Genomic DNA, 50,289 nt, shown 5'->3' with positions numbered 1-50,289 from the left:
GAGTCAATTCTGAGTCTGAATGGCAAGACTTGCACTTGCATCTGACCGAGAGTTCAGCCTTTTGAGGACAGTAATCTGCTGTCGGGCTGGATTAGTTATTTACGGACTGAGTACCGTGATTCACTAGTCAACGAATCGCACCAGCCATCTCTATCATTACCTTTTTAGGACTATTGTGAAATTTACAATAGACTTCTTGGCATTTGTCGGGGTAAAGGTGAAGGGGAAAAGGGTAAAGAAACTCAAAACCCTTCCCCTTTAACCTTTACCCTTTTCCCTGTCTTGGAAAAATATATTTTTGCAAGAGGTCTAATAAATCTACTCAGGGTGTTAGCGACGACCTTGCCACCGCTGAATTGGAATACAGTCAATATCTAGTTGATCTAAAGCACGGGCAACTACAAAATCAACTAAATCCTCGATGGTTTGGGGATTGTGATACCAGGCGGGAATAGCGGGGACAACTCTAACTCCAACTTCTGCTAAAGAAGTTAAGTTACGCAAGTGGATGAGGCTAAAAGGCGTTTCACGCGGGACAATAACTAGCTTTCGCCCTTCTTTGAGTTGGACATCTGCTGCCCGTTCTAGTAAATCGGAACTCAAGCCAACTGCTAGCTTTGCTACTGTACTCATACTGCATGGAATAATCATCATCCCCAGAGTGGCAAAGGAACCGCTAGCAATTCCGGCTCCGACATCGCTCCAAGGATGACACCGGAGTTTACCGGCAAGTGCAACACCAGCTTGCTCTCGCCAGAATTGTTCTTGCCCAGTTGGTTCTGGTGGCATCCGAATTTCCTGTTCTGACTGCCAAACCATGTAAGTTGATTTAGAGGCAACCAATTCAATGCTATACTCTGCTTCTAGCAAAAATTTGATCGCGCGAACAGCGTAAATCAGACCAGATGCGCCCGATACGCCTAAAATTAAAGGTTTGGTGTTATTTGACACGTAAGTTGTAGTGGATTTTACTCGTCCTCAGAGTAAGGATCTAGGTCATCAGGCTCCATATCATTTGGTAAGTAAAGGTCTGAAAGGTCGTCACGGGAATCATTGCCAGTTAAACCTTTGGCGACGCCATCGCTGCCGACTGTTACCAAATCAATTTGCTGACGGTAGTAATCGACACTCTTAACTTGGACGGCGACGCGATCGCCTAGTCGATAAGAAGCGCGATTTTTGCGCCCAAACAGTGCTTGTTGTCTGGCGCGATATTCATACCAATCATCTTTGAGAGAACTGACGTGTACCAATCCCTCTACCCGCAAAGGCACACCAGGATTACTGCTGGATTCCACCTCGGCGGCTGGGACTTCAATTTCCACAAAGAAACCGTAGGATTGAACCCCAGTAATCACGCCTTGAAATACCTGACCGATGCGTTGCTTCATTAGTTGGGCTTTTTGCAGTCCGGCTAAATCGGCTTCGGCTTCTTGGACTTCTTTTTCTCGGTCGTTGATTTGGACAATTACCCTAGTCAAATCGCTTTGCAGTTCTTGTTGCAATTCTGGGGGTAAAACGTTCCAGTTAATTTCCTCATGGCTGGAGGAGTGGCGCAAGTTAACGCGCTCTCTGACACGGGTATTGCGGCGATCGCGTCCGTTTTCCAGTAGCGTGTAATACACTCTTTGCATCAGCAAATCTGGGAACCGCCGCAAGGGAGCGCTAAAGTGGACATATTGCGGTAGTGCCAAACCAAAGTGAGATCCTTTGGTGGTACTGTATGCAGACGGCTTCAGTGTATCTTGTAATAAGTAAGTAAGAACTTGCTCGGAGGGAGATTCAGCAAAAGCTGTGGTCAAATGTTGGTAATCTAAAGGTTGGATATCGACTTCTGGATCTAATGTGAGGTCAACGCCTAAATTGACTGCCAATTTCAGCATTTCCTGGACATCTTCAACATCAGGTGTGCCTTGAACTCGCCAGATAGCCGGAACACCAAGGGCGTTTAAGTGAGTTGCAAACAGTTGATTAACTAATAACACCAACTCCGTGAGTAGCGATCGCACTGGCAAATCATTCACCACCACAGCACCGAGAATCCCCTCATCATAATAAGCGTTTTGGCTAGGCGGCAGATTCAACTGGAGGCTACCACGATTTAACCGTACCTGTTTCACGCCTGTTTGCAAGGCTTGGAGGTCTTGCAGGATTTGGGAAACCTGTGATGACTTATTTTCAGCTTCACCTGTGAGAATTGCTTGGGCCTGTTCTGTAGTCAGTGCAGTTTCGACATTGATGACACTGGGTTGAATTTCCCATTCCAGCACTTCTCCCGATTGAGGATCGATGGTAATTAAAAAAGAGATGGTTAAGCGATCGCTCCCAGGTACTAAAGAACAGCGTTCTGCTACAGCTGGGGGCAAGATTGGCAACACCAATTCTCCTAGATACACTGATTTGCCTCGTTTGAGTGCTTCTCTATCTAAGGCTTCGTCAGGTTGGACATAGTGAGAAACATCGGTGATATGAACGCCCAAAAGCCAATTTCCGGCTAAGTTTTTTTCTAAACTAAAAGCGTTTTCTATAACTTTGGTATCGCTATTTACTCCTTCAATCGTGAGAGTAAACAAATTACGTAAATCTAGCCGATTTTTCAGGTCTGCTTTCAGGAGCTTTTTGGGCAACCTCGCAGCTGCTTCTAAAACATTATCTGGAAAAGTCCGGGAAAGGTCGTGTTTGCACGTAACTAAATCTATATCAGCAGCAGCTTCGGCATCGCTACCGAGGATTTGCACCACTCGACCAAGGGGAGGATATTGTGCCAACGGGTAACGTAAAACTTCCACATGAACCAGATGATCGATCGCTTCTTCTAACTTTGCCCCGTTCGGTTGAATCTTGAGTTCAAACAGTAAGCGATCGTCTAAAGGCACAGCCCGAAAACCAGTTTCTACTTGCTTGATTCGTGCTAGTAAAGTGTGGTTAGAGCGTTCGAGAATCAGCTTCACCTCACCTTCGGGAGAGCGACGGCGACTGCCTTCTTTGAGAACTCTTACCAAAACGCGATCGCCATTCCAAGCATTACTCAGATGACTTTCGCGGATGTAAATATCCTCGGCTCCTTCCACATCTTGAATAGCAAAGCAAAAGCCTTTACTAGAACAACGGAGTTTTGCCTCGATTATTCCTTCTTCTGAAACACGGCGGTACTTGCCCCGTTCCTTCACTAAAATACCGATTTTTTCCAGAACATCTAAGGCAATGTGAAGTTTTTGTAAACTTTTTTCATCTTCACAGCCAAGTTTCTTTTCTAAAACCTTCCGAGCTACCAATTTATCATCGGTGAAATTGGCAAGGAGTGTAGCGATTGAAAATTCCATGCAGTGAACCGACCTTTGGTCAAAACATCATTTGTTGTTTAATCTGGTTCTTTTCTGTATACTCTCACGGCTTACAGAAACAAGCTGGAAACTAATTGCTCTGAAGCAAGCTTCCTAAGTTCTAAGGAAAGGAAGCCCGACCCAGTAAGAGCGGGAAACTACTCTCGCAGTTCCTTTGCAAAGAAGCCGACCCACGGACAACTCTGGGCGTTTACGAACTTCTCACTGCACGATGCTCTCAGAATTCGCCTGCGTTCAAGTCCCTTCACCTAACCAAACTTAAGATTGCACGCCTGATTAAAATTTAGCCCCGCTAGTTAATTACGCGACGGGTTTTTAAGAAGCTGGGTTTAGAGAATCCATACTGCCCAAAAGCGCTATGCAAGGGAGCCACTGCGGTGAGGTAGTCCCCGTCTTGGCTTCCCGTCGATAGCGCAGCGTTAGCGAGTTATCGAGCGTCTGGGGTCTCCCCAAGTAAAGGAGGCAGTGCGGTCTTGGGGTCTCCCCAAGTGGAGCAACTGCCGTCAAGTGGCATGGAAACTACAGGTGTTTGATTGTCTAGAGAGAAGGTAATTTTACGCCATTAGACTCTGATTTTTAACTAAAAGGAACTGCTGGTGAACCCAATTTTCCCACATGTAGAATCGGTAACAATTAGGTAAGCAGCTTAATAAGCAGCGAGGGCGAACCTTATCTCCATTATTGTAGATTTAGAGCGCACTTCCAGAAAATAGTTCTAGATATAGAGTTGGGTAATCAGTATAGCATTGCAAGCAAGACTACCCAGATAAGTTAGCACTGACCAAAAATTTCGTCAAAAAAGAGCTACTGCTACAATTAGGACACCAGGGAAAGCAAGAATATCACCTTGACGGCTGCTTAGAGGAGAGAATTATACCTACTCATCGCCTGCCAAGAAGCTAGATGATACATAGTAGGCAATTAAAAATGAATAAATGCAATATTGGCAGGCATCCTGAGTATCGAGTAGATGTAAATTAAAGTAAGGGCAGCCGATCTCGCTTGAATATACAGGCAGTATCAACCCCGTTATTAAAAATATTTAGATTGGTAGCAGTATTATGTTGGCTCAATTCCAGAGCTTGTATCCCAAGGGCAATTTGATTTCTGAATTAGTGCAAATTTTTCAAGGAAAATATATTGTTCGGGCAAGCGTGCAAATTGAAGGCGTAACCCGTGCTACGGGTATGGCAGCGGCAGAAACAATAGAAGCAGCAGAAGACCAAGCTAGAACCAGGGCGCTGATAGTTTTGGGTATTACAAACGCACCACCAGAATCAGTAGCGTTAACCTCAAATCCAGTTTCCCCAGCACAGCTAAATCCTGACTTAAATATTAATAAAGCTGGATTGAGTGAGCCTGCTGCTTATTCCTCTGCAAAAAATGAGGATTTTGTTAGTAGTCAGTGGCCAGCAGTCAGCGACAAAGAAATCTCTATACCGCCTTCCAAACAACGGAATATCAAACCAGAAGTAGTAACAAGCAGTAAGGAACAATACGAGTACAGCAATGCTGCGCCTCTAAACGATACCTATACCCAGAATTTAGGTCAAAACTTTCCTGTGACTGCCAACCAGGAGCTAGAATTCGATCCTCCAGTTAAGAACTTGGAAATAAATTTTGATAACCAGCCAGAAGATCAAACCTTTCCGGCAATTTCTGCCAACAATGTCACACCATTTACACCCCGGAGTTACAGCCCTCAAGAAAATGCCACTACCCCGTCAGTGACAGGAAAGAGAAAGAAAAAAGCTGAACCCGTAGATTTATCAGATGTAATTGCTAAAACAGATGTCGAACTTCAGCGCTTAGGCTGGACACCAGAACAGGGACGGGAGCATCTGATTGAAACCTACGGTAAGCGCGGGCGGACTTTGCTAACTGAAGAAGAATTACACGGATTCCTCAAGTACTTACAATCTCAGCCAGACCCAATAGCGGGATTTTGATTTGTCATTTGTCATTTGTCATTGGTCATTAGTCATTTGTAAGGGCTAATGACTAATAACATCGGCTCTTGAAACAGTAACGAAGCTATGGAATCTGTGAATTTTTCTGAAGTAATTGCTCAAACAAACGTTGAAATGCAGCGACTAGGCTGGACAATAGACCAAGGACGGGAACATCTGATAAAAAATTATGGGAAGCGAACGCGTACTTTACTGACACAATTAGAATTACTAGACTTCCTTCAATACCTTGAATCTCAACCATTAGATGAACTTGTGACCGCCAAAATTAATGTTGACATCGAACAGTTATGTTGGACACAACAGCAGGAGCAAATTAATTCTGAAATCGAACGGTTATGTTGGATGAAAGAAAAGGAACAGGAGTATGTCATAACAACTTCTAGCAAGCAAAGTAAGAATTCGCCTACTCAAGAAGAATTATTAGAATTACCCAAATATTTAGAATCTCAACCTACAGTAGAATACCCCAGCAATCTCGATCCAGAATATGAAGAGTTCCAAAATTTCTCTACATACTCAGAAGAATCAGACAATGTAATTACTAAAATATCTTCTGAGGATTTATCTCAGATATTGGCTAAGACCGATGTCCAAATGCAGCGTTTAGGCTGGACAACAGAACGGGGACGGGAGCATCTGATTAAAACTTATGGTAAGCGATCGCGTACTTTGCTGACAGAAGCAGAATTACTAGACTTCCGAAAATACCTTGCATCCCTTACATCTCAACCAACACCAGCAGATTTATCGGATGTAATTGCTCAAACAGATGTCGAACTCCAGCGCTTAGGTTGGACACCAGAACAGGGACGGGAGCATTTGATTAAAACCTACGGTAAACGGGGGCGTACTTTGCTAACTGAAGAAGAATTACACGAATTTCTCAAATACTTGCAATCTCAGCCTGACCCAAGAGCAGGATTTTGATTTGTAACTTCTAAATCAAGTTTTTAACTCAAATAACCCCTCTTCATCACTGAAGAAGGGTTATTTTTAGGGTTTAAAAAATTAAAAGTGGTAAATCACTATTTACCAATCGTGACTATTAATTAAGAACAGCAACTGCTGGGCGACTACCAGCGGAGTGACGGTCAATCACTTGGTCAATCAAACCGTAGTCTCTGGCTTCTTCTGGCGACATGAAAAAGTCACGTTCAGTATCTTCAGCAATCCGCTCAATTGGTTGACCTGTATGGTCGGCTAAATAGTCGTTTAGCCGCCGCTTATGGTAGAGAATTTCCCGCGCCTGAATTTCAATATCAGTCGCTTGTCCTTGAGCGCCGCCTAAAGGTTGATGAATCATAATCCGAGAATGAGGTAGACTCATCCGCTTACCCTTAGTACCCGCGCTCAGGAGAAAAGCGCCCATACTCGCCGCCAATCCGGTACAAATTGTACAGACATCAGGGCGAATATGTTTCATAGTGTCAAAAATGCCCATACCAGCCGTCACCGAACCACCGGGAGAATTGATGTACATATAAATGTCTTTCTCCGGGTCTTCAGCATCCAAATACAGCAGTTGGGCAACAATCAAGTTGGCAATATTGTTATCAACTTGTTGTCCCAAAAAGATGATGCGCTCACGTAACAGCCGTGAGTAGATGTCAAAGGCGCGTTCACCTCGACCCGATTGTTCAATAACGATAGGAATCATGGAAGCGTGTTTGTGGCTACTTTAAATACATTTTATCGATGACAGCACGAAACTGGGGCTGATCTCTACTATTCCCAGGTAGATATAAGTAAATCTTGGCTATTCTGTCTGATTCAACAAAGGAGCAAAATGTGCTTTTGCAATAGATTCAACCTCCAAGGGCACTTTTTAGCGACAAAAGCTGTCCAAGAAAATATCCCGGTTTCGGGAAGAATAAATCAAAAAACTTCAATTGTCGCCAATCTTATATCTCGGACTGTGCTGTACAACCTTGGCGATGTATCGACTAGACCAATAACCGAAATCCGATTTGCTTAGGGAATTATGTTAACGAGCAGTAACATTTTAAACATTTTTTTAGGATTTCCTTCGGCATTTATCAAGTTATTTTTGTTAGATTCAGTAAATCGTGAGTACGAGGTGTATTTAGAATAACCAGTCGCAGTTGAAATGCTATCCATTCACAAGAGACGTGCCATGCTGGAAAAACTTATACAAGCCGCCATCATCACCTTCTTGCTCCATCTGATAGCAGGACTTAGCCCAAATACTTTAATACAAACAAAGACAGCATCACCTGTGCGAGAAACGCCACCAAATATTGTTAGCTTGCTATTGCGATCTTTTCAATAAAAATGTTTCATAAGTTGCAATGGTGTAAGTAATAAGGCGTACATAAACCCAATTATTTGGGACTGACAAAAAATAAATTATCCTAAATTATTTGTAGATTTGTAGAGGCACAAGGCCTTGCGCCCCTACGTTCGCTGAAAGTCCCTTAGATAAAAATAATTAATTGCTTTGTAGTTAGCGCTGACTACAAAACTGCATTTTTTACACCAACTTACTTAGGCGAGATGAAACGCAAAGGGATAATTCCCTCGTTGAGTTTCTTACTTAATGTATATAGCTGTCTTAAGCTAACATTCTTGAGAACGGGGTAGACTGAGCAAAGAAGGCAACTACTGGCATTTGATCATGACTAATCGCCTTGCTGAAGCTAAGAGCCTCTATCTCCGCAAACACGCCGAAAACCCAATTGATTGGTGGCCTTGGTGTGATGAAGCACTTGCAACTGCAAGGGCGCAAAATAAACCGATTTTTCTTTCCATTGGCTATTCTAGTTGCCACTGGTGTACTGTCATGGAAGGCGAAGCTTTTTCTGATATTGCGATCGCTGACTACATGAATGCTAATTATCTTCCTATCAAAGTAGACAGGGAAGAAAGACCAGACCTCGATAGCATCTATATGCAAGCTTTGCAGATGATGAGCGGTCAAGGGGGTTGGCCTTTAAATATTTTTCTTTCCCCAGAAGATTTAGTACCGTTTTACGCTGGTACTTATTTCCCTGTAGACCCCCGCTATGGTCGTCCGGGATTTTTGCAAGTTTTGCAAGCGCTTCGCCGTTATTACGATACAGAAAAACAAGAATTACAACAACGCAAAGCCCTAATTATTGAGTCTCTGCTTACGTCTGCGGTGTTGCAAGACGGTACAACAGATGAGCTTGAAGACCATGAATTACTCCGCCAAGGTTGGGAAACCAGCACAGGTGTAATTACTCCTAATCAATCTGGCAACAGTTTTCCGATGATTCCCTATACAGAATTAGCACTGCGGGGAACTCGATTTAATTTTGAATCTCGCTATGATGGCAAGCAAGTTTGCACCCAAAGGGGACTAGACTTGGCGCTGGGGGGCATTTATGACCATGTAGGCGGTGGTTTTCATCGCTATACTGTTGACCCGACTTGGACAGTACCCCACTTTGAAAAGATGCTCTACGACAATGGACAAGTTGTGGAGTATCTGGCTTCTTTATGGAGTGCAGGAGTACAAGAGCCAGCCTTTGAGCGGGCGATCGCTGGGACTGTACAATGGCTGAAGCGGGAAATGACTGCGCCTGAAGGTTACTTCTATGCTGCTCAAGATGCCGATAGCTTCACTGAATATACGGCTGTAGAACCAGAAGAAGGAGCCTTTTATGTTTGGAGTTACAGCGAACTACAACAACTGTTAACGCCTGAAGAATTAACCCAATTACAACAGCAGTTTACGGTGACGCCTAACGGCAACTTTGAAGGACATAATGTTTTGCAAAGACGCGATTCAGGTCAACTGAGTGCAACGCTGGAAATGGCACTGAGCAAGCTGTTTACCGCTCGTTACGGCGTTAGTCCTGAGTCGTTGGAAACTTTTCCCCCTGCTCGCAACAACCAAGAAGCAAAAACCACTAACTGGCCAGGTCGCATTCCCTCGGTGACAGATACAAAGATGATTGTCGCCTGGAATAGCTTGATGATTTCTGGGCTAGCTAAGGCTGCTGGGGTTTTTCAAAAACCGTTATATCTGGAATTAGCAGCACGAGCGGCGAATTTTATCTTGGAAAATCAGTTTGTCGATGGGCGTTTCCAGAGACTCAACTATCAAGGAGAACCAACCGTTTTAGCGCAGTCTGAAGATTATGCTTTGTTTGTTAAAGCTCTCTTGGATTTACAAGCTTGCAACCCTGAGCATAAGCAATGGTTAGAAAATGCGATCGCTATCCAAGATGAATTTAACGAATTTCTCTGGAGTGTAGAAGTAGGTGGGTACTATAACACATCAAGCGATTCTAGTCAAGATTTGATTGTCAGAGAACGTAGTTATGCAGATAATGCCACACCATCAGCTAATGGAATTGCGATCGCTAACCTTGTGCGTCTGGCCCTACTCACCGATAATCTAGATTATTTGGATTTAGCAGAACTTGGTTTGAAAGCTTTTCGGAGTGTAATGCATCGCGCTCCCCAAGCTTGCCCCAGTTTGTTTACAGCTTTGGATTGGTATCGTAATTCTACCTTGATTCGTAGCACAACTGAGCAAATCAACGCTTTGATTCCCAAGTATTTACCTGCGGCTGTGTTTGCCATAACATCTGATTTACCAGAGGGAAGCGTTGGGTTAGTTTGCCAAGGTTTGAAGTGTCTTGCACCAGCAGAAAGTGTAGAGCATTTACTACAACAAGTGGAGAAAAGTCAGAATAGAGGATAATTTTGGCAACATCAGACGCATAACCATGAATAAACCGCCTGTACTTGGAAACGTCAGTCCTATTATTCCTGCTGGTGGCGATATGGAAAAAGCGATCGCTTTCTATGAACTACTTGGTTTTACAACAATCTATAAAGAAGGCGATCCGGTCACTATGGCAATTATCAAACGCGACTTTGCAGAAATTTTTCTGCAAAGAAATGACGATCAACACCTAGCGGAATGGACAACTTTTCGGATCAAAGTTGATGGTATTGAGCAACTTTATCAGGAATTTCAGGTACTAGGCGGACAAATTATTCATCCCAACGGTCAGCTGCAAACGAAACCTTGGGGAATGAAGGAGTTTGCGATTATTGATGTAGCTGGTGTGTGCATTACGTTTTTTGAGCCAGAAAACTAACATGACTACCCGCAGCAAATTAACCGCCATAGTTTTAGCTGGCGGTAAGAGTTCTCGGATGGGTCAGGATAAAGCTTTGATTCCCATTCAAGGAGTGCCGTTGTTGCAGCGAGTTTGTAGCATTGCCAAAGGCTGTGCTGATGTTGTTTATGTAGTAACTCCCTGGCCAGAACGCTATCAAGACTTGCTTTTGCTCGGTTGTCAGTTTATCCGAGAAGTTCCTTTGTCTGGAGAATCTTTAGCCCACGGGCCTTTAGTTGGATTTGCTCAAGGGCTAGCTGAAGTAGAGACAGAATGGGTGCTGTTGCTAGCTTGCGATTTGCCGAGGTTGCGGGTTGAGGTGTTGCAAGATTGGATAACTAGACTCGATCGCGTGGGGGATAATGCGATCGCAGCTTTAGCTTGTCATCGAAAAGGCTGGGAACCTCTGTGTGGTTTCTATCGCCTTCGCTGTTTGCCACAACTCCTAGAGTTTATCAACCAAGGGGGGCGATCGTTTCAGCAGTGGCTTCGGCAATATCCGGTAGAAGTTTTGCCCTTAGCAGAACCCGAAATGCTATTTAACTGTAATACACCAGAGGACTTGGCTTTAAATTGAGTTGGAGAGTGGGGACTTAATCGCGAACTGAACCTGCCGAAACTCTGGTAATAAAGTCTTTTTTCGGATGATTGAACACAATTCTTGCCTATTCAAAGTTTTAGCCCTAACGTGGAACTGCTAACTATATGTATTAATTAAGGATGCGAGGAGGAATCATGGGGCAGACACAGGAGCTAGGACAAATTATCATCCTGAATGGTGTCCCGCGATCAGGGAAGTCGAGCATTGTCGCAGTGATTCAGGAGACATTTGATGGTCTGTGGATGAATTTGGGTGTTGATAGATTTATGCAAATGACTCCCGCACGATACCTGCCTGGGATTGGTTTGCGGCCAGGGGGAGAACGCCAGGACATCGAACCCTTTGTTCCCATTCTGTACAGCGCCATGTATGAGTCTATCGCTGCCCACAGCCGCTTGGGTCTGAATGTCGTGGTTGATGTCGGACACCATGACGCCTACGCAATAAAGCGGGGTATTCTGGCTGATAGTGCCCGACGTTTGAAGGGATTGCCGGTTTTGTTTGTAGGCGTTCACTGCCCCATTGAGATCGTTATGGAACGACGACAAAACACGGGGTGGAATGTGGGAAGTACAGCTGACTCTCCAATACCACATCCGGTTCAGTTATGGCAACGTGAAGTCCACATCCCTGGCATCTATGACCTGGAAGTAGATACCTCTTTGTTAAGCCCAGGTGCATGTGCTGAGATGATACGCCAGTACCTCGCAGATAGTCCAGCACCGTCGGCATTCCAACGACTCGCTACACACTATATTTAACCAGTAGTTATAACTGTGTTAACTATATTTGGTATAAATTTGTAAAGTGTGTGATTCTATCAGTTAAAAGGGAAATTCAATCCCTTTTTACTAATTCTGCAAGAAGTCTACTTAACTCGACAGAATTTGCGATCGCTATCATTCTGAGGATATTGCCAAGAATAGGCAAAGTGGCTAACTCCCTTCAGTTGGGGGGCAAATTGGCGGAGTGCCTGCATTTGCACTTCTAGGGATGGACGATTACTAACAGATTTTCCCCATTGACCGGCTAAAGCTGGGATTATCTGCGTACCCGGTTTTGCCATACTCAAAACCCGTTGCACTTGCGACACGATACAACTGACATTACCGCAATTTCCATAAGCCATAGGATGCCACTCTAATGTATTGGGGAACCGATCCCAAGGTTGCAAACGAGAATCATACCCTTGTCCAACAGTTTGGTTGCCATCAGGAAAAAACACCACTCCTGTAGAAACACCTTGCTGCTTTGCTGGGTAACTAGCGATGGTGACAAAATCTAGAATTCCTTGCATAGCGTGGGCAACGGCAAGCTGCCACAAGTCCCATTGTAAAATTCTTTGTCTATCAGTTGCAGGCAGGATTGACTTTTGCGCTAGTGGGATGCGTCCTTGCCAAAGAGGTTCACCTTCTTGAGGATAAAGTTTATCAACTTCAGCTACATCTCCCCCAGTGACAAATCCTTTGCTTAAAAAGCGACGAATCAATTCCAGCGCTTTGTAATTCTGTGCCCGTTTAAATAAAGCTTCTTGGGTTGCGGGACTAAATAGCCATAAATCTGAAACTTTAGTGGCGATAGAATCACTTCCAGCTTGGCGAGGATAACGCACGTAATCCAATAGCAAGCCATCTGGACGACGGCGCAAAACTTGTTGTACTAATTGGTAGTAGTCGCGTTTTGCTTGCAGGTTGTAGGGGTCGATAAATAGTTGAGAGCCATTATCTACCACATATAAACTTGTTTGACCTTTGCCATTACGAGCGATCGCACCTTCTCTATCTGGGCGCTGGGCGTAAGTATAGCCGAAATTTGTGGTAAACATCCAAGCATATACCTTCAAACCACGTTGCCGACCTTTTTTTATTGCCGTGGCGAGTATATCAATGTTTTCTGCCCCTGGAGTGCGAATCACAGCAGGCCAAACTGTCGGGTTAGCTCTTGCTGGTAATAGTACCTGCCCATCGTAAAATACTTCTATATAAACTTGGTTATAGCCGCCATTAACAATCCGATCCATAACCCGATCGATTATTCCTGGCTGAATGTCACAAGGATACAAGCGTAACCAAATGGCTTGGGTTTGCGGCCAAGTTCGAGAGCGACATTGCTTTAATTTCTGCGCCTGTTCTTGTATTATGCTTTGGTAGCGCGTTTGAGCATCTTGTTTGCCTTTGAGCGCTGACAAACGTAAGTTTTCTTTTTGTTGCGCCGCAGCTGATGATAACTGACAATACTCATTTACTTGCGCCCTTGCGGGTTCGCTTCCCAAGTTGGGGAGCAAAAAACTACTAGTAAAAACAACAGCAAATAAGCGTCGCCAAAATAATATCGATATTGCAACCTTCAAGGGACAGTTAGACATACCTACCAGTAGATGAACAAATTCAAAAGAGTTTCAGACAGGGATTTAAATTCCGACTGTAACTTGTTTACCACAGGGTAACTGAGAAAAGACAGAGTGGCTCTCACTCTGAGCTACGTGTTGACGTTCGGTCTTAAAGCCTTTAATTTGCGATAATCATCGATCCCAACTCAAATAATTGTGGGCAACGTGTATCGAATTATATAGTTAAATACTAAGGGTTTTAAAACCTATTTTTTTAAGACTCTCAAAGGTCTATTTCTGTTGCCGTATTTTTGTATAGCGGTTTCCAGTGTATGAAGTAGATATTAAAACTTCACCCTCAATGCAAATGCATCGACTTGCATTGTTAATGCATTTATTCAAGTAAATGAGCTATAAAATGCAGAACTTACGCATCAGATAGAAAGAGTTTCTGCCTTCTGCCTTCTGCCTTCTGACTTGACAAACAAAATAGTCAGGAATCAAAAGTTTTGACACCTGACTATTGATGATGGAGTAAGCAATAGTTAATAACTAACCGCCACGTTTCAACGCCGCCTCTACCTGTTGCAACTCTTTTTCTAGACGAGTTTTGAGTTTTTCGGGTACGGGACGATTTGGGTAAGAACTGTAATGTCCAGCCAGAGAATTGAGGGCTGTTCGTATGGTTGTAAACGAGCCAAGACCGGAAACAGAGTTAACTCGCTGGTAGCGAGCCGAAAAGTCATTAATTTTTTGACGCGCTTCTGCTTGAATTGCTGCCTTGTCTGGTGAATCTTGTGAAAGATCCAGAGCTTGTCTCATAATATTGACCACAGCTAAGGTGTCTTGACGATAATCCCCAGTCAAACTATCTGGACTGCCAGAACAACCCATTAAGCCGATAGCTACAACTAAAACCAGCGCAAGCAAACGCGACCAATAGCGCTTCATATGCATTAAGTAAAACAATACGTAAATCAACGTCCATCCTATCTTGGATTGGTAACTTGGGGATCAATTGAGTGAAGAGTGTGGAGTGGAGGGGAGGCAGAGGGGCAGAGGGGCAGGGGAGGCAGGGGAGGCAGAGGGGCAGAGGGGCAGAGAGGCAGGGGGAGAATAAAATTTACCTCTTTCCCCTCTTCCCAATGCCCAATGCCCAATGCCCAATTCCCAATTCCCAATTCCTAACGACTAATAACTTTTTGATAAAGAGTATCTCGTTGTTGGTAAGGTCTTCCTAAAGAAGCGATCGCAGTTTGCAAGGTTTCCATTTCCATACACGTACCGCCTAAAGCACCTGCCATTGTGGTAATGTGTTCCTCCATCAATGTGCCGCCGATATCGTTGCAACCCCAAGCTAAGGCTTCTGTCGCGCCTTCAAGCCCTAGTTTTACCCAACTCTGTTGATGGTTAGAAATCCAATTACCTAAGTAAATTCGCGCTACAGCCCCTAATAGCAGAGCATCACTTAAAACTGGTTGATCGCGTCCGACACGGCGACGTAAGGATTTAGGCGCTTCTTGACCAACGAAGGGTAATAAAATAAACTCTGTAATCTTGGCTGGATATCCCCGATTGATGGCGGTTTTTTGGAGCGATCGCAATTTTTCTAAATGCCTGATTTGCTGTTCGTGGGTTTCAATATGCCCAGATAACATGGTGCTGGTGGTATGCAAGCCTAATTTGTGAGCGGTGCTGATAATTTCTAGCCAAGTGGCTGTGTCAATCTTCTCTGGACACAATATCCGCCTAACTTCATCATCTAATACTTCCGCTGCTGTTCCCGGCATTGAGCCAACACCAGCATCGCGCAAAGCAGTAATCACCTTAGCATATTCCAGTCCGTCAAGTCTGGCGATAAATTGCACTTCTTGAGGAGAGAAAGCATGGAGATGTATGTGGGGAAATTCCTGTTTAATGGTTTCTACGACTTTGAGATAATAGGGTAAAGATTTACCATTTATCAGTGCTTGTGGATTTAATCCCCCCTGCATACAGATTTCTGTCGCACCCCGTTTTACTGCATCTGTGGCTTTTTCCAAAATTTGCGCCGAATCTAACCAGTATGCATCGGCATCACCATCATCTCGACGGAATGCACAAAAACTACAGTGCTGCTCACAAATATTAGTAAAGTTAATATTACGGTTAATTATGTAGGTTACAGTATCGCCTGCTTGAGTGTGGCGAAGTGTATCGGATGTAGTACGTATTGCTGCGATCGCCTCTGGCTCTGTTTGTTGTAACAATACCACTCCCTCTTCGGGGGATAAGTCGTATCCCATCAAAGCACGTTCCAGAATTGTTTCAAACGCAATTTTTGTCAGCATTACTTTCTTAATTTCTCGGTAAATCTTAATTTTATGAGCTTGTAAATAATAAAATTCTACTTAATAAATATACTAATTTATTGAAAACCCCAAATTTGAATAGAAGTTTTACCTTGAAAGCTGTTAAAAGAGCTTATTTTATCCCGATAACACTACTTTTTATAGTTGATAAAACCCATTAATAAAAAAATAGTTGTGGTTGAACCACAACTATTTTAATAGATTAATCTACATCTTTGGATTAGCAGGAATCTTTAGTACAATTCTGATATTACTAATTTGTCCTTGCTTGTGGTTTTCGTCGATGTTGTATTAACAATCCAATCGCCATACCAATACCGACAAAGGCTGTAAAGTAGAATAAACCAATCAATCGGATGTAAATTGGTGGTGCGATCGCTTCAACTTCAACTTCCTGCGCTACCTTCACTGGTGTAAATTGACGGCTAGATCCTTGTAAAGGAGTTGCTTCCACCTCGATTTTGTGGGGTGAACCATCGAAAAATTGTTCAAGCCATGTTAACTTACCTTGTTCGTCGGGAATACCTTTGTAGTCAAAGACTGTTAAATTGTGTTCTGTGGCGATCGCTTTCACCTGCAAAGCTACATCTGTTATGGGTTGTCCGGTTGCGCTATCTTTCACCTGTAGCGCTAAATTCGCAAGTTTTCCGACAGTTGCGTTTTTATCTCCCTCTAGATTAATTTCTAATCCCTGAGATTTTTGAGATGATGGTGCAATAGCTTCGGTACTAGTTGAATGATGTCCGCTGCCATGAGCTTCCGCAACTTCTGCACTAATGTTGATAACTATTAGAGTTATTATAGCCACTACAGTTAATGCACTTAATAAAAGGCGGACTGACTGTGGTGCAATTTCTCCTTGTTGTAGTTCTTCTTGTCCGCCAATAATCCAACCACCCAATAATCCAAGTGATAGTAAAATAGCTGCAATTACAGCAAAATATTTATATTTGATGGGATTTTCGTGGACATTAATATTTAAACTTTGTTCATAAGCAGCAAAAGTGTTTGCTACTAAAGGTGACACTTTAACTAATAGCTGGTAATTACCACGGATCGGTAACATCTGCTGAATTTCTAGCTTACCATCAGGTGCATTGGCATTCATTTCCAACAATTTTGTCCCCTCAACAATGGGAAAATCTGTTGTTAACCAAGGATTACGCGGCGGTGTCAGAATTTGTAAATTAATTTTGGCATTTGTTAAAGATTTACCCGCAGCATCAACAGCTTGTAAAGTCAAAGTAACAGGAGATTGTGGTTTTTCTGCTTCTGCTTCAAAGGGGAGAATACGTTCTAAAGGTGGGTTGGTAGAAAGTAGGACTCTGGACGTAGGAACTTGGGAATTTCCCACAAAGGAATAAAGAACTGACAAAGCAATGCAAACAGCGCTGATAACTCCAAAAAGTCGATATTTTTTCATACAAACTTACGGTAAATGTGAAGCTTATGTAATTTCTGCAAGTTAAGCTTTCATAGCAGTGGATGAAAGTTACTCCAGATTATTACTAAGTAAAAAATCCCAGTCAAAGAATTAGTCAGAAATCAGACATCATCTTAAATCAAGTTAAGGTGATGTAGAGATGATAAACAAAGCATCTCTACAAAACCTAAAAGTTATTTCCCAGCAAAAAACTGGCGCGAAATTTGCACTATTTTAGCGTCATAACTTTGTTATGTGATGTAGCAAAGCTTCATGCACCTAAATAAAATCTTGTGATTATGATAATTTAGTGACATGCAACGCCTAATGTGTGGTGACGCGCTGAGTGTGCTGTGTTATGAACCGCAGGATAGGTAGAGAATAAAACAGTCCAGATAACTAAAGAAGATAGGAGCATATAAAGCGTTACCTGAACAGGTTTGGATAAAGTAATACCTGCGGTTTTCTGCAATAGTGAAATATGAGAAAAACTAGTCATTTTTGACCTCCTAATAATAAATTTGGGTAATTCATCAATCCAAGGGCATAACGCCACTTGATTGCAAAAAGATATACCATCAACTTTGTATTTGACAAGTGTGTATCAGATGTATTATGTAATTCGACTTTAGTGAATACTATACTATCCTTTGACATCGAGCGATCGCGATGCAGAAATCTACACATAAAGTCCATACAAATAACAAAAGAATGACACATGATTTTGAGTGACGGCATTTTCAGCGTTGCTAACACGAAGGTAACAGATAAAAATTAAAAATTCTCATATTACCAAGCATTCAAAATTTCTTGAATAAAGGTAACTTATGTTATCTCTAAATTAATTCAATACACTAGAGATTAGCAATAGTTTCTTGCTTGTGTCTATATTCAAGGTGCTATTATACTCATTGTTTATACTGGAAGTATTGCTGAAGCAATCAGCATATCAGGAATATGTATGAACCAGTTAGTTTTATCTAAATATTATTTATACATAACTAATCGTATAAATACAGTGAAAATCACGAAAATATTGCGAAATTTTTAGAGTTCATCTAGATTTAACAACTTAACTGGCAATTTAGAAAGACTTAAAATTTATTGACAATAATTATTAATTCCTCTAATATTTAAAAGCAATTGCAAAAGATTTGCAATTCTTTTTTGGTGCTAACTGTAACTAAATGTCATGCCCAACAACTTCGCTCTAAGTAACGGAAAACCTTGGAGTCGCCGTCAATTGTTGAAGCTGGGCCTAGCAGGTGCTGGAATAACTGGTGCAGCTGGACTTTGGCAGATGCTAAATCTACCAAGTAAGTCAATCGTTAAAGTGCCACCATTCGATAGGTCAGCACCAGACGATGTTACTAACCCAATGAAGATGTTGAGAGATTTTGATTATGGGACAGTGAAGCAAGAAAATGGGCGGACTATCCGGGAATTTCAGTTAACTGCTGGTTCTTCCATCATAAAACTCAATAGTGCTGTCTCTTACAACATCTGGGATTTAAACGGTCGCATACCAGGGCCAACGCTACGGGCAAAACAGGGCGATCGCATCCGGGTACTATTTCTCAACAACGCTGGACATTCTCACTCTTTACATTTTCATGGCGTTCATCCAGCAGAAATGGATGGTGTTCGCCCAATCAGCAATGGTAATGCCACAATCTACGAATTTGATGCTGAACCTTATGGCGTTCATTTATACCACTGCCATATTGAACCAGTCACCCGCCACATTGCCAAGGGGCTATACGGAATGTTTATCATTGATCCACCAACTCCCCGTCTCCCGGCTGATGAAATCGTACTAGTGATGGGTGGATATGACGTGAATGATGATAGCCATAACGATTATTACGCCTTCAACGGTCTGCCCCACTATTACATGCATAACCCCATTGGCATTTACAAAGATCAGTTGATTCGGCTGTATGTCCTCAACATCATTGAATACGATCCGGCAGTGACGTTTCATCTCCACGCCAACTTCTTTGATATCTATCGCTACGGTATGACTATGACTCCTAGCGAGAAAGCAGATGTGATTACGATGGGTATCGCAGAAAGGCACATTTTAGAATTTGCTTTTCGTTATCCAGGTAAGTATATGTTTCATCCCCATCAAGATGTGATCGCAGAAAACGGTTGCATGGGTCAATTTGAAGTACTTGCTGATAGTAACTCTCAAAATAATGTTAAACATTCTTGACAATATTCTTAGTAATTTGTAATTAATTTATTAAAATTTTAGCAAACTAGTTGATAAAAAATCTCATTATATGCAACAGTAAAATCTATGACAATCTGTCAAACAAACTATTTTCTAGTAATAGTTTGAGTAAGAGTTTGAAATGTTTCAATTAATACCTTTTAAGTTCTGTGAGGAGCAAAGATGATAAAACTTCGTTATATATGTCTAGCAGCAGCAACAGCGGTAATAGTTACCTTGAGTTCCTGTAGTAGTACGCCAACCGCAGAAAATCCATCAGCGCCAGTTGCTAGCACTCCCGCTACAGAGGCAGTAAGTAATAACAGTCATAGTGGTCACGGTAGCAAAGAAAAAATTAATATTAACAGCGCTATATTGTCAGAATTGGATAAGTTTGAAGCCAAACTAGGTATCCCGGCTTTATCAAACAAAATCCAGGCAGGTCGTCCTTATGGTCAACCAGAAGATTTAGTTACTAAAAAAATAATTACTCAAGAGCAGTTTGACCAAATTAAAGACCAAGTTGGCGTTCAAGAAGTGGTACTTACAGGTGAGGCAAAAGATGTTGACTATATGTCTAAATTAGGCTTAATGAAAGGGCATCTTTTGGTAGCCAAAGAACTGCTCGATCAGAATCAGCCGAAACAAGCAGAACCTCATATTGGGCATCCAGTAGAAGAGATTTACGTTGACGTGGAAGATCAACTTAATGAACGCAAAGTCAAAGAATTTAAGACAACTTTGGTGAGTTTGCAAGATTTAGTGAAATCTAGTCCGAAAGATAGCAAAGTTAAAACTAATTTTACTTCTTCAATGCAAGCAGTTGATGGAGCGATAGCAGCTTTGCCAGAAGCTCAACGCTCAAAACCAGGATTTACACTACAGGTAATTAACGAACTACTAGATTCAGCCAACTCCGAATATGGTGCGGCGATCGCAAATGGGAAAGTAACCGCGCCAATTGAGTATCAAGACTCCCGTGGTTTTGTCTTTTACGCCAATGAATTATACAAAGGGATTTCTAGTCAAGTAGCTCAAGCAGATCCCGAAGCACACAAAGCGATTGATGCTAGTTTTGCTGAACTAATAAAAGTTTGGCCCGCCGCCATCCCACCAGCAAAAGCAGTAAAAATTCCTAATGATGTTACCAAACTGGTGAAAACCATTGAGGAAAACTCTCAAAAAGTAGTTGATAAATCCAATACCCAAGCACAGCGATAACACTTTAATTTAATGGAAAGTATAGGTTAAGGAGTTTAAAATAGTTAGGAGTTAGGAGTTAAGAGTTATGAATTATGAATTATGAGTTATGAATCCCAAATTACTAACTCCTCACTTCTAACTCCTCACTTCTAACTCCTAACTAATTACACTCCCTTCGTTACTTTAACTAACAACTGATGCAAGAACTTGACCAGAAAAAGACTATTGACCTGCTGAACGCCATCATGGAATTTGAACTAGCAGGAGTAGTACGCTACACACATTATTCTTTGATGGTAACTGGCCCTAACCGGATTCCAATTGTAGCTTTTTTCAAGGCACAGGCAAGTGAATCTTTACTTCATGCCGAACAAGTGGGAGAAATTCTCACCGGTTTAGATGGGCATCCTTCGCTGAAAATTGCCCCAATGGAAGAAACCTACCAGCATAAAGTCAAGGATATCTTGGAAGAAAGTTTATCCCATGAAAAAAAGGCATTGGATCTGTATAAAAAATTGCTCGAAACTGTCACCAATGCCAGCATTTACCTTGAAGAATTCGCTCGCGGTATGATTGGACAAGAAGAGATGCATAATCTCGAACTGAAAAAGATGCTACGCGATTTTGGTTCATAGTCATTAGTCATTAGTCCTTAGTCATTAGTCATTGGTCATTAGTCAAAAAGAAATTCAAAGGACAAAGGATTAATGAAAAAGGACAAAGGACTGATGACAAAAGACAAAAGACAAAGGACAAAAGATGAATTTTAGTACTGCTCTACCTACTTTTGTAATAACACTTCGAGAAGGAGTGGAAGCTGCCCTTGTTGTTGGTATTGTGCTAGCTTTGCTAAAAAAAGCTAAACAATCTCGACTCAATTCATGGGTATATGCTGGTGTCGGCGTTGGCATTGTCGTCAGTGCCTTAATAGGTGTGCTATTCAGTTGGATAATTCAAGTACTGGGAGCCGCGAATCCTCAATACACCACCGTTGTTGAACCAGCGCTAGAAGGTGTGTTTAGTGTATTAGCGATCGCAATGCTCAGTTGGATGCTAATCTGGATGACTAAACAAGCCAGATTTATGAAAGCTACAGTTGAGGGAGCAGTAACAGAAGCGCTGACACAAAACTCAAATGCTGGCTGGGGTGTTTTTACTTTAATTTTAATTGCCGTTGTCCGCGAAGGCTTTGAAACTGTTCTCTTCATTGCAGCTAATTTTCAACAGGGATTAATGCCAGCCTTGGGCGCTATTGCTGGTTTGGTAGCCGCATCTGCCATTGGGGTGCTGCTATTTAAATGGGGTGTCAAAATTAACATCCGCCAGTTTTTCCAGGTAATGGGCATTTTATTAGTGTTAATTGTTGCTGGATTGGTAGTTTCAGCCTTGAAACATTTTGACGAAGCTGTGGCTAATCTTGCCCTTAGCAGTCGTGCCACAGAAAACCTTTGTTTCTATTACGAACGTTTTACAAAAGTCCACTCCTGTATTTTGGGGCCTATGGTTTCCAATACTTCCACAATCTTACCTGACGAACAGTTTCCTGGCATCATTCTCAAATCTTTATTTGGCTATAGAGACAATCTCTATCTTGTGCAAGCAGTGGGATACGTGGGATTTTTACTCACCATTGGAGGGCTGTATTTCCGCAGCCTTGGGGGTGCTTCTCCTGAAGGTAAAAAGAGTGTCCCTTTTGGTCAAAAACCAATTAGTTCTGCAAAAGATTAAAAGCACAGTTAGTTACCTCGTTCCCAGTTTCCCTTATTCCCAGTTTATGACTGGGAATTGCCTTTGGGATAGACTACGCTAATGTCGATTCAGAAATAGCTGCCTTAGTTAAAGCCACAGTTAAGAGGATGTCTAAAAACTTTTTGGTGTTGTATTCGAGACTTGTAAATCCCCCTAAATCCCCCGATAAATTGGGGGAATTTGATTCATTTCCCCCCTTTTAAGGGGGGCTAGGGGGGATCAGGCGAAATATTTAATACTTCTCAGACATCCTCTAAGATTTTTGCCATTGGAATTGAATACAAATGTTTTCAATTAATACCAATTTGAAAAAATAATCCAACAAATCAACCATTTGTAGAGACGCGATTCATCGCATCTTTAACCAAGAATGAAAAATAAAAACTTTAGATTTAGACATTCAACCAAGCAATGCTCTTATGGTGCAAACAATGCTTGCTTAAGCTGCTGACAAGCCTTTTCTATTGCATCTATACTACCTGGATTCACTAGACCAAAATAATCAAACACATAGACTCGGTTATTTTTAGTTGCTTGTAGTTGCTGCCAAAAGTTTTCCTTTTTCAAAGAATCTAAAAGCGTCGCTTCCGAATTTCCTTGTGGAGGATTAACTAAAATTATCACCTCTGGATTTGCTTCTAAAACTTTCTCAGCCGAAAGTGTCACATAGCCTCCAATTGGACTTTTACCTTGTAAATCTGCTGCTATATTTTTCGCCTGGAATTTTGCCAGCAAATCTCCTGCCCAACTGTTTTTATTCGGCGCTAAAATTGGTTGACGACTAACCAGCGCTAAAGTAGACGGACTCTGAGTTGGCTTATCTGGTAAGAAAGTTTTATAACGATTTAACAAAGGCTGAGGATCGGTATTAATTAACTCAGCGAGCTTTTTAGTAAGTTCTTCTAGAGATTCCCAGCTATTCACCTTAGTAAGCAAAGTTTGAATACCTAGCTGCTGAAGTTTTTGAATTGGAATGTTAGAAAAACCTTCAGCACCAATAACTAAATCTGGTTTGAGTGCTACTACTTTCTCTAAATTTGGCGGATTTTGCCCTTCACTAACACGGGGAACATCTTTAAATTTTGAGTCATTCTTAAATAGTTTACTCCCAGTAATTCCAACAACTTTTGTTTGATCGAGTCGGGAGAGAATGTCAGCAGAAAGTGAAGAAAGAGCAACAACTCTTTTTGCTGAACCTTTTAGTAATTGCTGAGAGTTTGTATTAGTCGCCTCAGTGGTATTTTCCACTTTGGTTTCTGATTGCTGAGTAGTTACAGTGGTGCAAGCAACTAAAACTATACTTAACAAAATTGCAAAAGCAGATAAGAGCCAACGACGATGCATATTAAAATTCTTTATAAGGTAAGAATGGTATAACATTGATATCCAGTCAGGCTGTAATATACTGCTAACACAGATATACGCCTATCCCAATGTAATTTCTCCAATCCCCAGTTGAACTTACTTCGTCTCCATCCAATTTTCACCAACACGCGCCTCCACAAGCAAAGGAACACTCAACTGCACTGCATTTTCCATCACTGATTTAATTTGTAGTTGTAATTCTTCCCACTCATTAGGGGGAATTTCAAAGACTAATTCATCGTGAACTTGCAACAACAAACGCGCCTGATAGTTCTTCAAAACCTCATGCAATCTCACCATTGCAATTTTGATGATATCAGCGTTAGAACCTTGAATTGGTGCATTAGCCGCGGAGCGTAATAAACCTGCATCAAAAGCACCCAAATTCTTCAATTTACTCAGATCGATATCTTCTGGGTTGCTGCCTTTTAATTTGCGTAAACTGTTATTAGTAAAGTCAAAATAGCGACGACGACCGAAAATAGTTTCTACATAACCAAGAGCGATCGCTTCTTTTTTCACTCGCTCCAAATATGCAAAAATTTTGGGATATCGTTCATTAAACCGCTTAATGAACTCGTTGGCAACGGTCTTATCTATTCCAGTTGAGCGCGAAAACCTGAGAGAACCCATTCCATAAATCACGCCAAAATTTATAGTTTTTGCCATCCCCCGTTCTTCTGAGGTTATATTTTCTTTTTCAAACACTAACCGCGCCGTCACAGTGTGAACATCTTCATTTTGCTGATATGCTTGCACTAATATTGGCTCTTGACTTAAATGAGCCAATATCCGCAATTCAATTTGTGAGTAATCAGCAGCCACCATTAACCAGCCAGATTCAGGCAAAAATGCCTTCCGAATTTGGCGACTAAAAGCTGTACGAATGGGGATATTTTGTAAATTCGGATTAGAAGAAGATAATCTACCAGTTGATGTTGCTGCTTGATTAAAATCAGTATGTACTCGTTGGGTATCTGGACGCACTAATGCAGGTAATGCATCAACATAAGTAGACTTTAATTTAGATAGAGTGCGATACTCAACGATCGCTTTAACAAATCCAGTGTTATCATCTTCTTGAAGTCTTTCTAGTGTTGCTGCATCTGTAGAGTAGCCCGTTTGAATTTTACGAGAATGTCTGGTGCTTAACCCCAATTTTTCAAATATAATTTGGCTCAATTGCTTAGGAGAACCCAAGTTAAAATTTTCTCCAGCTATTTCAGTTGCTTCCTCTTTTAATCTGGCTAACTCAGTTTCTAAATGCTGCGAAAGTTCTTGTAAATAAGCTGAATTAATCCGAACGCCTGTATATTCCATTTCGGCTAAAACAGCTTCTAGCGGTTGTTCAACTTCCACTAATAGCTTAGATAAAGCTGGAGTTTTATCCAGATCCTCACGCAGTTTCGACACTAAACCAAAGGTAGAATAAGCATCCATCCCACAGTAATCTGCGACGGCGGGAATATCTATATCAGCGATGGTTTTGCCTTTGGGAACTAAATCTAAGTAACTTTTAGCCATCAATCCCAAATATCGCTGCGCTAAATCCATCAAATTATGGCTAGAATCTGGATTTAGAATATAACTCGCTAGCATGGGATCAAACACTACTCCCGCCAAATTAATTCCTTGAGTTCTAAGAACTAAGCGGTCAAATTTAGCATTTTGTAAAGCTTTGGGATAATCGGCACTTTCGAGAATTGGGCGTAGTGTTTCTAACACCAAATCTTTATTTAAATTTTCCCCAGTTTTGTGCCCTAAAGGAATATAGGCTACTTCATCTGGTTGCGTTCCCCAACAGCAACCAATTCCTACTAATGCAGCATCTCTTGGTTCTAAATCGGTAGTTTCAGTATCCCAAGCAACGGGTGTTTCTGGATTAGTGAATTTTTGCAAAATTTTCACTAACTCAGTTAATTTGGCTTTGGTGTTAATGATGCGTGGTGTAATTGGGGAAGTAGATTGTTGGGGAAATGCGGCTGTATCACTAGCACTGAAAAACCACAAATCATTATCTTCATCAGCGCTTAATTCTGAGTTAGTAAAATTGGAATTAATTGCCTCTGTTTTGATTTCTTGCTTTTCTTCAACTTGTCCACCAAAACGTTGCTGAAGGTCGTTGATTTTGCCTAAAAAAGACTTAAACTCTAGCTTTTCTAAAATTGGTGATAAAACGCTTGTATCAAAGCCTTTTAATTTGCAATCTTCTAAATCAAATTCTATAGGAACATCTAAAACTATAGTTGCCAAATAGCGGGACTTTTCGGCATCTTTTTTCCCCTCTGCCAGTTTTTTCTGAGTTGCGCCTTTAATTTCATCTAACGCAGCATAAACATTCTCAAGTGAACCATAGGTATTCAGCAGCTGCACTGCTGTTTTTTCGCCAATTCCCTTGACACCAGGAATATTATCTGATTTATCACCACAAAGAGCTTTAAAATCAACAATTTGTGAAGGTAAAACGCCCATCTTCTCTTTGACTTGCTCTGCTTTAAATTCCGTGATGCTGTTTGTAGAGCGCTTTAGGGCATCTGGACTAAAATTTAGAACAGTGATTTCTTTGTCAGAGTCGATTAGTTGAAATAAATCGCGATCGCCAGTCAGAATCTTCACTCTATACCCAGCCGCAGTTACTCGCTGAGCTAAAGTTCCCAAAACATCATCAGCCTCAAAACCGGGGGCAGTGAAAAAGGGTAGATTGAAGCCATTCAGCAACTCATGCAGGTTTTCTAAGTCGGGAACGAAATCTTCTGGTGTTTCTGGGCGATCGGCTTTATAAGTATCGTCCGCTTCGTGGCGAAAAGTTGCCTCAGCCAAATCAAAAGCGATCGCCATTGCTTGAGGCTGTTGTGTTGCCATTACTTCCAACAGGCACTTCACAAAACCAAAACATATACTGGTGGGAATCCCCGTTTTGGTACGCAATCCTCCATCTCGCCCTTTGGCGAAAGCAAAGTATGAACGATAAGCCAAGGAGTGTCCATCTACAAGGATGAACGTGGGGCGTGTTGCGGTTGCAGAAGTAAAAGTTTCAGACATAGCCCTATTTTAGCCAGAAGCTTTGTCACATAGTTAGCAATTTCAAAGCTTTGGCTATCTTTATTGTTATTCCTTGATGTCAAGAAGCGGGTAAGCCCGCAGTTAACTGGTATCTTAAATTAAAGAACTTGAGTCAGACAACTGATTTATAGGTAGATAAGCCATCTTCGCAAGCAATCAGGTTATCAAAATAAGAGTGCTGAAATCAGTTATGTATCAATCGATCGAGTAGCAATTTATCGATAAGTTGGCGATCGCAAATGCCATTATCTTTACAATCCGAACCAGATACAGATTGGGAAACGCTCACAATTTACATAGGAGCCACATGAGTACAATCACGACTAAGGATGGTACGCAAATTTACTACAAGGACTGGGGCACAGGACAGCCTATTGTCTTCAGCCACGGCTGGCCACTGAGCGCGGATGCTTGGGAATCGCAGATGTTTTTTCTCGCCTCACACGGCTACCGCTGCATCGCGCACGATCGTCGCGGTCATGGTCGGTCGAGCCAACCGTGGCATGGTAATGACATGGATACCTATGCTGACGATCTAGCGGAGCTTTTCGAGGCGCTGGATATTAAGGATGCGGTGACGATCGGACACTCTACCGGCGGCGGTGAAGTGGCGCGCTTCATTGGACGGCACGGCACCAAGCGCGTTTCCAAGGCAGTGCTGATGGGCGCGGTGCCGCCACTCATGCTCAAGACGGAGGCGAATCCGGGTGGGCTACCCATTGAGGTCTTTGATGGCTTTCGGGCGGCGTTGTTGGCTGACCGATCGCAATTCTTCCTAGATGTACCCAGTGGGCCGTTCTTTGGCTTCAATCGACCCGGTGCCAAAGTCTCCCAAGGGCTAATCTATTCGTGGTGGATGCAGGGGATGATGGCTGGACATAAAAACACCTATGACTGCATTAAGGCGTTTTCGGAAACAGATTTCACCGAGGATTTGAAGAAGTTTGATGTGCCGACGTTGATTATTCATGGTGATGACGATCAGATCGTGCCGATTGGTGCTTCTGCCCTCCTGTCTGCAAAGCTCGTCAAGAATTCGACTTTGAAGATATATCCTGGGGGAGCGCACGCTCTGGGCGATACCAGCAAGGAACAGATCAACGCCGACCTGCTGGAATTTATCAAATCCTGATGCGGGCAAGGGATGTGAGACATCACTGTTAAAAATCTCAATGGGTGCATCTAAAGGCATCGGGGCCGCGATCGCTAAACATCTGGTAGCTGAAGGTGCAAGCGTTGTAGTGATGATTTCCACAATCATTGCACTTCCCTCAATAGCCAGAAAGTTTTTAACTTTGAGTGTGAGAATCTGATAAAAGCAAACTATCTCCAAGGAGTTTTGCGCTGATGGAAACAGCAGATGTCATTGTCATTGGCAGTGGTCAAGGAGGCATTCCACTGGCGGCTGATTTTGCCAATGAGGGACGTAAGGTTATCTTGTTTGAGCGGGATGCTTTAGGTGGCAGTTGCATCAACTATGGCTGCACTCCGTCTAAAGCGTTTTTAGCAGCGGCTCATGCAGCAGGGCGATCGCGTCAGGCTAAGAAGTTAGGCATCCACACGGAAGTAAAGGTGGATTTTCCCGTTGTCATGGAGCGAGTTCGGGGAATCCGCAGCAGCTTTAATCAAGGGATTCGCCAGCGATTGGAGACTGCGGGTGTCAAAGTCATTTGTGCCGAAGCTGCTTTTGTGGGTGAACGGACGGTCAAAGGTGGGGATGTTACCCTTCAGGCTCCTCTGGTAATCATTAACACGGGTACGTCCTCGCTGATTCCTGACATTCCCGGACTTGCAGGAACTCCTTACCTAACCAACCGCAACTTTTTTGACTTGAACACCCTACCAGCCCGTTTATTGGTGATTGGAGGCGGCTATATTGGCTTGGAATTGGGACAAGGACTAGCGCGTTTGGGCAGTGAGACCCACTTAATTGTCCGGGGCGATCGCGTCCTCGGACAGGAAGAGTCTGATGTCAGCGAGGTCTTAGGAGAAGCATTCAAGCAGGATGGGATTAAGCTTCATTTTGGAGTTAGTGTAAATCACGTCGCCCATGAGAGTAATGTGTTTAAACTGACTCTGAGCAGTGGCGAACAACTTCAAGGAGAAGCGTTGCTGGTTGCGATTGGACGGAAACCCAATACAAGTTCATTAAATGCAGCTGCCAGCAAAATTGAGCTAGACGATCAAGGATTTATTAAAATTGATGACCAGTTCCATACCACCTGTTCTGGAGTCTATGCCATCGGGGATGCTGCCAAACAGCCTGCCTTTACGCATGTGTCGTGGGAGGACTATCGCCGCTTAAAAGCAATTTTGTGTGGAGAAAACCGGACACGGAGCGATCGCGTTCTTGGCTATGCGGTCTACACAGAACCCCAAGTAGGGCGAGTGGGTATGACCTTAGAACAGGCTCAGAAACAAGGCATCAACGCGCGTGCTGTCACGTTACCTATGAGCCAAATTGCGCGTGCGATCGAGTGGGGGCATGACCTCGGATTTTATCGCATGGCGATCAACAGCGACACAGACAAAATTCTGGGAGCAACCCTGGTAGGATACGAAACTGCTGAACTGGTGCATGTTTTTTTATCCCTGATAGAAGCAGGAGCAACCTGGCAGTTGTTAGAGCGATCGGTTCACATCCATCCCACCTATGGTGAAGCTTTACCCAGTCTGGCACGGTTGCTGCTTGGAGATAATATGCCAGGGTGTCCGAATATGTGAAGAGGTTTTATTGATATACAACGTCAGTTGGCGGCATTAATAAGTAGATGCCTAAGCCAAGAAGACATCCTCCTAACTCGGCTACAAAACTGTTCTCTGTTTCGATTGCTCATTTACCGCTGGTACTAATGAGCTTTTTTGTGCTTTTTATACAGCTTAACGTCTACATATTTGCAGCTTTAGTACGGAAGCCAAGTAGAACCAACTCTTGGCAGGTATACCAGCCTAATTAAGTACGTGAGTATAAAAGCATAGTAACCAGATAGTAACTAGATCCCTAAGTTATCACCAAAAGTCGGGGATCTATCTCCTGAGCCTTTTATGTTTAATTAGGTTGACCTAGCTTACATCTCAGGAACGAAGAAAAACTAGCTTAATATTTCGACATCAGATTACCACTATCAAAATCACTTTACCTTAACAAAACTTTATATATACCGTTGAAAAAGTCTATTTTTCAAATAAATTTAAACATAATAACTTTACAGAAAGTTACGTGTATTTATCAAGACTACAAGCAAAGTTTCAGAGTTAGAAATAGGTTAGTAATTCCGTAATCATTCTTTTCAGAAAGGCATCTTTTATCCATGACAACAAAACTATTCAACACTCTAGCTGCTGCTACAACCTTGGCAGGAATTGTTGCAACATCTGGAGCAGCTAATGCAGCTTCTCTCTCCTACAGTAGTTCCACTAATTACGATTTCACAAACATCATTGATGCACCTCTGAGCGTCCAAAAATTTGACTCATCTTTGGGCACACTCAAGGGTGTAACGATAAGTTTTACTGGCGACTTACTTGGAAATGCAGGTTTTGAAAACAGAAGTCCAACCGCGACTCAGGTGACAGTAAATCTTGCTAGTCAACTCAGTTTAAAACTAAATAATCAGTCTCTATTTGCACTCAATCCACAAGATATATCGAGTTATCAAGCTGCTAAATATGACGGCATCACTGATTATAGTGGCACCTCTGGAAAGACTATTTCTAATTTAACTGCCACACAATCTGCTACTCAGTCTTTCACCAATACCCAATTCTTGCAGTCTTTCACTGGTAATGGCGACATAGACTTTTTGTTCTCAGCTTTAGCCAACTCAGTAGTTACGGGTTCGGGCAACATGAGATCCTATATTGATACTTATGCCAAAGCAGGTATCAAAGTAACTTATGACTACGATGAGGTGAAAGCAGTACCTGAGTCTTCTGCCACACTGGGAATTGGTTTAATTGCTGGGCTTTGTTTGTTGTCACAACGTAAAAAAAGCTGGATCAAGATGTTTAATTAATAGACTTTCTTGAATAGGTAGATATCTTCTATCCTATCTATCAAGCAGACTCTCTAATTTAAATTAAAAAACCCGATTCTCGAAAAAATCGGGTTTTTTATTGTGCCTATTAGGCTGAATTTTTAATCATATTTAAAAAATCCTAATCTTGGCGATCGCCATAAACAATTATTGATATGAAGTGGTTGATTAGAGAACCCAATTTTTTATATGACTCCCTACTGGTCGCCAGAGCCTGTTAACCTCTTACTGAAACTTAAAATTTAGGAAATTATGCCGAAAGCATCTACCGATCGTCAAGCTGCTGCAAAAGACATTAAACTACTAGTTTTGGATATAGATGGCACGATCGCTGGACACTCTAACACTATCAGCGAACCTGTAAAGCAAGCAATCTTTGCAGCGCAAGCACGAGGAATTCAAGTAGCGATCGCTACAGGTCGAATGTATCGTTCAGCCTTGCGCTTCCACCAAGATATTGGCTCTACCCTACCATTAATGGCCTATCAAGGAGCCTGGATTCAAGACCCGAACACCCAAAAAATTCATCGCCATTGGGTTGTTTCTAGAGAAATCGCCCACCAGTTACTCGACTATTTTGAACAGCCTGAGTTGCGATCGCTTCTATCTGTTCACTTTTACATCAACGATCGGCTATACGTCCGTGAGTTAACCAGAGAAACCAAAATTTATGCAGAACGTTCTGGTATTATTGCGATTCCTGTGGGTGATTTGCGTCAAGCCTTAACGAATGAACCGACAAAAATTCTTGCTTTATGTGATGACACTGACGTAATCGATAAGTTATTAGGAAATTTGCGCCGTCAATACACACCTGCTGAACTTTATATGACAACCTCTGTTGCTACCTTTTTTGAAGCAACTAACGCCTCTGTAAATAAGGGAACTGCTGTACGTTACCTAGCCGAAGAATTGCTGGGATTACAGTTAGCTAACGTTATGGCGATTGGCGATAACTTCAATGATGTGGAAATGCTGGAGTATGCCGGACTTGGTGTAGCTATGGGCAACGCACCAGCAGGAGTGCAAGCGATCGCTAATTGGGTAGCTCCTAGCGTAGAGGAACATGGGGCAGCAGTAGCAATTGAAAAGTTTTTGCTGTAGTGAAAGCATTTTTTCAAATCTAACCCATACAAATCAGAAAGGACACCGACGACTGGCCGTGTTTCGTCTCGGTGCCCCTGCTGGTTCGCTCCTCACACAAGAGCTAATGTATCCGAGGTGGTGCATTGAGTCAATAGCTATATAAAAAGTTTTTATTTTTACCTAAGCGACATTACCGATTTATAACTCCAAAGGCGCAAAAACCCCCAGATTTTCCTCTAGAACAAATCTTAATACTGATTGAGTAGCCATGAGCAATCCGAGTCTAGCTTGGGCCAGTTCTGGTGACGTAATTTTGATCTCACCCCAAATCCGACAATTAGACCAAAACTTTTCAAAAGCTTGGCTCAAATTTAGCGCTAATTTTTCCCATTTCACCGAATTGCTAATATTAGGGCACTCTATGTTGTCTACCACTTGTATTAATTCGCCAATTAGACGGCGCTCATCTGGGTGATTGAGTTGTAGTGTTCCGTCGCAATTAAGCCAAGGTAGAGGGTTAGGAAAAATAACATCCCAAAAAGCTGGACTAGTATTTGGAATCGGTTCTCTAAGTTTAATCAACCCCTCTCGATGAGCCAGCAGCACTAGCGAACAGCAGCGTGCATGAGCATATTCAACAGCAAACAAAGAATTGGGCACTGCGCATTGGGCATCAATTGTCTCCTCTGCTCTCCTGCTCCCCTGCTCCCCTGCTCCTTTGCTCCCCTGTTCCCCTGCTCCCCAAGAACTCCCAACTACGAGACTTTGTAACCAAGTCGCTAAGGCTGAGTGAGTTAATTCAAAGTTTATCCAACCAGGGGGAACTATTTGGATGCTAAAAACGCCCTCACAAATCCCTGATAAATTTGAAGCGATCGCACTGGCAAGCTCCATCGCTTTTCGATTCTGAGATTTTGATAGTCGCAAAGACACACTTGAGGTATAGAAAACTCTATTGTCATCTCTACCTTTATGTAGAGGAATTTTTTCGTCTTTTATGCATCCGCTTTCTGTTTTATAAGTATCAATGCTTATCGATTTTATTAGGTAACTATATAATAGCTGTTTGATTGACGTATATTTGCTAACTGGTAATTTATAATGCACGTAATATTATTTAAATAGTCATGTAAGATATATTTGCTACATTTATGTCATCTACCTTGCGGTATAAATTTAATTTAGATGAAGAAAAATGAGAAGAGGATAAAATTTGATGAATAATCGATGAATAGTAAGTAAACTTTACTACCACCATTGTACAGTAGGAAGTATAACAAATAGTAGAGAGTAATTTGCTTTCTATTCTTTGGATTGGCTGGCGCTGTTAGGCGTTAAGCCTGCCTCGTCAACACAAAGACACTCCTTGCACCCTTTTATTTACGTCTTTGTCTTCAGCCGAACGCTCTTTGTTACCTATGCAATCTCCATCCTCCTTTTCTGAGGCATCACGGCCTTTTTTGACTTGGCAACGCATTCTTGACTGGGCTCAAGAACACTATCGTTGCCGCACCTTTAGCAAAGATGAGCGCATTCCAGCCCGGCCTGGATTGCTGTATTTGGTGCAAAGGGGTGCGATCCGCATGGTAGGAACCGCCCAAGTTAGTGCGACTGCCAGTCAGCTAACGTCTCGACGAATCAACAGAACTCCAGAAGAAGCGTTCTTGGGTTTTGTGGGAGCGGGACAGCCATTTGAAATTGTTGCTCAGTCACCATTCACACTCCAGGCTTACGCCCATGTCGATCAAACTGCGGTGCTATGGATGTACTGGCATGATTTAGACAATTGGCCTCACTTCCGTCGCGAAGTTATGGATGCCTTTAGGTATCAGCACCAGCGTAAGCTGCTGTGGCTGAGTGCCTTGGGACAACGCCGCACAATTGACCGACTCTTAGGATTTCTCACATTGTTAATTGAGGAATATGGAGAGCCAGCAATGAGCGACACCGATCCTGATGTGATTCGCGGTTATTGTCTGCCCTTTCCCCTCACTCATGCCCAAATTGGTAGCGCGATTGGTTCCACTCGTGTCACCGTCACCCGCTTGATGGGTAAGCTGCGTCAACGTGGTTTAATCTTGACTCAAGGGGATAATCTAATATGCTTACCAGCAGAGTCGATTAATAGAGCTAGTTAAGGTAAAGTTCAGAGCGGCGATTTCCGCCACTCTGTCTTGAGTGCGATGAGCTAGACCCTGCCGGAAGCGATCGCTCTTGTCAGCGAATTTTGACAAATCCCGCTTGGGTAATTAGTTGCTGTCCCTGCTCAGTCAGCAGTAAGTTGGCGTAAGCGACACCTGCTTGCTGCTCAGTCTGACCATTCTGTTTGACCACCACAAACAGATTGCGGGTAATCGGATATTTTCCTGATTGGAAAGCCTCAATGTTCAACTTGTTCCGTTTACCAGGACATTCAGACGGGAGGACAGAAGGTTCTTGGTATGGAGCAATGTATTGCCCTTGCGTGCGCCCCAACGGCAAGGCTTTGATTGAGCATTGAGGAATCACCTCTGGGGCAGAAGCGTAGTAGATGCTACCAGGACTATCAGCCAATTTTTGCAAGGCTTGGGTGGTTGTGGAGATAAATTCTACATTGGAGCTGAAAGCTTGACCACCCAAGATATCTTGGACAAAAAGTTCGACAGTACCGCCATCAACAATACGGCGAGAATAGGGCTTAATTGGGATATTGGGGCCGCCCACCTGGCTCCAATTATTGATTTTGCCTGTGTAAATTGACTTTAATTGTTCTACCGTTAATCCTGGGATATTCAGGTTGGGGTTAACTGCAACCGCTAAACCATCAATTGCCACAGGAATTTGTTTCAAACTGAACCCACGCTGCTGGGCACGGCTTAATTCCGGATCTAGAACTGGTCGGGAAGATTGGGCAAAGGCTAGTTGACCGTCTATCAAGGACTGAATGCCAGTACCAGAACCAGGCGATGCATTGCTGGGTTCTACATAGCGCAGCCGTAACTCTGGCCGCGCGGCTTGAATTGCCGGGTCGACTACTAGTCGAATCGGTGCCCAAGATGTACTGCCTCCGTAATTGAATAATCCTGTAGGAACATCCTTTACTGAAGTGAAAGTATTGCCACTAGGTTGTTCCGATCCGGTTTGGGGCGTTTTGGTGCTACCAGAATTAATTGTATTTAGATTGACACCAGACTTTCTCGTAAACCACCAAAAACCGCCAGCTATTAGCCCGACGGTGATGAGGATGGATAATACAAGAATAGTTGTTTCATTTTTTTGGGACATAGTATAATTACCCGCGCATCCATTCAATATAAGTGCTTGACTTGACAAGTGCTTGCTACTTGAGATTGTATTTGGAGGACGGGTGTTTTACTAAAAATGCAGATAAATCCTCACTTCTGACTACTTTAGAAATCAAGGTATAATAAATTTCCCCTGGATTATTCGTCTTTTTCTCAAGGCTTAAATGTTGGTGAGGATAAGTTGTTAGTTGATACTAAGATTTTTCCCCATAAAGCTTAATTTCTCATCTTGAGGGTTTTTCCAGGTTAACTATTGGTTAATTTTTAATTTTTTATTGCTGATTAACGCACTGGTTCAAAGTCATAACCAGTGCGAGAGCGAGAACCAGGAACAATTTTTACAAGTTGCACTGAGGCATTGCGATCGCCTGATGCTAAAAACCGAATTGTACCAGAAGCGCCAGTGGCAGAAAAGTCAGAGGACAAGAGTGCTTGTTGCACTCCATCTCGCGTGGGATTGCGTTCTAATGCCGCAATTAAAGCTACAGTGGCATCATAACTGAGGGCACTTCGCCAACTCACATCAGCGCCCCATAATTGCCGCGATTTCTGGGGAAAATCTGATTTCGGATTGCTATCAATATGCCAAGGAACTGCCAATACCATCCCCACAGCTTGTTCTCTGCCAATTTCCAAAGTTTTAGCGGTGTAAACATCATCTCCCGCCAACAAAGTTAACTTTTTCTGATTAATCTGAATTACTTGCAGCGCTTTATCGAGAGTTTCAGTGTTAGCAGCTAACATCAAAACTTCTGCACCTTGTTTAGTTGCTTGTTCTACACTTTTAGCCGCACTAAAATCCGCCTTGGATAAGTCAAATTCGCTGGCTACCTGTCCACCCTCTAAAGAAACGGATGAAACAAACTCTGACTTTAAAGACTGGCTATAGTTACTCTGAGAATTAAAGAAAACCACTGCATTTTTTTTCTGCAAGGTTCTCACCATATAGTTGGCTAAAGTTCTTGCAGCCATAAAATCACTGGGAACTGTCCGAAAAACGTAGCGGCTAAAGTTAGAAATTTTGACAGATGTACTAGTGGGAGATATGGCTACAAGCTGTCCAGAAGTATAGATAGTACCTGCCGCTAAGGTGGAATCGCTAGTATTCGGCCCAACTACACCCAATACTTCAGAATTGCTAACTAGGGTAGAAGCGATTTGCTTGGATATTTCTGGATTGTCGTCGTCATTAGCTATTCCTACCCTCAACGGTACTCCCTTGACTCCTCCTGAGCTATTGACTTGATTTTGGGCTTGGGCTATCCCGCGTAAAATTTCTAAAGCAGCATTGGGGTCAGTGCCGAATGGTACAGAAGCCATGATGGTATAGCTCTTGGAAGAAGCGGTTCGGGCATTGTTAAGAAAAATTAATGTTTCTGGATCGTTTCGGTTGAGTTTTAGAGCAGCTGTGAAATTGGCGATCGCTTTATCATAACTTTTAGCTGCGATCGCCTGTACTCCTTCTTTTTTCGCAGCAGAAATGTCACCCGGAGTAAAAGATTTTTCCCCAAAACTAATGCGGTCTTGCAAGGATGAATTGTTGCCTGGTTCTTGATTTGGAAGAATGTTATTACCAATTTTGGCTCCATTGTTACTAAACCACCAAAACCCACCGCCAACAATGCCAGCTGTCAGCAGCAGGGCCAAAGCTAAAATTGTGATTTCATTTTTTTGTGACATGAACAAGTTTAAATAAAGTAAAAATGTTTATTCTTTAAATGGCGCCAGTATCAGGTGATACTTTTCGTACTGCTTCTGTGGTAGTGCCAACACAACTAAACATTTGCAACAAAATTCTGTTTAGTGATGACAACGCCTAAAAAAAGACTAAATATTTCGTTTTTCTGAGACATTTATGTAGCTGTTAGCACCAGAAGTTTTTTAAAGTAAAAAAGATAATAATTTATAAATAAGTCGAAATATGGCTGTCAATGAAATAGCTACTAAGCCTGCTCCCACTGCTAAAATCACCACTGACGGAAGGTCAAGACCTCCCCGTAAAAAGGGGACAAAAAAAATAATTGCAAAAGTAATTGTGGGAATAATTAATAAATCGAACTTTTCAATCCACCGCCTGGTTTGGGCAAAAATTAGTATACCTAAAATTAGGGCAGAAGTAGTTAAAGTAACTATTGGTGATTTTACTAGACTGAAGAGAGCGATCGCGATCAATGCACCCTCAAATCCACTAAATGCCGCCCCGCCCAATAATTCCAATGTAGAAAATGTTGGTTGAGTTGATGGACGACGGGGAACAACAGGGCTAGAACCTTGGGGTGGTTGTGGCGGAAGTGTTACAGAGGGCGAATTAATTTGTGTAGGGGTTTGAGCCGCCTGTGAGTTAAGTGCATCTATAACCTCCTGGGCTGACTGGAAGCGCTGATTGGCAGCAGGTAGCAGCATTTTGTCTAAAATGTCAGCAAGGTGAGGGTTGATATTTACTTGAGATCGCCATTTCCACTGGTTGCTATAGGCATCAAATAGTTTAACTGCTTCCTGATTTGTCAACAAGGTAATAAGAGTTACAGCTAAGGCGTATAAATCTGTAGATGGGAATACTTGACCCCCAGCCATCTGCTCAGGTGGTGCAAATCCCATCGAATAAATTCCTGTGGAAGAAGCGGCAGAACCCAGTGCAACATTTGTTACTTGCTTAACTGCACCAAAATCTAGTAAAAAAAGTCTACCATCACGACGGCGCATGATGTTAGAAGGTTTAATATCTCTGTGGATAATGCCTCTATGATGGACAAACTTTAGTACCTTCAGAATTTCTTGCAGCACCTCCAACACTTGCTGTTCAGAAAATTTGCCTTGTTGAACTAATTCTTCCTCTAAGTTTTGCCCATCAATGTATTCTTGTACTAAGTAAAAAAATTGGTCTTGCTGTCCTGGTTGCAAACTATTAACTATCACTGGAAAGAAGGCAAATAAATCAGGTATTTGCTCGTGATCGTTACCAAGTTGTGCTAAAACTTCTGCTTCTCTTTCAAACATTAACTGCGCTTGTTGCAGTTGAGTTAAAGTTAAATTCCCCGATGGTTGAAACTGCTTAACCACGCATTGACGCATTCCTGGTATTCGGCGATCGCGTGCCAAAAATGCGGCTCCAAACCCGCCTCTTCCCAGCAGTTTAGTTGGCACGTATCGACCATCTAGCATCAATGGCATACCACAGGTAGTGCAATACTTTTGCTGGGTTGTTTTCAGTGTCGTAACATCATCTAAGTCGGCAAAATAGTTTTGTGGGCGTGGACAACGCAAACGAGTGCAGTAAACTTCCATTTTCGTGATTAGTCATTAGTCATTAGTCATTAGTCATTGGTCATTGGTCATTGGTCATTGGTGAGCTAGCGACGGGTACATAGAGAGTTTTCCCATGAGCTACTGGTTGTCTTCGCAGCGCTAGCGAGGCACGAGCGTCACCCGAAAGGTCATTCGTATTTACAAAGAACAAAAGACAAAGGACAAATGACAAAGGACTAATTACTAGATTTTAGTCTTCACCTGATGAGGTGGGTGTTGCTACCTCCAATGTAGTTAACACTAGACTTTTTTGTGTTAATTTTAACACATCTTGATTCCATCCTGGGTTAGCAAACTGGGGCAAAATTTCTTGACTAAAGGCTTCTGCGGCCTTGGATCTATAGCGATTGGGATTACAAATCAGCCACAGCGTCCGTTTGACTACAACACCTTCAATGGGAGTACGGTGCAAAACGCCCATTTGTAACTCTTTAGCGATCGCACTAGTTGAAACAAAGGCAGCCCCTAGACCAGATTGCACAGCATTTTTAATCGCTTCAATGGAATTTAATTCCATTTCAACTTTAAAACGTCTGGTATCGATTTCACAGCGTGCTAGCACTTGGTCAATTACTTTGCGGATAGTCGATTGGGAATCTAAAGCAATAAATTGTAATTTATATAGGTCTTCTTTCTGGATTTTTTCAAGTTTGGTAAAAGGATGAAACACAGGTAAAATTAGCGCTAGCTCGTCCTCAGCGTAAGGAATAACTTCTAAAGATTCTGACAGTTCACCAGGAATTTCACCACCGATAATTGCCAGATCGACTTGTCCGTTAGCGACACTCCAAGCAGTTCGCCTAGTTGAGTGAACGTGTAATTGCACTGCCACATCTGGATATTTTTGTCGAAACATACCGATCATTCTGGGCAAAAGATAAGTGCCAGTGGTTTGAGAAGCACCGACAATCAAAGTACCACCTTGAAGATTTTGTAAATCTTCAATGGCCCGGCAAGTTTCCTGACAGAGACTGAGGATTTTTTCACCGTAATTTAAAAGTAGATGCCCAGCTTCAGTTAATTGGGCACGTCGTCCTCCACGATCGAATAAAGGGACATCGAGTTGCCGTTCGAGATTTTGGACTTGCAAACTAACGGCAGGCTGGGAGACGTAAAGACTATCAGCGGCACGCTTGAAGCTTCCTTCTTGAGCGATCGCTTTCAGGATACGTAACTGATCTAAAGTGAAAGGAAGGTCAGACATAAGGCTCAACCCACAAACTTTTAAAGGAGCAAATGCACGTAATAAATCCGGTTTGGCAGCAATCAGCCAGATATGATTTGTTGCATATTAAACTTGAAGGCTTGACTCGAAAAAGACAGTAGCACAACATCTTGACTAAAGTCCCCTTTTGAATACTTTGTGGTATTGGTTGTACTGAATTCAGTTTTCTTTAAATTACTTCACCTGTGTATATGCTGCTGATTTCTTGGTTGACACCCAGTCATTTTGTCATACTGGGGTTACAAATAGTTTTTGCGATCGCTCACAGTGGAGGCGCTGCTTTACGCCCTTGGGCAGAAAAATATATTGGCCCAAGGTTTTATCGCATTCTCTTTGCATCAGTCAGCCTACCGTTGGCTGTGATATTAATTATTTACTTTTTTGGGCACCGTTATGATGGTTTGCAAATTTGGCAGGTACAAGGGGTGCCAGGAGTGCGAGAATTTGTTTGGCTGCTATCAGCAATCTCGTTTTTGTTTTTATATCCTGCTACCTTCAATCTACTAGAAATTGCTGCTATTCAAAAGCCCCAAGTTCATCTCTACGAAACAGGAATTATTCGGATTACCCGTCATCCCCAGATGGTAGGACAAATAATTTGGTGTGTTGCCCACACTCTCTGGCTGGGTACTACCTTTACCCTTGTGACTTCCATTGGATTGATATTGCATCACTTGTTTGGGGTTTGGCACGGAGATCGCCGCCTGAGCGATCGCTATGGAGAAGCCTTTGAAATTGCCAAACAGCGAACTTCAATTATTCCCTTTAAAGCAATTATTGACGGTCGTCAATCTCTCAAATGGCAGGAATTTCTCCGCCCTGCCTATTTGGGAGTTGCCATTTTTATAGCTTTACTTTGGTGGTCACACCCTCTGTTATTGGAAGCAACTAGTAGGATAGGATGGTAACTTTAGACGATCCCCAGTGTCAGCAGAAAATCCGAAATAGATGGAAATTTCAGCCGATCGAGCTTATCAATTGCTCCAAATCAATGTAGGATAAATTCAAACATCTAACAGTGGGGGGTGCGTTCAGTCAGCTTGATATTTTATTATTGGTAGTCGTTGGTCAGTTGCCTTTCTTTGAAAGAAAGTGGCAGATTCAATCAAATCCCCAGGCAGTCACGGCAATCAGGAGTTTAACATCCAAAAAAGCCAACGCGACTTCTAGGGTCGCTTTTTTGTCAGAGACACATTAACGCGCTCAATTTTTGCCAATAATTCTGTGTCCTGAAATTTCTGTCCTGAAAGCATCTATCGGCAGGTAGTGACTTGCCAATCCTCCACTGAAGCAGTGCTGAGTCCTGAGTCCTGAGTAAAAGCAAGCAACTTAGTATTCATTGCTTGGAAAGTAGTCCCAATCCCTGCTTTACTCTAAAAGAAAAAGAAACGAGTTTCTCATTGCAATCCCCTAACTTTTTGTTATGGACTTCTACTCAGCAACCAGAACTCGGAACTCAGCACTACTTAATTCAGTATTGATAGCTAGTTTGATATAAAAACCTTATAATCCAAGAGGCGTCATGGTGTTGTCGGTTAGTGAGCAGACATTTACTCAAGAAGTTTTAGAATCTCCTATTCCTGTTTTAGTTAACTTTGAAGCACCTTGGTGTGGCTTGTGTCGAGTTATCCACCCGCTATTGTTGCAATTTCAGTCCCAGTGCGGCGATGAAATTAAATTAGTCGGGGTTAACGCCGATCAAAATTTTAAATTGTCTACTACCTATAGGCTAAAATCACTACCCACTTTACTATTGATTGAAAATGGCAATATTCGCCATCGCTTGGAATGCTTTCGCGGCAGGGAAGATTTACGTCTAGCTTTAGAAGAGATTAAAGCCAGCTACAGCAATTACCCCAAAATCTACAAAAGTTCAAAAACAGTAGACTTAGAATGCCGATCGGCCTGATGGATATTGGGTGTGGGGTATGGGGGCATTGGGCATTGAATATTAGACTAATGACCCTTCGGGTGACGCTCCTGCGTCGCTAACGCTGCGCTAACGCCAGTTGCTCATGGGGGAAACCCCCAAGACCGCACTGGCTCACCAATGACCAATGACTAATGACCAATGACCAAATCTAAAACCATGCTTAATACCCCACCCAATCAGTCTTGGGTGGGTTATTTTATCCTAAAGGGTGTAGTCACAATTATTAACAGTTTCGACACGCTAATCAAGAATTCTAAAAGTAGGCGTCAGTGATGGAAGTAATCTATCAGTATGCCTGGCTGATTCCGGTGTTCCCTCTTTTTGGGGCAATGCTGGTCGGTCTAGGGTTAATCTCGTTGAATCAGGTGACAAACCGCCTCCGCCAGCTTAATGCTGTGGTGATTATCTCCATGATGGCAGCAGCTATGGTGCTGTCGTTTGCCTTGCTCTGGAGTCAAATCCAAGGACATCCGTCTTATACCCGCACCTTGGAGTGGGCAGCAGCAGGTAATTTTCACCTGAGCATGGGCTACACTATTGACCACCTGACAGCCCTAATGCTGGTGATTGTCACAACGGTAGCCTGTTTAGTTATGGTTTACACCGATGGCTACATGGCTCACGATCCCAGTTACGTGAGGTTTTACGCCTATCTCAGTTTGTTTGGCTCTTCAATGTTAGGTCTGGTGGTCAGCCCCAACCTAGTACAAGTTTACATATTCTGGGAACTGGTCGGGATGTGTTCCTACTTGCTGGTCGGCTTTTGGTTTGATCGCAAGTCAGCAGCCGATGCCGCTCAAAAAGCGTTTGTGACCAACCGCGTGGGTGACTTTGGTTTGTTACTCGGCATTTTGGGGCTGTTCTGGGCAACAGGAAGCTTTGATTTTAATATCATGGGCGATCGCCTCGCCCAACTCGTCGAATCAGGTTCTATCAGCAATTTTCTCGCTGTCCTGTTTGCGATTTTAGTTTTCTTAGGCCCAGTTGCAAAATCAGCCCAATTTCCCCTTCATGTCTGGCTACCAGATGCAATGGAAGGCCCCACCCCCATTTCTGCCTTGATTCACGCAGCAACGATGGTGGCGGCGGGTGTTTTCCTGATTGCCCGGATGTATCCAGTATTTGAAGACGTTCCAGCCGCAATGAATGTAATTGCCTTTACTGGAGCGTTTACGGCGTTTTTGGGGGCAACTATTGCCATTACCCAAAACGACATCAAAAAGGGCTTGGCTTACTCCACCATTTCCCAACTTGGTTACATGGTGATGGCAATGGGAATAGGCTCCTATAGTGCTGGACTATTCCACCTGATGACCCACGCCTATTTCAAGGCGATGCTGTTCTTGGGTTCAGGTTCTGTAATTCACGGTATGGAAGGTGTTGTTGGACACGACCCTGCCTTAGCGCAAGATATGCGCTTGATGGGTGGACTGCGGAAGTATATGCCTGTCACAGCAACTACTTTCTTAATTGGTTGCTTGGCAATTTCTGGTATCCCGCCCTTTGCTGGTTTCTGGTCAAAAGATGAAATTCTAGGGAAGGCTTTTGAGGCTAACCCACTCCTCTGGTTTATCGGTTGGCTAACTGCCGGGATTACGGCTTTCTATATGTTTAGAATGTATTTCTCGACATTTGAAGGCAAATTCCGGGGTACTGACGAGAAAATCAAGGAAAAACTTAAGAAAGCTGCGGCGACAATTGTCCTGGAATTAGAGTCAGAAGAACCAGTCCCGAATTTTGGGCCTGGGGCGATGAAGAAAGGAGAATTGGCGGCAACTCAACATCATGATTCTCATGACTCCCACGGGCATCACAGCGACTCTCCCCACGAATCGCCGTGGACAATGACGCTGCCGTTGGCACTGTTGGCTGTGCCTTCGATTTTGATTGGTTTGGTGGGAACTCCTTACGCCAATTATTTTGAAGAGTTTATCTTTCCTCCTAGCGAAACTCTCTCCGAAGTTATAGAAAAGGCTTCCGAGTTCAATCCGACGGAATTCTACATCATGGCGGGTGCTTCAGTCGGAATTTCTTTAATTGCGATTACCCTAGCTTCGCTGATGTATTTGGGCCGTAAAATTGATCCGGCTGCGATCGCTGCTAAAATCCAACCACTTTACGAGTTATCCCTCAACAAGTGGTACTTTGATGACATTTACCATCGGGTTTTTGTCCTCGGCTTGCGTCGCGTAGCTAGACAAGTTATGGAAGTTGACTTCCGCGTTGTTGATGGTGCTGTTAACCTTACGGGCTTTTTCACCCTTGTCAGTGGTGAAGGTCTGAAGTACCTAGAAAACGGTCGCGCTCAATTCTATGCCTTGATTGTGTTTGGGGCGGTTTTGGGTTTAGTGATTGTCTTTGGTGTTACCTGATTTTAATAGGGGTGGACATTCGTCCACCCCTACATTATTTTTGATCTCACGCAGAGTCGCAGAGAGTAATTGAGAGTTAAGTCTGAAAAGATCACAAGACTTTTTAATACAAGCTATATAAATTTATTTCCTCTTAAATTGCTATGTAAGGTAGAAAAATATTTCGTATTATGCCTACCATGTAGACACCCAATCAATCTATCTATCACTGATGCTAAATATATTATTCAAAAAGTATAACGTGCCGGAAAAGTAGGTATTAAAATTATTTACGATAAAGCCCAATTTCTAAAGTTGTCCATTTTATTTTCTTTTACCGCCTCTAAAGCAATATTTGCATCAATTACCATTTCTCTAAAATAAAACTCTAAAGGCATAATTTCATCATCGTTATAAGTCTGATATATTTTATATCCAATGGCATCTAACAAAGAGTGACAATACTCTCGGCTACGTTTTGCATAATAATCTAATAGTTTACTAGTAGTACTACTAGAATGAACTAGCATATTACGAATACGATATATGTTATAAACATCATCTTTGAGATCAATAATTTTCTCAATCAAGTATTTTTCACAGTAATCATTATTATAAAAAATTTCATTGACTTGATTGACTTGATCTAAATCTGGCAATACTATGCTTTTAGAATTTAATTGTTTATTTATTTCAGGAAGTTTTTCTATAAATTTTTTTAAAAAATCTATTTCATCTTTATTAACAGATAAATAGTCTTGTAAATCCTGGTCTATAGACTTAGATATATCCATTCTATAAAATGTTAAAGGTGTAACAAAAATACCTCCAACTTTTCTTACTTTCTGATATAAATTAAATTTTAATTCACTCAAAACAAGAAGTAACTGTACTGTTCTCATACCATCACCATTAAGCCATAAATCTATATTTTCTTGAAAAATCTTCTTTTTATTCTTAAGAGCATCTGATAGTTCGGGAAGTTTTTTACAAATTGTTTTAGAATCATCAGAAAACTTTTCTACAGCAAACCAGGAATTTAAGATTTCGTCAGAGCTTTGTGAAGCTTCAGTTGCTCGTCTATACCAGTCGATAGAAGCAAGCCATTTTGCTACAGTTGGATGACATCTATCTTCAGAAGATATCCACTGACCAAGCCTTTGGTGATTATTTTGCGAGTCAATGAAGTTATATCTAATAGTGTGTGGCTTATCCCTGCCTTTAAAGCTAAAAGCTCGAATTTCTCCTTGAGAATTACAAATAACCCAATCAGTTGATAAAATAATAGCCTGGTCTTTCCTATTTCGTGTTGAGAGAACAGCTATCGTTCTTTCAGCCATTTGTTGGGCTTTAATTTTCATGAATTTACTATCTACACCTCGGATATCAACTGCAACACAGTAATCCGAATTCTCTTCAACAGTTATGCTTAAAATATCATTTTTTTTAATGTATTTTCCATCTACTTTAGGACGATATAGTTCAACATTGCCGATCTTAATTTTGTCTGTGAACTTCACACCTGTTATATTGAAAATAACTTTATAAGTTTGAGATTCTAGGCAATAAATTTCTATGAGAAAATTAAGTCTATGTTTAATACTTGAAGCCTCATAATATTTTCTAAGCTCTTCTTTATGTTCATCAATTGATTTCGCATTTCTGGATGGTGAGCCAAATAGGGTTGGGTATAAATGGTCTTGCTTAGAAGATGTTGCTATCTCTTCAAACTTTTGAAATTGATGATCTAATATCGATTTTAATTCCAACATTCCCTTAAAATTAAATAATAAAATTATTGTATCTACAATAAATTCTATATAATTATCATTTAAGTCTTTTTCAAGTACTTTTTCGTATAAAAGGTTAATAACTTGCCTAAAGCTATTTTCTGACGTTATTTTTTCTTCTACACGTTTAATTAATATTAAAATATCGTCTAATTCAAATTTACTTTTATTGTCGGATAAAGCTTCAGTAATGAAATATAGTTCTTGAGCTATTTCTCTTGTCCAGGCTTTTTTAATTTTATCTAGTTCATCAAGTTGTTCTTTTTTAAAACTACAGTAAGTAGAAAATTGAATTTTAAAGAACTTTTTTCCATAAGCATTTTGAGAAAACCGCTCTTTGTTTTTATGTATCTCTTCACGTAAATCCTGTAAAATTAATAATAAATGACGACTATAAAATCCTTTTTGATTATTTTCAATAATATCGCATCTTTCCAACCATATTTGTTGTAATCTCTCAAGATTGTTGTTCAGATATTCAGGCGCATTTGATAAAGTAAAATCCATTTTTTTCAGTTAATATCAAAAAAATAATATATTATATTATACTAATTTATTTTAGAATCACCTCAGTAAAATCGTCTATTGTAATGATAATAGCGATCATAACTCCACTATTGAATTTTAGGTTTTGTGCAATACCTGCGACAGGCTAGACCTACGCGATCACTTAAGGTAAGCTTTGCGATCGCGCTTTCTCTATTAAAAAGCGAAGAAAAGTTATGAAAGTTGACTTCTGGGTTATCAATAATACCGTTAACCTCACAGGTTTTTGAACCTTTGTCAGAGGTGAAGGTCTAAATTACCTAAAAAACGGTCGCGTTCAATTCTATTACATTATTTATTGAATTGAAATTTAAGCATTTTCGGGATCAAAAAAATACTAATATTTAAAATATGGAATTTTATTATAAGTAGTAAATAAAATAGAGATCGTGTTATGAAAAAAAGCTCTCATAATCGTCATGGCTACCTATCCAGAACCATGTAACTGTGTCACCCTCTAAAACCCCAATTGCTCGATAATTGCGAGTTATTCTGACAGACCAAATATTCTCCTCGTTATTTATACATTTGAAATGCAAAGACGGATGAAAAAGATTTTCTCTCCATAACTGATAAGCTTTTCTCGCACTCTGTCTAACTTGCTTTTCAAGAGACTGATATTTATCCCAAAACGAAGGAAGAGTTGCAGACTTCACAAATTTTCATAGTTCATTGGTTTTGTAAGTCCTTCTGCAATCTCTCTTTTAGCGGATTGGGCAGATGCAATCAGTTGTTGTTGAGTTTTCTTAAATGATTTATTCCATTTCAATTCATCTTGCAAATCTTCTAGGTACTCTCGGAGATGTTCTGCAACTCTTTCTTGCACATCTTCAGATAAAGATTCCATCATCTTAATTACAGTAGCGATCGCTGGAGATGACATAATCGAATTTCCTTTATCAACTTTCCCTGTCTATTTTACTAAAAAAAACTCAATCAAATCGCTTACTGTAGTCCCAAAGCTTTGAAGCGGGCAAAGTTTGTCCTACTGTTGCTCGTCGCACTGACTCTTGCAGATCGGCTAATATTTGTGCTTTTGGCTCTTGTTCATCAATCCAAGCTAAACCACTGGCGTTATCAGAATTTATGGAACTTATAAGCTGTTGCCAAAGTTCTATAGGGACGAGTACATCTGTTGTTTCTCCATCTACGTTAGTGACATAACAAATTTGACTTTTAATTTGTGCCATTATCATTATGGTTATTTCCTCTTTGATGCATTTTTGCACCAAATCGCTTTTTTCAAGAACCACGCATACAGCATCGTGTATTTTTAGCGATGGGTTAGGCTATGCGTAGACGCAAAACGGCTTGTCCTAGACATCGCACTCTTAAACTATAATTTAACCAACTTTTTTAGGGTAAATTTGTGACTTGACTGGGAGTATCACAACGCACATCCCGCACCCGCAAATGTCAAAAAAGACTCCCAAGAGTAAAAATCGGGGATTGCTAATTTAATTAAATCAACCTAACGAGGAAGACGAAATCCTGAAAAAGCTGTTACTTAATAACTAGTGACTTTTTGCCAAACATGATTTTGATAGCAGACGAATTGTGATGAATACAGCTAATTTTCCGTGGCTGACGACGATTATTCTGTTGCCGATAGCCGCTTCACTACTGATTCCCATCATCCCGGATAAAGAAGGCAAAACAGTGCGCTGGTACTCCCTCATCGTAGGGCTGATAGATTTTGCACTAATTGTTTATGCTTTTTATACTGGGTATGATTTCTCCAATCCAGATTTGCAGTTGGTCGAGAGTTACGCCTGGGTACCCCAACTAGATTTGAATTGGTCAGTAGGGGCAGATGGCTTATCTATGCCCCTAATTATTTTGACTGGATTCATTACCACGCTGGCGATTTTAGCAGCTTGGCCTGTCACCTTCAAGCCGAAGCTATTTTACTTCTTGATGTTGGCGATGTATGGCGGTCAGATTGCCGTGTTCGCCGTCCAGGATATGCTGTTATTTTTCCTGGTGTGGGAACTGGAACTAGTACCGATATACTTTCTGCTGTCGATTTGGGGAGGCAAAAGACGGCAGTATGCAGCGACAAAATTTATTTTATACACCGCCGGCGGTTCGCTGTTTATTTTGCTGTCTGCCCTGACAATGGGATTTTACGGCGATACGGTGACGTTTGATATGCAATCGCTCGCCTTAAAAGACTTCGCCCTCAATTTCCAACTAGCCGTCTATGCTGGCTTCCTGATTGCCTACGCCGTCAAGTTGCCGATTATTCCCTTGCACACTTGGCTACCTGATGCCCACGGTGAAGCAACAGCGCCCGTACACATGTTATTAGCAGGTATTCTTTTGAAAATGGGCGGCTACGCCTTAGTTCGGATGAATGCCCAAATGCTCCCCGATGCCCACGCTTATTTTGCACCAGTGTTCGTGGTTTTGGGGGTAGTTAATATCATCTACGCAGCCTTAACATCCTTTGCCCAGCGCAACCTGAAGCGAAAAATTGCCTATTCCTCAATTTCTCACATGGGCTTTGTGATGATTGGTATTGCCTCCTTCACCGATTTGGGATTGAGTGGGGCAGTATTGCAAATGGTTTCTCACGGGTTAATTGGGGCGAGTTTGTTCTTCCTGGTTGGCGCAACTTACGATCGCACTCACACCCTGATGTTGGATGAAATGGGCGGTGTTGCGAAGAGAATGCCGAAGATTTTCGCCATGTTCACCACCTGTTCAATGGCTTCTTTGGCACTGCCAGGGATGAGCGGTTTCGTGGCAGAATTAATGGTATTTGTGGGCTTTGCTACTAGCGATGCTTATAGCTCTACCTTCAAAGTTATCGTGGTGTTCTTGATGGCAGTGGGAGTGATTTTAACTCCGATTTATCTGCTGTCGATGTTGCGAGAAATTTTCTACGGTAAAGAGAACGAGGAATTAGTTTCTCACCAAGCTTTGATAGATGCCGAACCCCGTGAAGTATTTATCATTGCCTGTTTGTTAATTCCAATTATTGGTATTGGTTTCTATCCAAAATTGCTGACTCAGATGTATGACGCTACAACTGTACAACTGACGGCAAGGTTGCGTGATTCCGTGCCGACATTAGCACAGCAAAAAGACGACGCACTAAAGGTTTCTTTGAGTGCGCCTCAAATTGGTAATTAAGTTGCGATCACTAGTTTAGTTTAAATATTGATTACTTTGAGGGCGGGTTTTGTACCTGCCCTTTTTGTTATTCACTCAAAATTTTCGATTCAGTGAAGTAAAAAAGAACCCATCGAACTTAGTTAAAAAAATTTTGTATTGGTAAATAATGAGATGTATTTTTTACAACTATCATAAAAATATATTTCAAGCTGATTGATTCATTTGTAACCAGTCAAGCAAATCTTCCATAGCAGTAAAATCTAACAAAGCTTCGCCAAGGTTTTCTAACTGATTTAAAGAAAGAGATTGAATGCGCTCTTGCAATTCTAGTGATAGTTCTCCTACTCGTCTTTGTAGTAACCTGAAAATGAGTCGTTGTTCACCTTCTTGTTTACCTTCTTGTTTTCCGCGCTCGTAGCCGATGCGCTCACCTGTAGTTACATATCTCATAGTCCGCTCTTGCTCAAATTGTTTAAACTCTTTCCAAAACTGATTTTCTAATGCCTTTGGTAATATCATAACCCAATCGATAAATCTATATAGGTTGCGAATATCCTGCTCTCCTAACCCCAAATCATATAGTCTGCGAATTAAGCTAAATTTCCATATTTTGCGTTGTTCAGGTGATGAGCGTGTCTGTTGTGTTTTCAAATGCGCCATGACGACAGTTGCAAATGGATTATCGCTATTTTCTAACTCATGCAAGTGATTTTCGTAATCCAAAAGTTTAATACTAACCCAAGTTGCGGGTTATCAAGCTGTGGGTACTTTGCACTTGAATAGTCGTGCGCTCGTTCAGGACGAAGTGGCGATTGCACGTAGCGCAACCGCCACCTCAATTAACTCAAAAATACAGATACTGAATTAGATTAAAG

39 protein-coding genes and 1 pseudogene are annotated in these 50,289 nt (G+C 41.9%); 21 read left to right on the top strand and 19 right to left on the bottom strand.

Annotated features, from left to right (window positions below; translation table 11 throughout):
* Positions 1 to 330: 330 nt before the first annotated feature.
* Together RMY32_RS17945 and RMY32_RS17940 are read right to left on the bottom strand one after the other, a co-directional pair.
* Positions 331 to 951, bottom strand: a complete 621-nt coding sequence (locus RMY32_RS17945; protein WP_179065018.1) for a flavin prenyltransferase UbiX — start codon at positions 949 to 951, stop codon at positions 331 to 333.
* A 17-nt stretch (positions 952 to 968) separates the two neighbouring features.
* Positions 969 to 3,323 (bottom strand): ribonuclease R family protein, encoded by a 2,355-nt coding sequence (locus RMY32_RS17940; protein WP_322713242.1) that lies wholly within the window; start codon positions 3,321 to 3,323, stop codon positions 969 to 971.
* 1,082 nt (positions 3,324 to 4,405) lie between these two features.
* Here RMY32_RS17940 and RMY32_RS17935 point away from each other — a divergent pair.
* Positions 4,406 to 5,293 carry a hypothetical protein gene (locus RMY32_RS17935; protein WP_322713241.1) on the top strand — a complete coding sequence of 296 codons (888 nt, stop codon included), beginning with the start codon at positions 4,406 to 4,408 and terminating at the stop codon, positions 5,291 to 5,293.
* An 87-nt stretch (positions 5,294 to 5,380) separates the two neighbouring features.
* Positions 5,381 to 6,244, top strand: a complete 864-nt coding sequence (locus tag RMY32_RS17930; RefSeq protein ID WP_322713240.1) for a hypothetical protein — start codon at positions 5,381 to 5,383, stop codon at positions 6,242 to 6,244.
* 118 nt (positions 6,245 to 6,362) lie between these two features.
* Here the strand turns inward: RMY32_RS17930 and clpP are convergent, their stop codons facing one another.
* Positions 6,363 to 6,974: an ATP-dependent Clp endopeptidase proteolytic subunit ClpP gene (clpP, locus tag RMY32_RS17925; RefSeq protein WP_322713239.1), complete on the bottom strand. Its 612-nt coding sequence runs from the start codon at positions 6,972 to 6,974 to the stop codon at positions 6,363 to 6,365.
* A gap of 450 nt (positions 6,975 to 7,424) precedes the next feature.
* Between clpP and RMY32_RS17920 the strand changes: the two genes are divergently transcribed.
* The 5 genes from RMY32_RS17920 (at position 7,425) to RMY32_RS17900 (ending at position 11,796) form a co-directional block, all read left to right on the top strand.
* Positions 7,425 to 7,607 carry a hypothetical protein gene (locus RMY32_RS17920; protein WP_322692787.1) on the top strand — a complete coding sequence of 61 codons (183 nt, stop codon included), beginning with the start codon at positions 7,425 to 7,427 and terminating at the stop codon, positions 7,605 to 7,607.
* A gap of 345 nt (positions 7,608 to 7,952) precedes the next feature.
* Entirely contained in the window at positions 7,953 to 10,010 is a 2,058-nt protein-coding gene (locus tag RMY32_RS17915) for a thioredoxin domain-containing protein (protein WP_322713237.1), read from the top strand.
* Between the two features lie 25 nt (positions 10,011 to 10,035).
* The gene (locus RMY32_RS17910; protein WP_322713236.1) at positions 10,036 to 10,413 is read left to right on the top strand and encodes a VOC family protein; all 378 of its coding nucleotides are present in this window, start codon (positions 10,036 to 10,038) and stop codon (positions 10,411 to 10,413) included.
* 1 nt (position 10,414) lies between these two features.
* A complete protein-coding gene (locus RMY32_RS17905; protein ID WP_409883332.1) occupies positions 10,415 to 11,011 on the top strand; it encodes a molybdenum cofactor guanylyltransferase in 597 nt (198 codons plus the stop codon).
* Between the two features lie 143 nt (positions 11,012 to 11,154).
* Positions 11,155 to 11,796, top strand: coding sequence for a phosphotransferase-like protein (locus RMY32_RS17900; RefSeq protein WP_322713235.1), 642 nt, complete (start codon positions 11,155 to 11,157; stop codon positions 11,794 to 11,796).
* A gap of 107 nt (positions 11,797 to 11,903) precedes the next feature.
* Here RMY32_RS17900 and RMY32_RS17895 read toward each other — a convergent pair whose 3' ends face one another.
* From RMY32_RS17895 to RMY32_RS17875, 5 genes are all read right to left on the bottom strand, one after another.
* Positions 11,904 to 13,400 (bottom strand): family 10 glycosylhydrolase, encoded by a 1,497-nt coding sequence (locus RMY32_RS17895; protein WP_322713234.1) that lies wholly within the window; start codon positions 13,398 to 13,400, stop codon positions 11,904 to 11,906.
* Between the two features lie 516 nt (positions 13,401 to 13,916).
* A complete protein-coding gene (psb27, locus tag RMY32_RS17890; RefSeq protein ID WP_322692746.1) occupies positions 13,917 to 14,321 on the bottom strand; it encodes a photosystem II protein Psb27 in 405 nt (134 codons plus the stop codon).
* Positions 14,322 to 14,548: 227 nt separating this feature from the next.
* Entirely contained in the window at positions 14,549 to 15,694 is a 1,146-nt protein-coding gene (cofH, locus tag RMY32_RS17885; RefSeq protein ID WP_322713233.1) for a 7,8-didemethyl-8-hydroxy-5-deazariboflavin synthase subunit CofH, read from the bottom strand.
* 274 nt (positions 15,695 to 15,968) lie between these two features.
* The gene (locus tag RMY32_RS17880) at positions 15,969 to 17,138 is read right to left on the bottom strand and encodes a hypothetical protein (RefSeq protein ID WP_322713232.1); all 1,170 of its coding nucleotides are present in this window, start codon (positions 17,136 to 17,138) and stop codon (positions 15,969 to 15,971) included.
* A 307-nt stretch (positions 17,139 to 17,445) separates the two neighbouring features.
* Positions 17,446 to 17,637: a CbtB domain-containing protein gene (locus RMY32_RS17875; RefSeq protein ID WP_322670735.1), complete on the bottom strand. Its 192-nt coding sequence runs from the start codon at positions 17,635 to 17,637 to the stop codon at positions 17,446 to 17,448.
* Positions 17,638 to 18,330: 693 nt separating this feature from the next.
* Between RMY32_RS17875 and RMY32_RS17870 the strand changes: the two genes are divergently transcribed.
* From RMY32_RS17870 to RMY32_RS17855, 4 genes are all read left to right on the top strand, one after another.
* Positions 18,331 to 19,356, top strand: coding sequence for a multicopper oxidase domain-containing protein (locus tag RMY32_RS17870; protein WP_322713231.1), 1,026 nt, complete (start codon positions 18,331 to 18,333; stop codon positions 19,354 to 19,356).
* A gap of 183 nt (positions 19,357 to 19,539) precedes the next feature.
* Positions 19,540 to 20,577 carry a helix-hairpin-helix domain-containing protein gene (locus tag RMY32_RS17865; RefSeq protein ID WP_322713230.1) on the top strand — a complete coding sequence of 346 codons (1,038 nt, stop codon included), beginning with the start codon at positions 19,540 to 19,542 and terminating at the stop codon, positions 20,575 to 20,577.
* Between the two features lie 179 nt (positions 20,578 to 20,756).
* Complete coding sequence (locus RMY32_RS17860; protein ID WP_322670732.1) at positions 20,757 to 21,194, top strand: bacterioferritin; 438 nt, start codon at positions 20,757 to 20,759, stop codon at positions 21,192 to 21,194.
* A 124-nt stretch (positions 21,195 to 21,318) separates the two neighbouring features.
* Entirely contained in the window at positions 21,319 to 22,287 is a 969-nt protein-coding gene (locus tag RMY32_RS17855; RefSeq protein WP_322713229.1) for an FTR1 family protein, read from the top strand.
* Between the two features lie 438 nt (positions 22,288 to 22,725).
* On the opposite strand, the gene RMY32_RS17850 is transcribed toward RMY32_RS17855, so the two are convergent.
* Together RMY32_RS17850 and polA are read right to left on the bottom strand one after the other, a co-directional pair.
* A complete protein-coding gene (locus tag RMY32_RS17850; RefSeq protein ID WP_322713228.1) occupies positions 22,726 to 23,652 on the bottom strand; it encodes an ABC transporter substrate-binding protein in 927 nt (308 codons plus the stop codon).
* Positions 23,653 to 23,769: 117 nt separating this feature from the next.
* Entirely contained in the window at positions 23,770 to 26,715 is a 2,946-nt protein-coding gene (polA, locus tag RMY32_RS17845) for a DNA polymerase I (RefSeq protein WP_322713227.1), read from the bottom strand.
* A gap of 328 nt (positions 26,716 to 27,043) precedes the next feature.
* On the opposite strand from polA, the gene RMY32_RS17840 reads away from it, so the two are divergent.
* The 5 genes from RMY32_RS17840 to RMY32_RS17820 all read left to right on the top strand — a co-directional run bounded on the left by RMY32_RS17840 (position 27,044) and on the right by RMY32_RS17820 (position 31,877).
* A complete protein-coding gene (locus RMY32_RS17840; RefSeq protein WP_322670727.1) occupies positions 27,044 to 27,868 on the top strand; it encodes an alpha/beta hydrolase in 825 nt (274 codons plus the stop codon).
* A gap of 40 nt (positions 27,869 to 27,908) precedes the next feature.
* A complete protein-coding gene (locus tag RMY32_RS17835; protein WP_322703360.1) occupies positions 27,909 to 28,049 on the top strand; it encodes a hypothetical protein in 141 nt (46 codons plus the stop codon).
* A 34-nt stretch (positions 28,050 to 28,083) separates the two neighbouring features.
* Positions 28,084 to 29,460 carry a dihydrolipoyl dehydrogenase family protein gene (locus RMY32_RS17830; RefSeq protein WP_322713226.1) on the top strand — a complete coding sequence of 459 codons (1,377 nt, stop codon included), beginning with the start codon at positions 28,084 to 28,086 and terminating at the stop codon, positions 29,458 to 29,460.
* 587 nt (positions 29,461 to 30,047) lie between these two features.
* The gene (locus RMY32_RS17825) at positions 30,048 to 30,752 is read left to right on the top strand and encodes a choice-of-anchor E domain-containing protein (RefSeq protein ID WP_322713225.1); all 705 of its coding nucleotides are present in this window, start codon (positions 30,048 to 30,050) and stop codon (positions 30,750 to 30,752) included.
* A 273-nt stretch (positions 30,753 to 31,025) separates the two neighbouring features.
* Positions 31,026 to 31,877 (top strand): Cof-type HAD-IIB family hydrolase, encoded by an 852-nt coding sequence (locus RMY32_RS17820; protein ID WP_322713224.1) that lies wholly within the window; start codon positions 31,026 to 31,028, stop codon positions 31,875 to 31,877.
* 180 nt (positions 31,878 to 32,057) lie between these two features.
* On the opposite strand, the gene RMY32_RS17815 is transcribed toward RMY32_RS17820, so the two are convergent.
* On the bottom strand, positions 32,058 to 32,966 hold the full coding sequence (locus RMY32_RS17815; protein ID WP_322713223.1) for a DALR anticodon-binding domain-containing protein: 909 nt from the start codon (positions 32,964 to 32,966) through the stop codon (positions 32,058 to 32,060).
* Positions 32,967 to 33,277: 311 nt separating this feature from the next.
* On the opposite strand from RMY32_RS17815, the gene RMY32_RS17810 reads away from it, so the two are divergent.
* Positions 33,278 to 33,997 carry a Crp/Fnr family transcriptional regulator gene (locus RMY32_RS17810; RefSeq protein ID WP_096536235.1) on the top strand — a complete coding sequence of 240 codons (720 nt, stop codon included), beginning with the start codon at positions 33,278 to 33,280 and terminating at the stop codon, positions 33,995 to 33,997.
* 79 nt (positions 33,998 to 34,076) lie between these two features.
* Here RMY32_RS17810 and RMY32_RS17805 read toward each other — a convergent pair whose 3' ends face one another.
* From RMY32_RS17805 to RMY32_RS17790, 4 genes are all read right to left on the bottom strand, one after another.
* The gene (locus tag RMY32_RS17805) at positions 34,077 to 35,123 is read right to left on the bottom strand and encodes a PstS family phosphate ABC transporter substrate-binding protein (protein WP_322713222.1); all 1,047 of its coding nucleotides are present in this window, start codon (positions 35,121 to 35,123) and stop codon (positions 34,077 to 34,079) included.
* Positions 35,124 to 35,425: 302 nt separating this feature from the next.
* Positions 35,426 to 36,823 (bottom strand): ABC transporter substrate-binding protein, encoded by a 1,398-nt coding sequence (locus RMY32_RS17800; RefSeq protein ID WP_322713221.1) that lies wholly within the window; start codon positions 36,821 to 36,823, stop codon positions 35,426 to 35,428.
* 201 nt (positions 36,824 to 37,024) lie between these two features.
* On the bottom strand, positions 37,025 to 38,428 hold the full coding sequence (locus tag RMY32_RS17795) for a protein kinase domain-containing protein (RefSeq protein ID WP_322713220.1): 1,404 nt from the start codon (positions 38,426 to 38,428) through the stop codon (positions 37,025 to 37,027).
* Between the two features lie 211 nt (positions 38,429 to 38,639).
* Positions 38,640 to 39,653, bottom strand: a complete 1,014-nt coding sequence (locus tag RMY32_RS17790; RefSeq protein WP_292741010.1) for a LysR family transcriptional regulator — start codon at positions 39,651 to 39,653, stop codon at positions 38,640 to 38,642.
* Positions 39,654 to 39,865: 212 nt separating this feature from the next.
* Here RMY32_RS17790 and RMY32_RS17785 point away from each other — a divergent pair, with 212 nt between their 5' ends.
* From RMY32_RS17785 to RMY32_RS17775, 3 genes are all read left to right on the top strand, one after another.
* Positions 39,866 to 40,582 (top strand): NnrU family protein, encoded by a 717-nt coding sequence (locus RMY32_RS17785; protein ID WP_322713219.1) that lies wholly within the window; start codon positions 39,866 to 39,868, stop codon positions 40,580 to 40,582.
* 614 nt (positions 40,583 to 41,196) lie between these two features.
* A complete protein-coding gene (locus RMY32_RS17780) occupies positions 41,197 to 41,583 on the top strand; it encodes a thioredoxin family protein (RefSeq protein WP_322713218.1) in 387 nt (128 codons plus the stop codon).
* A 296-nt stretch (positions 41,584 to 41,879) separates the two neighbouring features.
* Positions 41,880 to 43,979: an NAD(P)H-quinone oxidoreductase subunit 5 gene (locus tag RMY32_RS17775; RefSeq protein WP_322713216.1), complete on the top strand. Its 2,100-nt coding sequence runs from the start codon at positions 41,880 to 41,882 to the stop codon at positions 43,977 to 43,979.
* A 269-nt stretch (positions 43,980 to 44,248) separates the two neighbouring features.
* Here RMY32_RS17775 and RMY32_RS17770 read toward each other — a convergent pair whose 3' ends face one another.
* From RMY32_RS17770 to RMY32_RS17760, 3 genes are all read right to left on the bottom strand, one after another.
* A complete protein-coding gene (locus RMY32_RS17770) occupies positions 44,249 to 46,255 on the bottom strand; it encodes a hypothetical protein (protein ID WP_322713215.1) in 2,007 nt (668 codons plus the stop codon).
* 691 nt (positions 46,256 to 46,946) lie between these two features.
* Positions 46,947 to 47,177: a hypothetical protein gene (locus RMY32_RS17765; protein WP_322713213.1), complete on the bottom strand. Its 231-nt coding sequence runs from the start codon at positions 47,175 to 47,177 to the stop codon at positions 46,947 to 46,949.
* A 49-nt stretch (positions 47,178 to 47,226) separates the two neighbouring features.
* Positions 47,227 to 47,484: a hypothetical protein gene (locus tag RMY32_RS17760; protein WP_322713212.1), complete on the bottom strand. Its 258-nt coding sequence runs from the start codon at positions 47,482 to 47,484 to the stop codon at positions 47,227 to 47,229.
* Between the two features lie 370 nt (positions 47,485 to 47,854).
* On the opposite strand from RMY32_RS17760, the gene RMY32_RS17755 reads away from it, so the two are divergent.
* Entirely contained in the window at positions 47,855 to 49,432 is a 1,578-nt protein-coding gene (locus RMY32_RS17755) for an NAD(P)H-quinone oxidoreductase subunit 4 (RefSeq protein ID WP_322713211.1), read from the top strand.
* A gap of 186 nt (positions 49,433 to 49,618) precedes the next feature.
* On the opposite strand, the pseudogene RMY32_RS17750 reads toward RMY32_RS17755, so the two are convergent.
* Positions 49,619 to 50,149, bottom strand: a pseudogene (locus RMY32_RS17750) (DUF4351 domain-containing protein); the annotation flags it as partial.
* Positions 50,150 to 50,289 lie beyond the last annotated feature (140 nt).

It is taken from the genome of Nostoc sp. ChiSLP03a, assembly GCF_034531215.2.
In the GTDB taxonomy this organism is placed as follows: Bacteria; Cyanobacteriota; Cyanobacteriia; order Cyanobacteriales; family Nostocaceae; genus Nostoc.
This window is presented reverse-complemented; position numbering and strand designations above follow the sequence as displayed.

Bases quoted from the DNA above. Each gene is read 5' to 3' on its own strand.
- RMY32_RS17855 (WP_322713229.1), top strand. From the start codon at position 21,319: ATGAATTTTAGTACTGCTCTACCTACTTTTGTAATAACACTTCGAGAA.
- RMY32_RS17880 (WP_322713232.1), bottom strand. From the start codon at position 17,138: ATGAAAAAATATCGACTTTTTGGAGTTATCAGCGCTGTTTGCATTGCT.
- RMY32_RS17915 (WP_322713237.1), top strand. From the start codon at position 7,953: ATGACTAATCGCCTTGCTGAAGCTAAGAGCCTCTATCTCCGCAAACAC.
- RMY32_RS17900 (WP_322713235.1), top strand. From the start codon at position 11,155: ATGCGAGGAGGAATCATGGGGCAGACACAGGAGCTAGGACAAATTATC.
- RMY32_RS17810 (WP_096536235.1), top strand. From the start codon at position 33,278: ATGCAATCTCCATCCTCCTTTTCTGAGGCATCACGGCCTTTTTTGACT.
- cofH (WP_322713233.1), bottom strand. From the start codon at position 15,694: ATGCTGACAAAAATTGCGTTTGAAACAATTCTGGAACGTGCTTTGATG.
- RMY32_RS17800 (WP_322713221.1), bottom strand. From the start codon at position 36,823: ATGTCACAAAAAAATGAAATCACAATTTTAGCTTTGGCCCTGCTGCTG.
- RMY32_RS17760 (WP_322713212.1), bottom strand. From the start codon at position 47,484: ATGGCACAAATTAAAAGTCAAATTTGTTATGTCACTAACGTAGATGGA.
- RMY32_RS17860 (WP_322670732.1), top strand. From the start codon at position 20,757: ATGCAAGAACTTGACCAGAAAAAGACTATTGACCTGCTGAACGCCATC.
- RMY32_RS17805 (WP_322713222.1), bottom strand. From the start codon at position 35,123: ATGTCCCAAAAAAATGAAACAACTATTCTTGTATTATCCATCCTCATC.
- RMY32_RS17920 (WP_322692787.1), top strand. From the start codon at position 7,425: ATGCTATCCATTCACAAGAGACGTGCCATGCTGGAAAAACTTATACAA.
- RMY32_RS17820 (WP_322713224.1), top strand. From the start codon at position 31,026: ATGCCGAAAGCATCTACCGATCGTCAAGCTGCTGCAAAAGACATTAAA.
- psb27 (WP_322692746.1), bottom strand. From the start codon at position 14,321: ATGCATATGAAGCGCTATTGGTCGCGTTTGCTTGCGCTGGTTTTAGTT.
- RMY32_RS17940 (WP_322713242.1), bottom strand. From the start codon at position 3,323: ATGGAATTTTCAATCGCTACACTCCTTGCCAATTTCACCGATGATAAA.
- RMY32_RS17930 (WP_322713240.1), top strand. From the start codon at position 5,381: ATGGAATCTGTGAATTTTTCTGAAGTAATTGCTCAAACAAACGTTGAA.
- RMY32_RS17875 (WP_322670735.1), bottom strand. From the start codon at position 17,637: ATGACTAGTTTTTCTCATATTTCACTATTGCAGAAAACCGCAGGTATT.
- RMY32_RS17755 (WP_322713211.1), top strand. From the start codon at position 47,855: ATGAATACAGCTAATTTTCCGTGGCTGACGACGATTATTCTGTTGCCG.
- RMY32_RS17870 (WP_322713231.1), top strand. From the start codon at position 18,331: ATGCCCAACAACTTCGCTCTAAGTAACGGAAAACCTTGGAGTCGCCGT.
- RMY32_RS17780 (WP_322713218.1), top strand. From the start codon at position 41,197: ATGGTGTTGTCGGTTAGTGAGCAGACATTTACTCAAGAAGTTTTAGAA.
- RMY32_RS17770 (WP_322713215.1), bottom strand. From the start codon at position 46,255: ATGGATTTTACTTTATCAAATGCGCCTGAATATCTGAACAACAATCTT.
- RMY32_RS17830 (WP_322713226.1), top strand. From the start codon at position 28,084: ATGGAAACAGCAGATGTCATTGTCATTGGCAGTGGTCAAGGAGGCATT.
- clpP (WP_322713239.1), bottom strand. From the start codon at position 6,974: ATGATTCCTATCGTTATTGAACAATCGGGTCGAGGTGAACGCGCCTTT.
- RMY32_RS17840 (WP_322670727.1), top strand. From the start codon at position 27,044: ATGAGTACAATCACGACTAAGGATGGTACGCAAATTTACTACAAGGAC.
- RMY32_RS17905 (WP_409883332.1), top strand. From the start codon at position 10,415: ATGACTACCCGCAGCAAATTAACCGCCATAGTTTTAGCTGGCGGTAAG.
- RMY32_RS17825 (WP_322713225.1), top strand. From the start codon at position 30,048: ATGACAACAAAACTATTCAACACTCTAGCTGCTGCTACAACCTTGGCA.
- RMY32_RS17850 (WP_322713228.1), bottom strand. From the start codon at position 23,652: ATGCATCGTCGTTGGCTCTTATCTGCTTTTGCAATTTTGTTAAGTATA.
- RMY32_RS17910 (WP_322713236.1), top strand. From the start codon at position 10,036: ATGAATAAACCGCCTGTACTTGGAAACGTCAGTCCTATTATTCCTGCT.
- RMY32_RS17795 (WP_322713220.1), bottom strand. From the start codon at position 38,428: ATGGAAGTTTACTGCACTCGTTTGCGTTGTCCACGCCCACAAAACTAT.
- RMY32_RS17765 (WP_322713213.1), bottom strand. From the start codon at position 47,177: ATGTCATCTCCAGCGATCGCTACTGTAATTAAGATGATGGAATCTTTA.
- RMY32_RS17935 (WP_322713241.1), top strand. From the start codon at position 4,406: ATGTTGGCTCAATTCCAGAGCTTGTATCCCAAGGGCAATTTGATTTCT.
- RMY32_RS17785 (WP_322713219.1), top strand. From the start codon at position 39,866: ATGCTGCTGATTTCTTGGTTGACACCCAGTCATTTTGTCATACTGGGG.
- RMY32_RS17775 (WP_322713216.1), top strand. From the start codon at position 41,880: ATGGAAGTAATCTATCAGTATGCCTGGCTGATTCCGGTGTTCCCTCTT.
- RMY32_RS17895 (WP_322713234.1), bottom strand. From the start codon at position 13,400: ATGTCTAACTGTCCCTTGAAGGTTGCAATATCGATATTATTTTGGCGA.
- RMY32_RS17790 (WP_292741010.1), bottom strand. From the start codon at position 39,653: ATGTCTGACCTTCCTTTCACTTTAGATCAGTTACGTATCCTGAAAGCG.
- RMY32_RS17865 (WP_322713230.1), top strand. From the start codon at position 19,540: ATGATAAAACTTCGTTATATATGTCTAGCAGCAGCAACAGCGGTAATA.
- RMY32_RS17835 (WP_322703360.1), top strand. From the start codon at position 27,909: ATGGGTGCATCTAAAGGCATCGGGGCCGCGATCGCTAAACATCTGGTA.
- polA (WP_322713227.1), bottom strand. From the start codon at position 26,715: ATGTCTGAAACTTTTACTTCTGCAACCGCAACACGCCCCACGTTCATC.